The sequence below is a fragment of the Ralstonia sp. RL genome, assembly GCF_001683835.1.
GTDB classification, from domain to species: domain Bacteria; phylum Pseudomonadota; class Gammaproteobacteria; order Burkholderiales; family Burkholderiaceae; genus Ralstonia; species Ralstonia mannitolilytica.
The window spans coordinates 1-46,057 of record NZ_LWRX01000186.1 but is presented as its reverse complement, the minus strand read 5'-3'; the positions used below and the strand labels follow the sequence as shown (position 1 = coordinate 46,057).

39 protein-coding genes and 1 tRNA gene are annotated in these 46,057 nt (G+C 61.3%); 14 read left to right on the top strand and 26 right to left on the bottom strand.

The window, feature by feature from the left end; genetic code table 11:
• The 6 genes from carB to gloB form a co-directional block, all read right to left on the bottom strand.
• Positions 1 to 1,143: carbamoyl-phosphate synthase large subunit (gene carB / locus A6M56_RS17985; protein WP_286758279.1), on the bottom strand; the 1,143-nt coding region annotated here is incomplete at its 3' end.
• A 16-nt stretch (positions 1,144 to 1,159) separates the two neighbouring features.
• Positions 1,160 to 1,834: a leucine efflux protein LeuE gene (gene leuE / locus A6M56_RS17980; protein WP_004634267.1), complete on the bottom strand. Its 675-nt coding sequence runs from the start codon at positions 1,832 to 1,834 to the stop codon at positions 1,160 to 1,162.
• A 21-nt stretch (positions 1,835 to 1,855) separates the two neighbouring features.
• Complete coding sequence (gene carA / locus A6M56_RS17975) at positions 1,856 to 2,992, bottom strand: glutamine-hydrolyzing carbamoyl-phosphate synthase small subunit (RefSeq protein ID WP_102079892.1); 1,137 nt, start codon at positions 2,990 to 2,992, stop codon at positions 1,856 to 1,858.
• Between the two features lie 313 nt (positions 2,993 to 3,305).
• The gene (gene prpE / locus A6M56_RS17970) at positions 3,306 to 5,222 is read right to left on the bottom strand and encodes a propionate--CoA ligase (RefSeq protein WP_102079893.1); all 1,917 of its coding nucleotides are present in this window, start codon (positions 5,220 to 5,222) and stop codon (positions 3,306 to 3,308) included.
• Positions 5,223 to 5,365: 143 nt separating this feature from the next.
• Positions 5,366 to 6,913 carry a transglycosylase SLT domain-containing protein gene (locus A6M56_RS17965; RefSeq protein WP_045787102.1) on the bottom strand — a complete coding sequence of 516 codons (1,548 nt, stop codon included), beginning with the start codon at positions 6,911 to 6,913 and terminating at the stop codon, positions 5,366 to 5,368.
• 114 nt (positions 6,914 to 7,027) lie between these two features.
• Positions 7,028 to 7,867, bottom strand: a complete 840-nt coding sequence (gene gloB / locus A6M56_RS17960) for a hydroxyacylglutathione hydrolase (RefSeq protein ID WP_045787103.1) — start codon at positions 7,865 to 7,867, stop codon at positions 7,028 to 7,030.
• Between gloB and A6M56_RS17955 the strand changes: the two genes are divergently transcribed.
• The 3 genes from A6M56_RS17955 (at position 7,866) to A6M56_RS17945 (ending at position 9,651) form a co-directional block, all read left to right on the top strand.
• Complete coding sequence (locus A6M56_RS17955; protein ID WP_164491044.1) at positions 7,866 to 8,774, top strand: class I SAM-dependent methyltransferase; 909 nt, start codon at positions 7,866 to 7,868, stop codon at positions 8,772 to 8,774. The two genes, gloB and A6M56_RS17955, sit on opposite strands and share 2 nt — an antisense overlap.
• A gap of 43 nt (positions 8,775 to 8,817) precedes the next feature.
• Positions 8,818 to 9,273 (top strand): ribonuclease HI, encoded by a 456-nt coding sequence (gene rnhA / locus A6M56_RS17950; RefSeq protein ID WP_045787105.1) that lies wholly within the window; start codon positions 8,818 to 8,820, stop codon positions 9,271 to 9,273.
• A gap of 99 nt (positions 9,274 to 9,372) precedes the next feature.
• Complete coding sequence (locus A6M56_RS17945) at positions 9,373 to 9,651, top strand: DUF1488 family protein (RefSeq protein WP_045787106.1); 279 nt, start codon at positions 9,373 to 9,375, stop codon at positions 9,649 to 9,651.
• A gap of 30 nt (positions 9,652 to 9,681) precedes the next feature.
• Here A6M56_RS17945 and A6M56_RS17940 read toward each other — a convergent pair whose 3' ends face one another.
• The 5 genes from A6M56_RS17940 to A6M56_RS17920 form a co-directional block, all read right to left on the bottom strand.
• A complete protein-coding gene (locus tag A6M56_RS17940; protein ID WP_045787107.1) occupies positions 9,682 to 11,190 on the bottom strand; it encodes a SpoVR family protein in 1,509 nt (502 codons plus the stop codon).
• A gap of 81 nt (positions 11,191 to 11,271) precedes the next feature.
• Positions 11,272 to 12,534, bottom strand: a complete 1,263-nt coding sequence (locus tag A6M56_RS17935; RefSeq protein ID WP_286758278.1) for a YeaH/YhbH family protein — start codon at positions 12,532 to 12,534, stop codon at positions 11,272 to 11,274.
• Between the two features lie 45 nt (positions 12,535 to 12,579).
• Entirely contained in the window at positions 12,580 to 14,502 is a 1,923-nt protein-coding gene (locus tag A6M56_RS17930; RefSeq protein WP_045787109.1) for a PrkA family serine protein kinase, read from the bottom strand.
• 1,219 nt (positions 14,503 to 15,721) lie between these two features.
• On the bottom strand, positions 15,722 to 16,225 hold the full coding sequence (locus A6M56_RS17925) for a hypothetical protein (protein ID WP_102079895.1): 504 nt from the start codon (positions 16,223 to 16,225) through the stop codon (positions 15,722 to 15,724).
• A gap of 214 nt (positions 16,226 to 16,439) precedes the next feature.
• On the bottom strand, positions 16,440 to 16,724 hold the full coding sequence (locus A6M56_RS17920; RefSeq protein WP_102079896.1) for a hypothetical protein: 285 nt from the start codon (positions 16,722 to 16,724) through the stop codon (positions 16,440 to 16,442).
• A gap of 482 nt (positions 16,725 to 17,206) precedes the next feature.
• Here A6M56_RS17920 and A6M56_RS17915 point away from each other — a divergent pair, with 482 nt between their 5' ends.
• Complete coding sequence (locus tag A6M56_RS17915; RefSeq protein ID WP_102079898.1) at positions 17,207 to 17,464, top strand: translation initiation factor 1; 258 nt, start codon at positions 17,207 to 17,209, stop codon at positions 17,462 to 17,464.
• Between the two features lie 152 nt (positions 17,465 to 17,616).
• A complete protein-coding gene (locus tag A6M56_RS17910) occupies positions 17,617 to 18,873 on the top strand; it encodes a hypothetical protein (protein WP_102079899.1) in 1,257 nt (418 codons plus the stop codon).
• Positions 18,874 to 19,068: 195 nt separating this feature from the next.
• Here the strand turns inward: A6M56_RS17910 and A6M56_RS17905 are convergent, their stop codons facing one another.
• Both A6M56_RS17905 and A6M56_RS17900 read right to left on the bottom strand, forming a co-directional pair.
• A complete protein-coding gene (locus A6M56_RS17905; protein WP_180964236.1) occupies positions 19,069 to 19,278 on the bottom strand; it encodes a HEAT repeat domain-containing protein in 210 nt (69 codons plus the stop codon).
• 169 nt (positions 19,279 to 19,447) lie between these two features.
• A complete protein-coding gene (locus A6M56_RS17900) occupies positions 19,448 to 21,802 on the bottom strand; it encodes a hypothetical protein (protein WP_145997192.1) in 2,355 nt (784 codons plus the stop codon).
• A gap of 1,362 nt (positions 21,803 to 23,164) precedes the next feature.
• On the opposite strand from A6M56_RS17900, the gene A6M56_RS17895 reads away from it, so the two are divergent.
• From A6M56_RS17895 to A6M56_RS17880, 4 genes are all read left to right on the top strand, one after another.
• Positions 23,165 to 23,488, top strand: a complete 324-nt coding sequence (locus tag A6M56_RS17895) for a helix-turn-helix transcriptional regulator (RefSeq protein ID WP_102079902.1) — start codon at positions 23,165 to 23,167, stop codon at positions 23,486 to 23,488.
• A 50-nt stretch (positions 23,489 to 23,538) separates the two neighbouring features.
• Positions 23,539 to 24,501 carry a hypothetical protein gene (locus tag A6M56_RS17890; protein ID WP_145997194.1) on the top strand — a complete coding sequence of 321 codons (963 nt, stop codon included), beginning with the start codon at positions 23,539 to 23,541 and terminating at the stop codon, positions 24,499 to 24,501.
• Between the two features lie 1,273 nt (positions 24,502 to 25,774).
• A complete protein-coding gene (locus tag A6M56_RS17885; protein WP_286758277.1) occupies positions 25,775 to 26,416 on the top strand; it encodes a site-specific integrase in 642 nt (213 codons plus the stop codon).
• 295 nt (positions 26,417 to 26,711) lie between these two features.
• Positions 26,712 to 28,232 (top strand): hypothetical protein, encoded by a 1,521-nt coding sequence (locus tag A6M56_RS17880; protein WP_102079904.1) that lies wholly within the window; start codon positions 26,712 to 26,714, stop codon positions 28,230 to 28,232.
• Between the two features lie 311 nt (positions 28,233 to 28,543).
• On the opposite strand, the gene A6M56_RS17875 is transcribed toward A6M56_RS17880, so the two are convergent.
• The 4 genes from A6M56_RS17875 to A6M56_RS17860 all read right to left on the bottom strand — a co-directional run bounded on the left by A6M56_RS17875 (position 28,544) and on the right by A6M56_RS17860 (position 36,169).
• Entirely contained in the window at positions 28,544 to 32,305 is a 3,762-nt protein-coding gene (locus tag A6M56_RS17875) for an NACHT domain-containing protein (RefSeq protein ID WP_257984043.1), read from the bottom strand.
• Between the two features lie 350 nt (positions 32,306 to 32,655).
• Positions 32,656 to 33,228, bottom strand: a complete 573-nt coding sequence (locus A6M56_RS17870) for a hypothetical protein (protein ID WP_286758276.1) — start codon at positions 33,226 to 33,228, stop codon at positions 32,656 to 32,658.
• A complete protein-coding gene (locus A6M56_RS17865) occupies positions 33,204 to 33,935 on the bottom strand; it encodes an Ea47 family protein (protein WP_102079907.1) in 732 nt (243 codons plus the stop codon). The genes A6M56_RS17870 and A6M56_RS17865 overlap by 25 nt, the downstream gene beginning before the upstream one ends.
• 197 nt (positions 33,936 to 34,132) lie before the next feature.
• Positions 34,133 to 36,169, bottom strand: a complete 2,037-nt coding sequence (locus tag A6M56_RS17860; protein ID WP_102079908.1) for a hypothetical protein — start codon at positions 36,167 to 36,169, stop codon at positions 34,133 to 34,135.
• A 463-nt stretch (positions 36,170 to 36,632) separates the two neighbouring features.
• Here A6M56_RS17860 and A6M56_RS17855 point away from each other — a divergent pair, with 463 nt between their 5' ends.
• Complete coding sequence (locus A6M56_RS17855; RefSeq protein WP_102079909.1) at positions 36,633 to 36,989, top strand: hypothetical protein; 357 nt, start codon at positions 36,633 to 36,635, stop codon at positions 36,987 to 36,989.
• A gap of 532 nt (positions 36,990 to 37,521) precedes the next feature.
• Positions 37,522 to 37,725, top strand: coding sequence for a hypothetical protein (locus A6M56_RS17850; protein ID WP_180964237.1), 204 nt, complete (start codon positions 37,522 to 37,524; stop codon positions 37,723 to 37,725).
• 30 nt (positions 37,726 to 37,755) lie between these two features.
• Here A6M56_RS17850 and A6M56_RS17845 read toward each other — a convergent pair whose 3' ends face one another.
• The 8 genes from A6M56_RS17845 to A6M56_RS17810 all read right to left on the bottom strand — a co-directional run bounded on the left by A6M56_RS17845 (position 37,756) and on the right by A6M56_RS17810 (position 42,880).
• The gene (locus A6M56_RS17845) at positions 37,756 to 38,367 is read right to left on the bottom strand and encodes a hypothetical protein (RefSeq protein WP_180964238.1); all 612 of its coding nucleotides are present in this window, start codon (positions 38,365 to 38,367) and stop codon (positions 37,756 to 37,758) included.
• Positions 38,368 to 38,459: 92 nt separating this feature from the next.
• Complete coding sequence (locus A6M56_RS17840) at positions 38,460 to 38,765, bottom strand: hypothetical protein (RefSeq protein ID WP_102079912.1); 306 nt, start codon at positions 38,763 to 38,765, stop codon at positions 38,460 to 38,462.
• Positions 38,762 to 38,983, bottom strand: a complete 222-nt coding sequence (locus tag A6M56_RS17835; RefSeq protein WP_102079913.1) for a hypothetical protein — start codon at positions 38,981 to 38,983, stop codon at positions 38,762 to 38,764. The genes A6M56_RS17840 and A6M56_RS17835 overlap by 4 nt, the downstream gene beginning before the upstream one ends.
• Positions 38,984 to 39,069: 86 nt before the next feature.
• Complete coding sequence (locus A6M56_RS17830) at positions 39,070 to 40,116, bottom strand: site-specific integrase (protein ID WP_102080265.1); 1,047 nt, start codon at positions 40,114 to 40,116, stop codon at positions 39,070 to 39,072.
• Between the two features lie 152 nt (positions 40,117 to 40,268).
• A tRNA-Val gene (locus A6M56_RS17825) sits at positions 40,269 to 40,343 on the bottom strand.
• Between the two features lie 73 nt (positions 40,344 to 40,416).
• Positions 40,417 to 41,142 carry a DNA polymerase III subunit epsilon gene (gene dnaQ, locus A6M56_RS17820; RefSeq protein WP_045787122.1) on the bottom strand — a complete coding sequence of 242 codons (726 nt, stop codon included), beginning with the start codon at positions 41,140 to 41,142 and terminating at the stop codon, positions 40,417 to 40,419.
• A 23-nt stretch (positions 41,143 to 41,165) separates the two neighbouring features.
• On the bottom strand, positions 41,166 to 42,032 hold the full coding sequence (gene purU / locus A6M56_RS17815; protein ID WP_045787123.1) for a formyltetrahydrofolate deformylase: 867 nt from the start codon (positions 42,030 to 42,032) through the stop codon (positions 41,166 to 41,168).
• A gap of 8 nt (positions 42,033 to 42,040) precedes the next feature.
• On the bottom strand, positions 42,041 to 42,880 hold the full coding sequence (locus A6M56_RS17810; RefSeq protein ID WP_045787124.1) for an NUDIX hydrolase: 840 nt from the start codon (positions 42,878 to 42,880) through the stop codon (positions 42,041 to 42,043).
• A gap of 87 nt (positions 42,881 to 42,967) precedes the next feature.
• Here A6M56_RS17810 and A6M56_RS17805 point away from each other — a divergent pair, with 87 nt between their 5' ends.
• Positions 42,968 to 43,360: a hypothetical protein gene (locus A6M56_RS17805; protein ID WP_045787125.1), complete on the top strand. Its 393-nt coding sequence runs from the start codon at positions 42,968 to 42,970 to the stop codon at positions 43,358 to 43,360.
• Between the two features lie 3 nt (positions 43,361 to 43,363).
• Here the strand turns inward: A6M56_RS17805 and A6M56_RS17800 are convergent, their stop codons facing one another.
• Entirely contained in the window at positions 43,364 to 43,912 is a 549-nt protein-coding gene (locus A6M56_RS17800; RefSeq protein WP_062738423.1) for a hypothetical protein, read from the bottom strand.
• Between the two features lie 263 nt (positions 43,913 to 44,175).
• On the opposite strand from A6M56_RS17800, the gene lpxO reads away from it, so the two are divergent.
• Both lpxO and A6M56_RS17790 read left to right on the top strand, forming a co-directional pair.
• Positions 44,176 to 45,078 carry a lipid A hydroxylase LpxO gene (gene lpxO / locus A6M56_RS17795; RefSeq protein WP_045787127.1) on the top strand — a complete coding sequence of 301 codons (903 nt, stop codon included), beginning with the start codon at positions 44,176 to 44,178 and terminating at the stop codon, positions 45,076 to 45,078.
• Positions 45,079 to 45,368: 290 nt separating this feature from the next.
• Positions 45,369 to 45,974, top strand: coding sequence for a BPSL1445 family SYLF domain-containing lipoprotein (locus tag A6M56_RS17790; RefSeq protein ID WP_045787128.1), 606 nt, complete (start codon positions 45,369 to 45,371; stop codon positions 45,972 to 45,974).
• Positions 45,975 to 46,057 lie beyond the last annotated feature (83 nt).

Below are 46,057 nucleotides of genomic sequence, written 5' to 3'. Positions count from 1 at the left end.
CAGGTGGCTGTCGGCCTGCGGGAATTTCTCGAACGCGAAGCGCGGCACCTTGGTGACCACGTAGTCGATCGACGGCTCGAACGACGCGGGCGTCACGCCGCCGGTGATCTCGTTCTTCAGCTCGTCCAGCGTGTAGCCCACCGCCAGCTTGGCAGCGACCTTGGCGATCGGGAAACCGGTGGCCTTCGACGCCAGCGCCGACGAACGCGACACACGCGGGTTCATTTCGATCACGATCATCCGGCCATCCTTCGGATTGATCGAGAACTGCACGTTCGAGCCGCCGGTATCGACGCCGATCTCGCGCAGCACGGCCAGCGAGGCATTACGCAGGATCTGGTATTCCTTGTCGGTCAGGGTCTGCGCCGGGGCCACGGTGATGGAATCACCGGTGTGGATGCCCATCGGGTCGAGGTTTTCGATCGAGCAGACGATGATGCAGTTGTCGGCCTTGTCGCGCACGACTTCCATCTCGTATTCCTTCCAGCCGAGCAGCGATTCTTCGATCAGCAGCTCGTTGGTCGGCGAGAGGTCGAGACCGCGTTTGCAGATCTCTTCGAATTCTTCGCGGTTGTAGGCGATGCCGCCGCCCGTGCCGCCCAGCGTGAACGACGGCCGGATCACGATCGGGTAGCCGCTCGTGCCGGTTTCCTTGGCGATCTGCGACTGCACGGCTACGGCCTCGTCCATCGAATGTGCGATGCCCGACTTGGCCGAACCGAGACCGATCTTGGTCATCGCGTCCTTGAACTTCTGGCGGTCTTCGGCCTTGTCGATAGCCTCGGGCGATGCGCCGATCAGCTCGACGTTGTACTTCTTCAGCACGCCGTGGCGATGCAGGTCCAGCGCGCAGTTCAGCGCGGTCTGGCCGCCCATCGTCGGCAGGATCGCGTCGGGGCGTTCCTTGGCGATGATGCGCTCGACGACTTCCCAGGTGATCGGCTCGATGTAGGTCACGTCGGCCGTGTTGGGGTCGGTCATGATCGTGGCCGGGTTGCTGTTGACCAGGACCACCTTGAAACCTTCTTCACGGAGCGCCTTGCAAGCCTGCGCGCCGGAGTAATCGAATTCACACGCCTGGCCGATGATGATCGGACCCGCGCCGATGATCAGGATGGTTTTGATATCTGTACGTTTTGGCATAACCCGCTCGATTCGATTAATTCAGTGTGGCCGTCGCCAGCTTGGCGGAAAAGCCGATAAACATGGCGCCGACGCCGCTGCTCATACCGGCAGACAAACGTCGTCGCGCGCGGAACGCCGCGGCCAGCCGCGCGCCCACGAAGATGATGGTGGTCAGGTACAGGAAGCTGCAGATCTGGCAGACCAGCCCCAGCACGACGAACGACACCACCGGCAGCGCGTAGTGCGGATCGACGAACTGGATGAAGAACGAGATGAAGAACAGGATCGCCTTCGGGTTCAGCAGGCTGATGATCAGCGCCTTCTTGAACGGGTGCGACTCGTCAGCCGGCGCCGCGTCTTGTGCGACGGACTCGCCGGCCTTGCGCACGCGCCAATTGCGCACCGCGCCACGCAGCATCTGCAGGCCGATCCACGCCAGGTAGGCCGCACCGATGTACTTCACGACGTAGAACAGCGCCGGACTCGCTTTCAACAGCGAAGCCACGCCCGCTGCCGACAACACCATCAGGATGGCATCGCCCAGGAACACGCCGCACGCGCCCTGGTAGCCCGCGCGCACACCGCGGCGGGCCGCCACCGACAGCACGTACATCGAGTTCGGGCCCGGCAGCAGCACGATGAAGATCGTGCCGAGCAGGAAGGTCCAGAACTCGGTGATGCCGAAGTGCGCGAGCATGAAGGCGTTCATTGTGGATGCGCTCTCGTTGCCTTACTGCTTGGCTGCGTCCATCGCCGCGGTGAAGCGGTCGAACAGATAGCCGATGTCGTGCGGACCGGGCGACGCTTCCGGGTGGCCCTGGAAGCAGAATGCCGGACGATCCGTCAGTTCGAAGCCCTGCAGCGTGCCGTCAAACAGCGAAACGTGCGTCACGCGTGCGTTGGCCGGCAGCGATTCGGGGTCCACTGCAAAACCGTGGTTCTGCGAGGTGATGACCACGCGGCCGTCCTGCAGATCCTTGACCGGGTGGTTCGCGCCGTGGTGGCCGGTCTTCATCTTGAGCGTCTTGGCACCGACAGCCAGGCCCATGATCTGGTGACCCAGGCAGATGCCGAACGTCGGCAGGCGGCGCTCCAGGAATTCCTTGGCAGCGGCGATGGCGTAGTCGCACGGTTCCGGATCGCCGGGGCCGTTGGAGAGGAAGACACCATCCGGGTTATGCGCCAGCACGTCGGCTGCGCTGGTTTGCGCCGGCACGACCGTCACGCGGCAGCCACGCTCGGCCAGCATGCGCAGGATGTTGAACTTGACGCCGAAGTCGTACGCGACCACGTGGTACTTCGGGGCTTCCTGCTTGCCGTAGCCGCGGCCCAGCGCCCATTCGGTCTGGGTCCACTCGTACGGTTCGGTCACGGACACGACCTTCGCCAGATCCATACCCGACAGGCCCGGGAACGAGCGCGCCAGGTCGATGGCCTTCTGCACGTTGTCTTCGCCCGCGAGAATGCAGCCGTTCTGGGCGCCCTTCTCCCGCAGGATTCGGGTCAGCTTGCGGGTATCGATGCCGGCAATGGCGACGACCTTCTCACCCTTGAGGTAGTGCGAGAGCGAGTGCTCCTTGCGGAAGTTCGACGCCAGGATCGGCAGATCCTTGATGATGAGACCGGCGGCATGGACTTTCGTGGCTTCGACATCCTCACGGTTCACACCGACGTTCCCGATATGCGGGTACGTGAGCGTGACGATCTGGCGCGAGTAGCTCGGATCGGTGAGGATTTCCTGGTAGCCGGTGATCGCGGTGTTGAACACCACTTCGCCGATCGTATGACCGGCCGCACCGATGGAATAGCCACGAAAGACCGTGCCGTCTGCAAGCGCGAGAATGGCGGGCGGGAAAGACGGCAACACGGGTAGCTCCTGCTGGATTCACCCTGTGCCGACCTGAACGTCTTGGCGCCAAAGCGGAATTCCGGCTGCGCGGAATCCGGGCCGTTTGCGCGCTGCACCCGGGGCGAATTCACCGGAAAGCAAGGCAGACGGGGCGGTTAGACGGGAGGTAGGAAGCGGTAGGCGCTAGGGTGAGGGGTTTCTGAACTCAAACCTGAAAAGTATACCCTGACGCCACAAAAAACTCAATAAAAGGAAGGACTTAACAGTGGACGGGCGCGGAACCGTGACCCCCGGGTGGCCCGTCCCGGCCGCACCAAAACCGCCGGAAGCGTCACTTGTTCGCGCCCTCTGCGCTTTGCATGGCAGCCTGCACCTGGGCCAGCGCCGTCGGGTCTTCGATGGTCGTCAGATCGCCCGGATCCCGGCCTTCGGCCACGGCCTGCATGGCTCTGCGCAGAAGCTTGCCGGAACGCGTCTTCGGCAACGCCCCCACGAAGAACACGCGCGCCGGCCGGGCCACGGCGCCAAGCTGCGCCTCGACGGTACGCATCAGTTCGCCCTCCAGCGCAAGGCGGTCCGCCGCTTCGGCCACACGCGAGGCATCCCGCACGATGGCAAACGCCATCGCGACCTGGCCCTTGAGCTGGTCGGCCACACCCACCACCGCCACTTCTGCAATCGCAGGATGCGACGACAGGCTCTCCTCGATCTCGCGCGTGCCGAGGCGATGGCCGGCCACGTTGATCACGTCGTCGGTCCGGCCGAGGATCGTGACGTAACCGTCCTCATCGCGCACACCCCAATCGAAGCTCGAATAGATGTGCTGGCCGGGGAAGGCCGACCAATACGTCTTCAGGAACCGCGCATCGTCGCCCCAGACCGTACTCATGCAGCCCGGCGGCAACGGCGCCGCCACGGCCAGCAGCCCTTTCTCGCCGGGGGCGCATGGCTGCCCGGTCGCCTCGTCCACGATATCGAGCTTGTAGCCATACACCGGAAAGCCAGGCGAGCCCAGCTTCTGCGTGGATGGCTCCACCCCTTGCGCAATGGCCAGCATTGGCCAGCCGGTTTCCGTCTGCCAGTAGTTGTCGACGATGGGCTTGTCCAGCGCCTGGCCGATCCAGCTGGCGGTCGGCTCATCCAGCGGCTCGCCGGCCAGAAACAGGCGGCGCAGGCTCGACACGTCGTGACGCTGCAGCAGCGCCGGGTCCTGCTTCTTGAGCACGCGAATGGCCGTCGGGGCCGTGAACATCACATTCACACGATATTGCTCGACGATACGCCACCAGATCGCGCCATCGGGGCGAATCGGCGTGCCTTCGTACATGACCGTCGTCAGGCCGGCGAGCAGCGGCGCATACACAATGTAGCTGTGCCCCACGACCCATCCGACGTCCGACGCCGTGAACATCGTGTCGCCTGCCTGCGCCCCGAAGATCAGAGGAATCGATGCGGCCAGCGCCACCGCGTAACCGCCGGTGTCGCGCTGCACCCCCTTCGGTTTGCCCGTCGTGCCCGAGGTGTAGAGGATGTACGACGGCTCGCTTGATTCCATCCATTCGCAGGGCACCTCGGCATCGGCGTAGCGACCACTGAAGGACGCGTAATCCACATCGCGCGCATGGCGCTGCAGCGGCGCGAGCTTGCGATCGACGAGCAGCACGCGCTCGGGCTTGTGCGCGGCCATGTCGATGGCGGCATCGAGCAGCGGCTTGTATTCGACGATCTTGCCCGCGCGCGAGCCCGCGTCGGCGCTGACGATGACGCGCGGTGTGGCGTCGTCGATGCGCGTGGCGAGGCTGTTGGACGCAAAGCCGCCAAACACCACGGAGTGGATCGCGCCGATGCGTGCGCAGGCCAGCATGGCGAACGCGGCCTCCGGAATCATCGGCAGATAGATCAGCACGCGGTCACCGCGCTTGACGCCCAGCGCCTGCAGCGAGGCCGCCATGCGGTTCACTTCGCGGTGCAGCTGCCGGTACGTGTAGGTCGTCTCGATGCCCGTTTCGGTGGAAACGTACACCAGCCCCGGCTGCTCACCCCGCGTGGCCAGATGCCGGTCGATCGCGTTGTGGCAGAGATTGGTGCGCCCGCCCACGAACCACCGCGCAAACGGCAGGCGCGAATCATCGAGCACAGCGGAATACGGCGTCTGCCAGTCGATGCGCCGGGCCTGCTCGTCCCAGAAGCCGGCAGGATCGTCGATGGAGCGCTGATACAGCGCGCGGTATGCGGCGGACATGGGCATGACGTTGTCTCCTGGCCATCGTGTTCGACGGCTCGATATGGATGTGTGGGATCTGCCTACTGTGCAGCCCTCAACTTACGCGGGTCTTACCCGCGCCAAAAGCAAAACGGCGCCCCGCAGGACGCCGTCTCATCTTGCTGGCCTCAGCGCTTCTTGCGCTTGGCCGATGTGCTTGCCACCGGTTTGGCTTTGACGACCGGCTTGCCGGCCACCTTCGCCGTCGGTGCGCGTGTCGCAGCCGCGGTGGCATGCGCTGCCTTCGTCGACACGCGGATCGCGCGCACCTGCGAGGTGGCGCGTCCGCCGGCGCGCGCCTGCGGCAGCATGAGGACCACGTTGTGGCCACGCGGAATGGCGTCGCCCGGCAACTGGTTCCACGCGCGGATCTGCGCCACCGACACCCCGTAGCGCCGCGACAGCGCCGTCACCGTATCGCGCCGACCGGCACGCACGACCACGCGGCGCAGGTCCGGCATGTCGGGCTCCACGGCCATCGTCGCGTTCTCGGCCAGTTCCGGGCTGATGTCCGGCGCATCCGTCTTGGCACCATCCGCGCGCGGCACGACCACCGTGGATCCGGCCTTCAGGCGCATGCCCTTCGGGATCCGGTTGATCTCTCGGATGGTATCCGGGTCCACCTTCAGCCGCGCCGCCAGCGCTTCCACGCGCTCGCGGTTGCCAACCGTCACCGCGGTCCAGCTCGACAGGCCGCCACGATACGTGTTCAGGTTGTACTGGAACGTTTCAGCGTTGTCGTACGGCAGCAGGATCTGCGGGTTCGACGCACCCAGGATCACCGGGCGGTTGAACGAAGGGTTCAACGCCTTGAATTCGTCCATCGGCAGGTTGGCCAGCTTGGCCGCCAGAGCCACGTCGATGTCGCGCGACGTGGTGACGGTCACGAAATACGGATGGTTCGGAATCTCGGGCAGCGTGATGCCGTAACGCTCGGGGTTGGCGATGATGTTCTTCACCGCCTGGAGCTTCGGCACATACATGCGCGTCTCGGCCGGCATGTTGAGGTTGACGTAATCCGTCGACAGGCCGGCCGCCTGGTTGCGGGCGATCGCGCGCGCGACGGAACCCTCCCCCCAGTTGTACGCTGCCAGGGCGAGCTGCCAGTCGCCAAACTGGTCGTGCAGCTTAGAGAGATAGTCGAGGGCGGCGTCCGTCGAGGCGAGCACGTCGCGGCGCTCATCCTGGAAGACGTTCTGCTTGAGGTTGTAGGTTTTGCCGGTGCTCGGGATGAACTGCCACATCCCGGCCGCCTTGGCGGTGGAAACAGCCTGCGGATTGAACGCACTTTCCACGAACGGCAGCAGCGCCAGTTCGGTGGGCATGTTGCGCCGCTCCAGCTCTTCAACGATGTGATACAGGTAGCGGCTCGAGCGCTCCACCATGCGGCGGAACGCGTCGGGGCGCTGTGCATACCAGTCGGTACGGTCGTCCACGGCCGAGCTTTGCAGGTCGGGCATGGAGAAGCCCTGGCGAATGCGCGCCCAGAGATCCTTGGCGGGCCCCTTCAGGGACGCCACGGGCTGCTGATCGACATTGACGACCGGCGCAGCGGCCTGGCCGGTGGAGGTGAAAGCGCTTGTGCCGGCTGTGTCGGCATTCGGCCCGGGGGCCGTGGCACAGGCCGCGAGAAGCAGACTGAGCACAGATGCCGCAAGAAGTCGCACGGATCGCATCAAGTTCTGAGGGGTTGGACCTGAAAATTGCCCCCGATAGTATGAAAGGCATCCCGCCGCGTCAACCCGCGTTCACCCGCCATTCGGCCTCGGCACGCCCGCCGACACATCTTTTCAACGGAAACCGTTCTTCCATTCGCGCAGTGCGGCGAAGACCGACACCGGATCGTCGGCATCGACGCCGGCATGGCGCGCCACCGCCTGCGTCACATCGGGCTCATCCGACCGCATGAACGGGTTGGTCGCGCGCTCGTGGCCGACGGTGGTCGGCACGGTCGATCGGCCCTCGGCCCGCAGCGCGGCCACTTTGTCCTCCCAGGCAGCGAGCGCAGCGTTGCCCGGTTCGACGGCGCGCGCAAAGCGCACATTCGAGACAGTGTATTCGTGCGCGCAATAGACGCGTGTGTCGGGCTCCAGCGCCGCCAGCTTGGCGAGCGACGACCGCATCTGCGCGGGTGTCCCTTCGAACAGCCTGCCGCAACCCGTGGCGAACAGCGTGTCGCCGCAAAACAGGCTGGCGGGAGCCCCCTCGCCCTGCAGGCGACCGACATAGGCGACGTGGCCGCTGGTATGGCCGGGCACGTCAATCACACGGAATATCGCGGCTGGCTGCGCGAGCGTGACGACGTCGCCCTCTTGCACGGGCTGAGTGCAGCATGGAATCGATTCGCGCGCTGGGCCGATCACGGGCAGCGGCGTGCCCTCGGGCGTCTGCGGGTATGCCGCCACCAGTTCACGGACCCCGCCGACATGATCGCCGTGATGATGTGTGATTACAATGGCACCGAGCGCGAGCCCGCGTTCGCGCAGGAAGCGCAATACCGGCTGCGCATCGCCCGGATCGACGACAGCGGCCACGCGGCCATCGTGAAGTGCCCAAATATAATTGTCGGTAAACGCAGCGATCGCCTCGACCTCAAGCGCGACTACAGGCGGCACACCACCCTGGACCATGTCCGACTCCTCTAACGATCGTCGCATTATAGATTGGCACCACTGGCTCGCTTCGCCGCCTGGGCAATACGTCCTGCGCTGGGAGCAGGCCCAGTTCGATCGCACCGTGGCCGACATGTTCGGCTTTCATGCATTGCAGCTTGGCCACCCCGGCTTTGGCGCCTTGCGGGAAAACCGCATCCCGATGATCGCCCGCGTGGTGGACGACATCGACCCGAACGCGCCCATCGAGACACTGGACCCGATGGACGGCGACCCCGCCGAGCCCCCGAACAACCCTGCAGAAGGCGAAGCCGACCCCGCCGTACTCCCGCGCCAAGCCACACCGCGCGTCGTGTGCCGCTATGACGAGTTGCCGTTTGCCTCGCAGAGCATCGATCTGGTGGCCCTGCCGCACGTGCTGGAATTCACGGACGACCCGCACGAGGTCTTGCGTGAAGTCGCCCGCGTGCTGATGCCCGAAGGCCGGCTCGTCATCACCGGATTCAACCCGCTGAGCCTGTGGGGCATGCGCCAAGGCATGCGGCGGCTGGGCACCGAATCGTTCCTGCCGGCGCAGAGCCAGATGATTGCCTTCACACGCCTGAAGGACTGGCTCAAGCTGCTCGGATTTGATATCGTGCGCGGCCGTTTTGGCTGCTACTGTCCACCCAACCGCACCGACAAATGGCTGCAGCGCACCGCCTTCATGGAAAAGGCCGGCGACCGCTGGTGGCCGATCTTCGGCGCGGTGTACATGCTGCAGGCGGTCAAGCGCGTGCGCGGCATGCGCTTGGTCGGGCCCGCATGGAAGGCCCGCAAGTCGCCAGCGCTGGTGCCCGCCGGGACGCCCGTCGCCACGCCGTCCGGTTCGCATTCGACGAAGACGCCGCCGGCTGCGGCATGCGACGGAAACTCCGGCGCCTGAGGCCGCCGGGCAGCCGCCCTCTCATCCCTTACCCATTGTTTTCATGCAGGAAGTCACCGTCTATTCCGATGGCGCATGCAAGGGCAATCCCGGCCTAGGCGGCTGGGGTACCGTGCTGGTCTCGGGCAATCACGAAAAAGAACTCTTCGGCGGCGAGGCGCTCACCACCAACAACCGCATGGAGCTGATGGCGGTGATCGAGGCCTTCCGCGCGCTCAAGCGCCCGTGCCGCGTGACGGTGTACACCGATTCGCAGTACGTGCAGAAAGGCATCAGCGAATGGCTGCCCGGCTGGAAGGCGCGCGGCTGGAAAACCGCCGACAAGAAGCCCGTGAAGAATGACGACCTGTGGCGCCTGCTCGATCAACTCATCGTCGGACACGACGTGAGCTGGCACTGGGTCAAGGGCCACGCCGGCCACCCCGGCAACGAGCGCGCCGATGCGCTGGCCAACAAGGGTGTGGAAATGGCGCGGCAGGCGGCGCAGGCCGGGGCCTAGCAAGCGGCAACGCATAACGGCATTGCATTCGCCCCGTTGCGCCATACACTGGAGGCAGGCGACGCGCGGGGCATCGCCGTTTTTTCATGGAGGCCGGCCATGAAATCCATCGAATTCCACGCCAGCCCGCCGCGCTATTGCGCAGCGGACCTCACACTCACCTGCACCGCCAGTGTCGACGGCACGCCCGCCTGCTATGCGGTGACGGCCGAAGCACTCGAGGAGCACTTCGGCGCCCGTTCATGGCGCCAGGAAGACCTGCTGCAGGCCATGGAAACACACCGCGGCACCATCGAAGACATGGCGCGGTCGCTTTTCAAATTGACCGACTCGCACAACATCGTGCTGCGCAGCGGACATTTCCGTTTCGGCATGTAGCTATCCGGGCGGCGGCCCGCGCCGGAACAGTCAATCCGGCTTGCATTCGTATTTCATCTCGCGCCGCCCATCTTCGTAGACCACCTCGAGCCGGCACGTGAAGCCCCACAGGCGAACGACGTGCCGGAGCATCTCTTCGTAATTCGAGGCCAGCGGGCGGCGGCCGCTCTGCAGGTGGCGCAGCGTCAGCGAGCGGTCTCCGCCGATGTCGACATGGGTCACCTGGATGTTGGGCTCCATGTTGGACAGGTCGTACTGGCTGGCGAGCAATTCGCGCAGCATGCGGTAGCCGTCCTCGTCGTGGATGGCGGTCACGCGCAACTTGGCGTCGCGGTCGTCGTCGAGCACGGAGAAGAGCTTCAGCTCGCGGATCACCCGTGGCGAGAGGAACTGCAACAGGAAGCTCTCGTCCTTGAAGTTGCGCATGGCGAAGTCGAGCGTCTCGCGCCAGTCGCTGCCGGCGATCTCGGGCGCCCAGCGGTAATCCTCGTCGTCGGGCGTCTCGCAGATGCGACGGATGTCCTGGAACATGAGAAAGCCGAGCGTATACGGGTTCAGGCCGTTGTAGTACGGGCTGTTGAACGGCGGCTGGTAGATCACATTCGTATGCGCCTGCAGCAGTTCCAGCATGAAGGCATCGTTGACGAGCTTCTCGTCGTAGAGCTTGTGCAGGATGGTGTAGTGCCAGAACGTCGCCCAACCCTCGTTCATCACCTTGGTCTGGCGCTGCGGGTAGAAGTATTGCGCGATCTTCCGCACGATCCGCACGATCTCGCGCTGCCACGGCTGCAACTTGGGCGCGTTCTTCTCGATGAAGTACAGCAGGTTCTCTTCCGGCTCGGGCGGGAACTGCGGCTCGGGTTCGCGCGTTTCGTCTTCCGCCGTGAGCGCGTGCGAGCGATGCGTCGGCAAGGTGCGCCACAGATCGTTGACCTGCGCCTCCAGGTACTTCTCGCGCTCGGCCTGGCGCGCCTGCTCTTCATTGATCGACAGCTTCTTGGGCCGCCGGTAGCGGTCCACGCCGTAGTTCTGCAATGCGTGGCAGGAGTCGAGCAGCAGTTCGACTTCTTGCTCGCCGTAGCGCTGCTCGCATTCGGCCACGTAATTCTTGGCGAAGAGCAGGTAGTCCACGATGGCGTCCGCGTTCGTCCATGTGCGGAACAGGTAGTTGCCCTTGAAGAACGAGTTGTGGCCATAGCAGGCATGCGCGATCGTCAGCGCCTGCATCGGCATCGTGTTCTCCTCCATGAGGTAGGCGATGCAGGGGTTCGAGTTGATGACGATCTCGTAGGCCAGGCCCATCAGCCCACGCTGGTAGCCGCGCTCGGAGGCGAGGAAGTGCTTGCCGTATGACCAGTGGTTGTAGCCCAGCGGCAGCCCGGAGGACGCGTACGCGTCCAGCATCTGCTCGGCGGTGATGATCTCGATCTGGTTCGGGTAGGTGTCCAGCCCGAACTCGGCTGCGATGTGGGCGATGCTTTGGTCGTAGCGCCTGATCAGATCGAAGGTCCACTCCGAGCCCGTAGAAAGATAGGCCATGCTCGTTCCCGTTGGTCCATCACACACGCGACATGATTGCCGGGGTGGGGCGCGTTGCCGTGGCGGCGCGATTGGCCGCGCTCAGGCGGCGCGCTTCTGAAACAGATCGTGCAGCACCGGATAGATTTCGTCGGCCTTGAGAATGCGCTGCATTGCAAAGTTGTCGTGCCCGGCTTTCACCGTAAGATACTCCTCCCACAGGTTCTGCGGTTCTGTGGACACCACCTCCACGTAGGCGTAGTACTGCGTCACCGGAAGGATCGTCTCGCGCAGCAGCTTGGCGCACAGCTCCGAATCGCCCGCCCAGTTGTCGCCGTCCGAGGCCTGTGCGCAATAGATGTTCCATTGGCTTGGCGAATAGCGCTCCTGAATCACTTCCGCCATGAGCTTGAGCGCACTCGACACCACCGTGCCGCCCGATTCGCGCGAATGGAAAAAGTCCTCTTCGTTTACCTCTTTGGCCACCGTGTGGTGGCGGATGAACACCACGTCGATGCGCTCGTAGTTCCGCTTCAGGAAGAGGTACAGCAGCATGAAGAAGCGCTTGGCGAGATCCTTGCGCGTTTCGTCCATCGAGCCCGACACGTCCATCACGCAGAACATCACGGCCTGGGCCTGCGGGCGCTTGCGCATCACGCGATTGTTGTAGCGCAGGTCCAGTTTTTCGATGAACGGCACGCGGTCCAGGCACGCGCGCAGATGCCGCATTTCCTTCATCAGCGCCTGGGCATGCGGGCTGTAGGGGCCGTCCCTTTCGAGTTCTTCGTTGTATTCCTGCTCGAGCTCGTGCAGACGGCGCTGGTAGGGGCTGGACAGCGCGATGCGCCGCCCGATCGAGCTGCGCATCGTGCGCAGGATCGACAGGTTCGATGGCGTGCCGTCGAGCGAGAAACCGGCGCGCACCTTTCGCACCTCCGCGATCTTGGCCAGGCTGCGCTTGGCCAGATCCGGCAGCGCCATGTCTTCGAAGAAGAAGTTGAGGAAATCCTCGCGCGAGAGCGTGAAGATGAAGTCGTCTTCGCCTTCGCCCGAGTCGCTGGCCTGCGAGCCCGTTCCGCCGCTGCCCTGCTGGGGGCGGTCGAAGCTGTCGCCGCGGATGAACTCCTTGTTGCCCGGGTGAACGCCCTCGCGGCGCCCGCCCGGGCCATGGTGGAACATGGGCTCGGAGATGTCCTTCACCGGAATGGACACCTGGCCGCTCTGCTCGAGGTCCATGATCTTCCGGCCCGACACCGCCTTGGCCACCGCGCGACGGATCTGGTCTCGGTAACGCTTGATGAAGCGTTGCTTGTTGACGGCACTCTTGCCGCCGCCGTTTTCCCGCCGATCGATGATCGTGCCCATGTGACTGCCCTCTGTTGAAAGTGGTCTGCCCGGTGCGCTTTCCTCCTAAGACGACTTTCTCACGCGCAGATACCACTCCACCAGCAGGCGCACCTGCTTCTGGGTGTAGCCCTTCTCGACCATCCGGTTGACGAAGTTCTCGTGCTTTTCCTTGTCGTCATGCGACGACTTGGCGTTGAACGAGATCACGGGCAGCAGATCTTCCGTCGTCGAGAACATCCGTTTTTCGATCACCATGCGCAGCTTCTCGTAGCTCGTCCAGTTCGGGTTCTTGCCCCCGTTCTTGGCACGTGCGCGCAGCACGAAATTGACGATCTCGTTGCGGAAGTCCTTCGGATTGGAAATGCCCGCAGGCTTCTCGACCTTTTCCAGCTCGTCGTTCAGTGCACTGCGGTCGAGAATCTCACCGGTGTTCGGATCGCGGTACTCCTGATCCTGGATCCACAGGTCGGCGAACACGACGTACCGGTCGAAGATGTTCTGCCCGTACTCCGAATACGACTCCAGATACGCAGTCTGGATCTCCTTGCCGATGAACTCCACATAAGGCGTCGTCAGGTACTCCTTGATGTACGACATCAGCTTGGCTTCCGTCTCGGGTGGGAACTGCTCGCGCTCGATCTGCTGTTCGAGCACGTACAGCAGGTGCACCGGATTGGCCGCCACCTCGGACCCGTCGAAGTTGAACACCTTGGACAGCACCTTGAAGGCGAAGCGCGTCGACAAACCCGTCATGCCCTCGTCGATGCCGGCAAAGTCGCGGTACTCCTGATACGACTTCGCTTTCGGGTCGACATCCTTCAGGCTCTCGCCGTCGTACACGCGCATCTTCGAGAAGATGTTCGAGTTCTCGGGCTCCTTGATGCGGGTGAGCACCGCGAACTGCGCCATCATCTTGAGCGTGTTCGGCGCGCACGGCGCGGCCGCCAGCGAGCTGTTGCGCAAGAGCTTGTCGTAGATCTTGACCTCGTCCGACACGCGCAGGCAGTACGGCACCTTGACGATGTAGATGCGATCCAGGAACGCCTCGTTGTTGCGGTCGGACTTGAAGCTCTGCCACTCCGCCTCGTTCGAGTGGGCGAGGATGACGCCATCGAACGGGATTGCGCCAAAGCCCTCGGTGCCCTTGTAGTTGCCCTCCTGCGTGGCCGTCAGCAACGGGTGCAAGACCTTGATCGGCGCCTTGAACATCTCGACGAATTCAAGCAGGCCGCGGTTGGCCAGGCACAGGCCGCCCGAATACGAATATGCGTCGGGATCGTCCTGCGGATAGTCCTCCAGCTTGCGGATGTCGACCTTGCCCACCAGCGACGAAATGTCCTGATTGTTCTCGTCGCCGGGCTCCGTTTTGGAAATGGCAATCTGCGACAGCACCGACGGATGCAGCTTCACCACCCGGAAACGCGTGATATCGCCATTGAACTCGTGCAGCCGCTTGACCGCCCACGGCGAAGCGATCGAGTTCAGATAGCGTTTCGGGATGCCATAGTCCTCCTCCAGAATCTTGCCGTCTTCCTCGGGCGAGAACAGCCCGAGTGGGGACTCGTGTATCGGCGAGCCCTTGAGCGCGTAGATGGGAATCTGCTCCATCAACGACTTCAGCTTCTCGGCAAGCGAGGATTTGCCGCCGCCCGGGGGCCCGAGCAGGTAAAGAATCTGCTTGCGCTCTTCCAGGCCCTGCGCGGCATGCTTGAAGAAGGAGACGATCTGCTCGATCGTATCCTCCATGCCGTAGAACTCCCGGAAGGCCGGATAGATCTTGATGACCTTGTTGAAGAACAGCCGCGACAACCGGGGATCATGATGCGTGTCCACCAGTTCGGGCTGGCCGATCGCGGCCAGCATGCGTTCGGCTGCGGTCGCATAAGCGGTCGGGTCTTTCTTACAGATGTCCAGGTACTCCTGGATGCTGTATTCGTCCTCTTTGCGAGCTTCGAAACGCGTTGCGTAGTGGCGGAAAATATCCATATCTCCCCCGTAGATTTCTTCCCGGGTTCGCCGTCGAGCGAGCGCCAGGCTAGTTCTTGCGTGCGTTGAATCCGGTGTTGCTGAATTCCACTGTAGACGAATCGCCCGTGAGCACAAGAACGGTTGAGAACCCAAAGCGGTGCACAGCCAATCGTTGCCGCGTTAGCGCTCTGCACCCTGCAGTGCCAAATCCTTCTGCATGGCCTATCGGCGCCAACGCCACAGCGGACAGGCACCCCGAGTCCAGCAGAAACCATACCCACGATGTCTTCGGTGCGCCCCGTGCAATTGGTACGTAACCGGTCTGCGCGAGTTCCCAGTCTGGGGGGCCGGCCCGCATGGGGATATCCCTGCGTTCGTTGTTCGACGCCGTCGTGATATGGCCAGGGTGGGCGGCGGGCTTTCCCCGTTGCGGCGAAAGCCTTCTCGCCGTCGCGCAACAGCGCATTGTTCAAAACAGAGCGCGCAGGATTGAACCGGCTGGAGCGAGCCGGCAACCGTCGAGACGGCCGACACCGGCATGGCGGGGTTGTCGTTTTTTTGCGCAGGAAAGGAAGTTTTGCCACGCAAGGCGTTGGGCAATTCCGGTGCGGACACAAAGAAAAAGGCCCTCGGCGATTGCCTGAGGGCCTTTTAGGGCGATTTCTCGCCAATTTGGTGGTGGTACAGGGATTGAACCTGTGACCCCTGCCGTGTGAAACGAAAATTGGCCCAGTTACCTGTGTACAGATTTGCTGCACAGCCTTGAGTCTACTTGGTTTCCGCTACCGTAGGCTGCCGTCAGTTTCCCAGAAGAGCCTGCCTAGGTGCACCGCAATTGCACCACCAGAAGCGTGCGGCTAAGGACCTAGCCACCGGATAGTTACCCGGCAGAGATCGGAATCGACAAACCGAAGCCGGCGTCAGCCATAGCGTGTGGCTGCCCCTGAATGCCTCCCAGCACCATGCCATAGATGGAGAAGTTCCACATCGTGCGCCATAGGTCACTAAAGTAGTATGCCGTTAACGCTCCACCCGTCGGGAGGACGAGGCGCTTCTGCCCAAGCGCCACCATGCGCCCGGCCGGACTGTTGGCCTAGCACGACACCGCTCACAACCACCTGAAAATCGCCCACAGCACCAACGTTCGTGGCATCAGTTCTCCTCGGTTTGCGCGGTGTTCACGGTTCCCTGAGCGGACGTTACTGATCATGGGCACGCACGGGCGAACTGAGGGACATCAAGCATCGCGGGCGCGCTCAATCTCGAAGGCGCGCCGGCGCCCTGCCGCTGTCAGCCGGATGAAATCCAGTTCGCTGGCAACGGGTTGCTCCACCAGTCCTTTCGCGACGAGCTCATAGGCGATCGCCTGTACCGCGAGGCGGGAAAGTTGCATGCGTTCGTAGTTGAGATAGCGGATGTTCAAAGATTGTTTCTCGTCCTGGCCGATGGCCAACAGCAATTCGGCCGCACCCGGTGTGAGACTGTCACCAGCACGCCAGGTCGCCGCGGCGCGCCCCACCGCACGCGAGCCCGTTGCTACGGCCTGCGCCACCCAAATCATCAGCAGCGCGCCAGTGAACAGCAGCACCGCGACAAGCATGAAGCTCCAGGGCGCCGGTGCGGCCGGCACATAGGCAGGCACGAGCCGGTTGCCAACATATAGCCCCGCACTTGCCACAAAGGCGGCACCGACAACCGAACGCGACAAATGCAGGTGCTTTAGCAGCGCTGTCCAGTCCATCGCTCTCCCCTCCCAATTCTGACTTTGGTTGCGTCAAGCTGACACTGGTCAGCCTGGATGATCCGGGACATAAGGGCGGCACGCGCAGGTGACAAGGATGTCGCCAAATTTGATCGGCTGGGGATTCCGTGTCCAAACGCCATGCCGATGATAGGAGTCATCGGCAAGGGCAGCGGGTCAAGAAAAAGCCGCCTCGAAGGCGGCCGGACCCCGGCTACTCGCCGCGCTTGAACCGCTCAAGGAGTACGTAGTATTCGGCACAGCGATCATCCATAGCTTTCCAGTGGCCCAACAGGCGCTGCTGGTGACTGCTCTGAAGGCGCTGGAACTCCGCATCGGCTTGCGGCCAGCTGTGTCCATGCGACATCAGCGACTCAATCAGCGATTTGTGGCTGCCGTTCAAATCGGCCCATGCAAGTTGCTCTTGCGCGGCGCTTTCTCGTGCCTCTTTCCATGCCTGCAGCGCGATGTCGAGATCTGCCTTCGTGACTTTCTGCATCGTTTGATTGTTCCGTCCGTCGCCCAAAGGTCGTTTTCGATTGGGATAAGAAAAGCCGCTAAAGCGGCTTGGCGAGGCGACATCCAGGTTTCTTAGGGCAGCGCTACAGCCACCAGTGCACTCATACCCAGCCCGTGACACGTGTCCAACACAGCCGGCATTACGCATTCAAGAGTGTTCGAGTTTTTTCCCATACCTTTACCTTTTGCCTTTTCGGCACCCTTCGATGCCGAGTTGATGTTTGTCATGAAACGCAGCTTGGCAACGCCAAGGACCATCAGAAAGAGCGAATAAAAGGCCAGGTACGAGGCACCCAGCAGAGTCGAACTGCCCGCAGCCGCCCCTGCCCTAAGCAACCTGTCGTCACATTATGGTTTCGCCCGACCGCGAAGACAACCTGGCCACCGCCAGCGCACGAAATTGCGCACGCCATGGGGTCCCTATACTGTGTTTTCCATGTCACTTTTTGGGGGGAGGTTCAGATGGCAGCAAGCAATGAGTGGGAAGAGGTCCATTTGACGCCGGCCGGCTGGATCGACGGCAGCTACCGGTTCGATAACGGCAAGACGACAGAGATCGCGGTGCCAGACGATGCGGTGCTAACCATCCGGCGACGTGTCTATGTCGCATCGGTCTATTCGACGCCAGACATTAGCCATGACGAAACGGCGCGCATCAATGACACCGCACGCATCGCGGAGCTGCGCAAGCAGTTCGGCGAACCGATCTTCGGTGTCTGAGCGGATACACGGCTGCAGTTGGACGTGCTCTGGGTATCCCAGCGCCTCCCCTCTATGGGAGGGAAGCCACTTCTTGCGTGGATGACTACGCTCGCAGTGGAGCGCATACAAAAGTATAAGCGTCCGACGACTCAAACGGGCGGAGGGGATTAATGCACCATGTCACGCGTACCGGCGCCCCACGCCGGTTGCTCGCTGGCGCCCTGCTGGTGGCCGCCAGCCTGGCGTTACCGTCCTGCGCCAGCTTGGACGCCGTAAACAACTATCCCACCGTCCCGGAGTTTTGCTCCAGTGGAGACACCAAAGCGGCGTGCAAAGACCTCCCGCTCGTCGCAGAGCAGGTGCGGCAGTCGGCCGCCGATGCCAACACCCTGAAAAAGTCGATCCACGCCGAGTTGCTCGCCTCCTCTGCCGCGGACGTGGCCACGTTTGGTCTAGCTGCCGCCCTCGGCGTCAAACTCGTGCATGGCAATACCCTCACTAATGGCGCGAAGAACCTCGCTTATGCGGCGGGTACGAGCTATGTGGCCGGCGCCCTCTTCTTCCCCCGTTCGACCGAACAGGCGCAGCTGGGCGCCCGCACGGCGCTGACCTGCGTCGCAGCCCGTGGCAACGATCTGCTGGGCGCCTACAGCACCCAGCAAGCCCAGCTCGTCGCTGCCTGGGACCAGGTCAAGGCCTTGCCCAAGGATTGCCAATCCCAGCCACAGTTTGCCGCAATGATCGGCGCACACGACGCGGCCCAAGCCGCGCTGCACTCTGTCCAGGGCGCCCACGTATCGCTCGCTCAACTGTTGTTCCGGGCACGCCTGGCCGCCCACGACAGCCTGCAGGCGCAACTGGAAGCGCAGCGCCCCAATCCGCAAGCCTATCTGGCGGCTGGCAATAGTGCGCTAACGACGGCTGGCTCCCTGGCGTCCGCCGGGACGCCGGCCACGGCAGGCGGCGGGCAGCCACTCCAATCGGTCACGATGCTCTCGGACGTGCCCGTTGGGGCGTGCGAGTCTGGCCATCTCAAGACGATCGGAATGCTGCAGTCGACCTTTGAGGGGGCCAAACACACGTTAGACGAAACTGTGAATGGCGTCGCTGATGCCGGCAAGGACTGTGTGGCGGCGACGCCCACGCTAGTCGCCCCCTTGAGCGTGCTGCCGACCACCGTCGCGCTCCATGCCGGGGAGAACGGCACCGTTGTGGCGATCAGCGGTGGCCGTCCGCCGCTACGGGCGGATTGGGTCGGCGAGTTGCCCAAAGAGACCGAGGCTAAGATCTCCTGGCTGGTCGCCGACCAGCGGCTGCTGGTCTATGCGCCGGGCAGCGCGGCCGGCGGCAAGTCCTATACGCTGCGCATTCAGGACAGCGCGGCCCGTCCTGCCAGTCTCGATATTCCCGTCACCACGGCCAAATAGCTCTGATCAGGGAACGGGTTCGAACCATGACGAGCAGAAGCAAAGTGAACATGCCGCCCAAGGAGGTGATGACGTGCATTGACCGTCTGCTCGCCAAGTCCCATGCGTTGCCATCATTAGTTATGGCATGGCAGCTGGACAAAGAAAAAGCCGCACGCGGCGGCTTGCAGACCTTCCCTACTCGTACACGCGGGCTCAACGATGCGTCGCGTGGCCCAGGGCGCGTGCGGCCGCAGCACGCAACGACACGCTCTCTTTGCCGTTAAGCACCTGAAGCAGATGTGCCCGCGCGTCGGGACCACCTAGGATGCCCAACCCTTCCGCCGCCGCAATACGCAATTCAACGCTTTCCCTGCCGTTCAGGGTGTCGACGAGAGCTTGAAATACTTCGGTTTGGCTAGCCATGGTGCACCTCAAGTGATGGAGTCGACTCACTATGGTGCAAACCGAATCCGGCGTCCAGCGCAGACAACGGGGGCATTTTCTAAAAGCGCTAGCTTTGACCCGCAACTCGTCTCTTTTCCAACTGAACTTGATGGCCATGAATCCAGCTCCAGCCCGATTCGCCGCATACTCATGGCACGACTTCGCCTAGACCGAGGGCATCTTGCACGATGACGACGTCTTCCGGATTTCCAAGGTGAACGTACTTCATCGCATCGGTTAGACCCGCATGCTTCGAGATCAAGTCGCGAACAGAGTCCATCGAGCGACCAGACCGGTTCGCCACTTCGCGTTCGAAGATTGCATACCAATCGGCTTGCTGGAAATTGATGGCCGTGTTTGCTGCCAATTGAATCGCCGCCACCTCATCAGCCGTTAATCCAATGAGAGTGGGCGACATCAGCCGCCTCAGAATCTCTTGCGTGTGGTGCATACGGAGCATGCCCGATACCACCGTCCGCCACGTAATAGATGACAAATGTGCTGCCTCTAGAGCGAGCGGGATGTACTCCTGGATTCGAAGAGCTAGTCTGGCGTTGAATACCGCCGCCTCCACTGCCCCTATGGGAAACATGGTGCCCAACACGGCGGTCGCTCCCAAAGCGAGTGCCGCCATCGCTACCGAGCTGTGACTTCCGTCGATTGGATAACTATCGCACGCGCTGAACATCACGATCGGCGGAATGCGGCACCTCCCGCGAATTGACCACGCGTCAAGAACTTCACCGCCGAGCACAAGACTGCCGATCCCATGCTCGCCATCGTACTTTCCGTGCCCATCGAAGATGAGTACCGCGCCGTCATACCCATTGAGGGCTGCCACAAACTCGTCAGTACTTTGGACATCGACGAATCGATACCTGATCCGTAACTTCCCCTGCGCTGTTCGCACGCTGTCCACTGCATCCCAGAACACGTCCTTCAGAGGATCTGTGTCCTTGAAGGATCGAATAACGAGGATTTCATCGAAATCACCGGCGGTGAGTCGGCAATGTCTCCCCATACACTGTTGGATGAGAATATTGCCGGGCACCGCTGCTACCCGAGAAGCATCAAAGCGTAGGCCCAACGGCATACCTGCGCTAGGCAAAAGCTCTAGAGGAAGATCGCTGACGAACTTCATTCCTTCAATTTTCCCATCCTGTTCAGGTGCTTCCATCCGGGATAGAAAGTCCTGATGGATGAGAGACCGCATCTGAGTTCCAAGCGCTCGCACTAGGCGAGAAACCTTCCAATCGTACTGATGTCGGGCCTCAGATCTAACGCAGTGGGCAAGCAGTTTGATCGCACCGCGAGCCTCATTCAGTTTTGGCTCCAGTCGTAAAACAGGTGCCAAGCTCTTCGTACTGAGCATCGTCAGCGCGGCCGTAAACGTCGACATGTCCTTCGCTCGGATCTTCGCAATTTGAACATACGCTGCCTCAAGGACAGGCTTACCTTGGTCATCAACCGGCATCGTGTCGAAATAGCTTTTCCCTTGGACGACAGCAGCAAGCGCGTGCGCCACGCCTTCTTTCAACTCTGGTGCCGCGTCACGGATCATCTCTCGCCATCGTTTGAAGATGCCCCAGTACGCGCCGGCTGTCGCGACAATCAATCGGTAGTCAGTCACGCCGAAAGACATCAACGCCATCAGGCGCCGTCTTTCTTCTGCCACTGCGTCGGCACTCAGACAGATCCGTTCTACATACCTGTTGGGATTAACGACCGCCGTTACCACCAAGGGCTCACTGATTCGGTCGGCTGTGTCGAGCCTTCTGCCAAATGCAACGAGTGCCAGCTCGTTGGGCAGCACCACGTTGTGGAGTCCCCTGGGAAGCGGATGCTTCACCGGTCGACGCAGCGATGTGCCACGGATGGCATGTCTGGCAACGTGAACGAAATCGCTCCACGACGGCTTGGTTGCCAGGTACTTGAGTACTGTGCGCACATAGAGGCAGATTCGCGCAACACTAGCGGCGCTAAGGGGCAGTCGCGCTTTGCCAGGGATCTTTGAGAAATGCAGCAGCGGGTGCTCGGAACTCTTCTGCATCTCATCCACCGCATTTGCGACCGCCTCGTCTGTGGTGATGTACACCCGAAACGGCGTTCCCAAGAAGTCAGCGACCTCGGCCATGGCATCCAACTGAATTGGCATGACCATGGGCATAGTTAGACGTGCTTGCCGAAGTGCGAGCACAGTTTCGACCGGCGAATACGGCTCCCGGATATCGACTGGTAGCAAGCTAGCCAGACGCAAAGGGCCTGCCGCCTCAATTAGACCCGGGGTGAACCAGCCAAACGGACTGGTTTTGCGAAGGTCCTGATTCTCGTGGGGGAGAAAATAGGCAATCTTGAAACGCCGGTCACTCGCGATAGCTGACGCGTAAGCAGTGCGTAGACTCCTATCCACCCCTGTTAGGGCCGGCGGGCCACCCTTGATCGGTGGTCGTCGCCCATCAGAGGCCTTTACGTTCCTGCTCTTTCCGGTCTTCTTTTTCTTCACCAGAGCATCCTTCGACGAATTTGGTTGATGCAGTGGCGGACTAGAGTGATACCTTCACACAGCGAGAAGGAACCGAACGCCTATCCGCACTGTGTTCTTTCTGAGCCAGAGTTCCTTGTAATATGCGGTGCATTAGACGACAAACAGCTTGCCGATTTCCTTCTGGCAACGACCTCACTCGCCCTGTTGTAGATCGCGCCAGATAGCCTTGCGAAAAGCTCTGTAGCTCCCCGCCCTCGGTGGGGACGGTACTAAACGCGTGCCGGTGCAGATGGCGCGCTGCGCGTGCAGCAACGGCACATGGGTCTCTAGGTGCTCTAGGTACCCGATCCATGAGGTGGCGAAACCCCGGCGTTATACGCTGCCTAGCCTTGCGCGGCTTTGTCAATCGCGCAAAAACTTGTCCTTGGCACTCCTGAGCAAACCAAAAGCAGATCGATCTCGGCTTCTGTCATAGCGACAACCGAGATTCCTGCCCACGGTCCCGGGTAAGTTTGACTCCATGCCATTTCTGGGCGCCGATATTTCGGGTACCAAGGCGAGTCAATGTTTCCTCCCGCAAATCGAATACGGAGCCGATTGAGTGCAGCTCCATTTGGGTGCCTCGGATCAAAGGGGCGATCACTCTCCTCTAGCAACCGGTAATCCTCGTCCGTAACGACGCGCTCTTCCTCTTGATAGATGAACTCCTGCAGCAAGAGGTCTTGTTCCGTGACTGAATCCCGATCTTCAAAAACCTCCCCACCAAGGCTCGCCAGATGAGAGCGCCACGACCTGTCCCACTCGAGCTTCTCCGCGTCGGTAGCTTTGTTCAGCTTAGGGGGGCAGCCACCACTTCGTCCTGCTGGCGCAAGGGGCGCCTTCCCCTTCGAGTACCGCCTCAGGCCTGCAGCGAAATCTTTGAGGGCTCTTCTCTCTCGTTGAAAACGGCCACAGGGATCTCCCTCATCCAGTAGCTGCAGCAATCCCAACGCTCGCAGCTCTTCCTGAGTGACATGCCCCATGACTATGGCGTCTGACGCTACCTGCCGTAGTCGTTCGATACGAAGCGCCTGCTTGTTATGACGGTCGTCTCCTGCGTCGTATCGGGGGCATGCATACCGCCGCCACTCCTGACCTGTCTCCCGGTCATAGGGGCCGGAAAGACCGAGGCCATACAGATACTCCAGTTCCGCTCGCGGAAGCCTTGAGTTCCTTTCGATAAGACGCAGCAGTGCGGAGGTGAGGTCCTTCAATCGCCGTTGGCCATGGTCGCCATCTGCATGTCGCCCGGACTTCCAGCGTTGTCGGTCACGGTCCATCGAAACCTCCCCAAATGCCCTTTTGTTCTGCTCAAGACCTGAAAGCATCCTAGCAAAACTGATGGACACCAGGAAGGTGCGAGGAGAGATCATGGCTAAAGAGGCGAGCGATTTCCGAGTGGCGTTCGCGCAGATGGATGGGGCGGCGTTGCTGACGCCGGATGAGTTCGGCGAACTCATCGGAAAAACACGCAATGCGATTTACCACATCTTGTGCCGTGACCCTGCGGCGTTGCCCACACCCGTGTTTCGGCAGAACCGCTATGTCCGCTGGCGAGCCAGTGACGTTCGGGACTGGATCACGAGTTTGCCCTGTGCCAAGCCGCGTGAAATTGGGGACAAGCCTCGCCGCGGCCGCCGGCGCAAGGCGGCTGAAGCCATCTAAGAACCCAGCAGACACGGGCCCTTCCGTAGGTTCGCAATTACACGTTTCTGATGAGCCAGGACAACTTTCCGCACCATTCAGGGGGCGTCCTACAGGTACGTCACTCTGCCAAATGGGGGGCCGTGCCAGAAGCCCTGCTTGAGGACCCAGTGTTGGATCTGGACAGCCGAGCCGTAGCCGCTTGGCTCGCCATCAAACCTGCCGGCTGGCAAATATCCGTCAGCGCACTGCGGCGCCGACTCGGACGCATCGTTCAACGGAAAGCCGGCGACACCAACACGGAATTCCGGATCTTGGGAAAAGATCGTTGGCAGAGAATCGCTCGCGAACTCGAAGCCGGAGGCTACCTAATGCGACAGCAGCAAAACGGTGGCGCTGGCCAGTGGATCTGGAACATCGTCTTCAATCCAACTCCCTCTCGAACGCAGGACACCAGAGCCGGGTTTCCCGGCGATGGCTTCCCCGGCACCGGCTCAGCCAGCGCCGGTGAAGCCAGCCCTAAAGACATACCATCCAGAAGAAATACCAATAGAAGGAAAACCACCACTGACGACAGGCCAGCCGCACCCCCAGAGCCGGGGGAGCAACGATCTATCTCTCTTGCGAAGGCCTCTGACGTGGTGGTGAGTCGCTCGATAGAGCAACACCGCGAAGTTCTCGCGCACGCCCTGGCTAGGTCTCGATTGGACCGCGACGCTGCACAAGAGATTGCCGACGAGCTAGCTGGAGTTTTAAGAGCCCAATCACTGGGCAGGCACAAAGGGATCTTGAGCGTGCGCAGCTGGCTCGAACGGCTCATCAAGCTACATGGTCAGGGGCTGTTTGTGCCCGAATTTGGGCCAGCGATAGCTACTGAGAGACTTCGAGCAGAAGGACAGCATTTGGCCGAGGCCGCTGCCATTGTTGCGCAGCCGGAAACCGTCAAGGCCCACGTTGAGGAAGCCATTCGACTCCACAAGCAATGGCAACGCAAACGTGGCTCCAATGCGAACAGCAACAGCTCTGCTGACTAGCGCTGAACCGAATCACCCTTCGGGCAACCACCCTCCTCCACTGCGCCCGGTCGCCGTACGGCTCGCCGCAGCTCCTGACGAATGTGCCGCATTCAAACGGTAAGAGAAGGAAGAAGATGATGCGAAATATGAAAATTCGACTGTTGGCCCTGATGCTTTTGGCGGGGCGCCATGCTCTGGCGGCACCGGCACTGTGCTCTCCGGGATACCAGGACTCGACCTGCGTATCCCCAATCCAACACGGGGCGAGTCCTCCGCCCATCTGCCCAGCTGGCTACACGCAGACGAACCCGCCCGCCTGGATGGGCGCAGGTTGGAGCGCACCGGGATGCCAGCCGCCATCGCCACCGCCTGTCCCAGTGGTGCCTGCAGCGCCCTTTGTGGTTTCGGTTGGCTATGGCTGCCCTGGATGGACCATCTACGCGTACTCAGATGGCTCAGTGCAGCGGGTATGGGACCCGGACAACCCCGACAACGTGCTGGTTCAAGGCGGGGCCTGCAGTGATCGCGGCTGACCGCATGCACAGCCGAATCGCCCCTCCGCTCCGCTTCGGGTCGCCGCGCTCCCCGGCTACACCGGGTCCCCGTGCGGCTCGATTCGGGCGCGACGGCGCGCGCGGATGCCGAGTCGTTGAACTACCGCTGGCTGCTTGCAGGAAGAATGGTCGGGGGTGGCTTTCTCTCTCAGTTGGGGCAAGCCGCCTCGCGGCGCGTCAGGCCATAGGCGACGGTCGCGGGGAGCCGGTGGGCGGATGCGGGACGCCGGCCGAAGAGCCGGCGCTGTCCACGCCCCTGCGGGGGTGGGCAGCGCAGCCGTCCACGGGCGGGCGCGGGAACAACGACGTGGCGAGCCAACCGCTGGGTTGTAGACCGCTCACCGGCGCTATCGCGAACCCCGTACGCGCTGACATCAACCATACGTACACACCATCGATCAGCAGCCGAGCAGCCCGATTCCCATCACATCGAAATCGTGTCGGTCCCTTGTCCGTACGGTATGTCGGACAAGGGGGGGCTGACTGCCTTTGGGTGCCAATTCCGACATGCGCAGACATGGCGAATTGGCACCCAAAGGCAGTCAGCCCCACACCCCTCAGGGGTCGGGATGCATCGCATCCCGGGGGTGGTTTTGAGCCGCGTTCGAGCCACCGAGAAATCGATCCAGTAGACGGCGGACGAACCGTCAGACACCAACCCAACTACCGAGACCACTCAGATGGGGAAGGCAAAAAAAACCGCACTCAAGTTGCTGCCACCAGACTGGCGGGAAACCATGTTCGATCGCGCATCCCAACTGGACTGGCGCGAATCGCGGCCGCAGCTACTACCCGCGCTAGCCCTACTGCGCGTGATTGGCTGCCGGCCGACCGAGATCGAGCGAGGGGTGCGCATCCTGTATCGCAACGGTACGCTCCTGATCGCTGTATCGGGAGCCAAATGCAGCGAAGTGAGGGGGATCCATACGAGGGCATACAAGTTCGAAATTGGGCCGTCCCCAGATACCCACCCTGCCCTGCAGACACTGCGTGAGTTTGCCGAGCAAAATGGGACGGATGGCGAGGCTTGGGTGACCCATAAGGCCGATTACCTCTACAACTCCGTGATTGCCCTAGGCAAAGCCGTCTTTCCAAAGCTGCGAACACGTGTGAGCCCATACTGCTTTCGCCACCAAGTTGCGTCGGATTTGAAGGCAGATCCTGACGTGCCCCTCGGGGAGGCTGCGATGTTCATGGGGCACCTGTCGGACTACTCGATTGGCCGGTACGGCCGCGCGGTTCACGGAAAGAGTGGGCGCGAGAGAGTCAAGCCCCTCGCGGTCAAGGCATCCCGGGAAGTGAAACACTCGCCCAAAGTCGACAAGCTGGCTCGCTTCAAGATCGCCAGCGCAAACCGGCGGACGCCGAAGCAAAGCTAAGAGAGTGTGTCGTGAGACGCCAAGTAATGCGTCAAAGTTGCGTCGATCGCGCGTCGTTTTTGGTAGTTAGCGCGCCGAAGCAAGGAATGCGTTACTACTGATACGTCAAAGTTGCGTCGTTTTTGACGCATTGCATTCCTGATATATAGTGCAGGCAGGCTGTCGTCGCCTGCCGCACGCGCCCTTTGGGCATGACGAAGACGATGTTTCAAGGCACCTACCCCATTCCATAGTCGTTGTTTTCGATGGGCGGCCCGCAATGCGTGCACCGGATGTTTTCGCCCAGGAGAAAGCAATGGATACGCAGCAGTTGAAGCTGCTGGCCGGGCTCGTCCGCGGCCTTTTGCAGCCCACGCACCCCTCCCTTGGTCATGGCCAGGCGCTCGATCTGATCGCAGCGCTACCGGGGCTTCGTAACTGGCCCGAAGTCATGGCGTTCCCAGAACGTGTCGCCGCCACCGAACTGGACACCAGCTCGACCGGTCGCTTGGCGTTCCGGCTCAAGAAGCGCTATGCGGTCAACATGTCGCCGCAGGAGTTACTCATCGCGCTCTCGCCGTCCGGGACAGTTGTCGCCCGGAGTGCCCCGCAGATTTGGCCCACGGGGCCCGTTCCGGGCATCTATGTCACGACCTCCTCTGAGGCCATCGATGCCCTGCTGGAAGCGTATGAGGACGCTACCGACGGCGCACTGGTCTACGCCGAGAGCGCAGGCAACGGATGGTCCGGGAGCATCGACCTGGGCGACTACGGGTTGTGGTCCTCGGGCCTCGATCGGGTGCCCAGCGGCACGCTGCTGGTCATCGGGCCGCTCAAGCTCGACCAGCAGTCGTGGAACGACGCGGGCGAACGCCTCGAAATGGCCTGCAACCACGCCTTAACCTCCGGGCATCGCATCGCGGTTCTTCTCGACACCCCGACGCCGGAAACCCTCAACGAGGACGTACAGCTGATCGTAAAGTCACGGCCTAATCATACGGACCACGACACGGCGTTAATCGGCGTTGTCACCGACACGGGAGAGCTGGAAGCGGTCACGCCATTTGCCCGCCCGTGGCCGCGCATTGAGCTGGTACCCACCGTAGCCACAACGGAGGCGCTCCCGGCCTCGATCGTTGGTCTGTTACGCGACGCCTTGGCGCACAAAACGAGCGGCCTTGTGCTGTTCGGCTCGGGTGCAATCGACGACCACGCAGCGATCCACCTGGTGGCGGCGTCGCTTGCCCTAACCGAGCATGCGGGTCCTGCCGTTCGTGTCATGCCTCGACACCGCGCCACCCCATCGAAGGATTGGGACGTGCCGGAATCCATCCGAGCGTTGCCGTACCTCCCATCGATCGAAAGCGCCTACGCTCAGGGGTATCGCCGGATCGTCTACACGCCGAGCTACACCGGTTCTGACCGGCTACTCGAGGCCAGTAGGGACACGTTGCTAATCAGCGGCGCATACGGCAGCGACCTCTCGCAGGTATTCATGGCATCTGCCCGCTACGGTAGCCCCAAGGAGGAGGAAAGCCTCTTGAGCCGCATCGTCGCCATCGCCGCCACCGTGGACATCCCGACGAGCAGCGGCACAGCGTCGGTTGCCGATCTCTTCATCGCCAACGGGCACGACGTCAGGGCGCTCAAGCGGTCCAAAGATATCGATAAGTTTCTGGCCACCCACCGGTTGGTGCGCTGGGAGGATGAGCTAGCGCTCCTTCTCGATGCTGGGAAGGTCACGTATGAGGCCGTTAAGAAAGCGTTCCCACGCAGCCATGGAATCGAGAGCTTCCTGGCGAAGTACAAGGCCCGGCGCTCCCGCCAGACAGCGTAAGTGCATGTGCGCCCGGTGTCTCGCGTGGCGCTGGGCGCAATATTTCGCTCACACCAAGTCAGAGGATCGCCATGGACGTGGGCTGGTTCCCGAACCGCTGACTGGATTTTATCCGGGGGCTTTATGCTAGTGCGTCAGCGCCGTCCCAGTTCGACCCGTTGCAGTTGTTTGCCCAAATCTCGCCAACACCTACGACCGCAATGCCGTCGTTACGGTCTCACGTCGGTCGCCGGCGGGCGGCCAGAATGCGCCGTCATCGACCGGCCAGCGCTAGCAGCGCCGCGAGCGCAGCACTTAAAGGTAGTTGCCGCCTACAGAACGACGCAGTCTTTGGCGGACCATTGCGAAAAGGTCCGATGGATGTGCGCGTGAGTCTGGAAGACTCGCTGCCTGCCCTCGTTCGGAATTAAGCGGTGCTCCTCTGTCTTCTTTAGCCAGTCACGCTCGCCCCAGTTGCACCAGACGAGGACCTGGCGAGTCTCTTTAAGGTAGCGGCGAAGCAAGTCAGCCCGGACGTAGAGCAGCCTGTGCTTGTCGCCAGAATAGCCTTCGCCTGCTTGCCTGTAGAGCGTTGCGGGACCGCCGCTTGGATCGAAGAAATCAACTTCGCGGTCGCTGCAGGAGAGGCCAAGGCGCTGAATCAAGCTTGGTGCAGGGATATCGAAGCCTGAGAATGTGTTGTGTACGGAATGGTAGGACTCCCAGGCAAACTGGATGGACGGCAGCTCAAGCCGGACACCCGGAATACGGCGAGTGGCGGGGAAATCGAACTCAAGGACAGAAGCGTCTTCGTCGCCCGCCGGCTCGCCTGACATCGAAGCGATCTTGATGGTCAGTGACCGTTTTTCACCTGCGCTGTAGTCGCGCACGTACTCATCGAACGCCTCCGCCGTTTGGCGGCGGTAGTTGTCATTACGCTGGAGAAGATGCCTCGCAAAGCTATGGCGGTGACCAGGCTCGCCTGCGAACAGATAGTGCTCCTCCGCTCCCTCTGGGATCGTGTGGTTTCCTGGGTAGTCAATCGACAGGAACTTCGACCTCAGCGTGTCAACGTCCTTCTTGGCCACGAACATCCCGCGGAGGAAGGCGAAGAGCTCACGATCATGCTCAGCGTCAGCCCCTTTGACAAATCCTTCGACGAGCACCCATTCGCCTTGATGCCCGTTGATCTCGGGGACCACCAGAATGGGGTGCCAGTTCGGCGTGTACCCGCCGGCCACCCAGTCCTCGGTCGTGGCAGCAGCGGGCCCAAAGAGATTCGGCAGGGGCGGCGTCCAATGAGGTGGAGGCTTAGGGAATGATGGATCTACGCCGCAGTCGGGGGTTCTGCTGCCTTGGCGCCAATCCGGAAGCTTGCGGTTCGCGTCGCGTTCTCCCCACATCTCGAAGTACGCGATCCAAGAGTACTTTTTTCCATAGCGATCCACCTTGTGTTCGTCACGAGCATTCCATGAGAGCCGGCCAATTTCGGCATCAACGTCCTTGAATGCTTCGTCCCGATACCCCAAGTCGAACATACGGCGCTCGATCTTTGCACGAACTCGGACATAGTCTGGTTTGTCGTGGTCATAGTTCGCCCTGTTGGGAATCAGGCTACCGATGGTGTAGTTACCAAAGTCCATTTGGATGGGGTGCCCAATCGCGTGCTTGACCGAGTCGTCGGGCGTTCCATCGCTGGAGAACGAGGACGGGGTATTCGGGAACGGCCGGCTAAGGTAGCGCACAGAAGTCTTGGGCAGCTTTATGCACCCTGCTCGCTGGGCTACCTCAATGATGCCAAGCGCGTAGTCCCGCATGAGCGTGTGGTGCGTCGCGTGGCGTGCACGAGGAGCAAACATCTGTCGGTAAATCTTCTGAGCAAGATCTCCAAGTAGCGGCTGGAACGAAGCCGCCTTTTTTGAATCGACCAGCGACAGAACCGTGCCGTAGGCGGCTGCGAGAACCCGTTCCGGCAGGTATGGGTCATTGAAGCCCAAGCATTTCAGAACGTGCGAGAACAGCACGTCCGGATGTTGCTCTCCGATCAGTACGAGCGCCTTTGTTGCAAGATCGCGATCACTGCGAACGACGGTAGTTAGGACAAGGGAGAACAACACCACAAGCTCGGCTGCTGCGTCGCGAGTCATGGTCACGGTGTCGAGTTTCTCTGCCCATGTCAAAAGTCGATGGATGGTCGGTGACGCGTATCTTCGTCGCAGGTACTCTGACCAGTGCAGGTCGCGGTCAGCCATCGGGAAGCGCGACAGATACTTATACAGCCGCTTGGCATGATAGGGATGGTTGGGCTTCGTCGCGACGGCCGCCAACGCATCCATGACGCGCTCCCAGAACCGGGAACCTGCGCCCAAGTACTGGTTGATGACCATCCGCGTGCCCTCGGTGAACGCGGTCGGACTTCTCCAGAAAAGGCCCTCGATGAACGGCTCGAAATACGCGTTCAGGTTCTGTGTGTCCCGCGGCAAGGCGAAGAAGAGCTCACAGTGCCTTGGAGGCACCTTCTTCCCCACGCGCTCCGGGAACTCCGTGATCAGCGCTTGCGCCCATCCAGGCTCCGCATAGTTGCCGAAGTTTTGATCAGTCAGCTGGAAGACTCTCGCGAGCGGGGAGTTGGCAGCAAAGCTGGCCTTGATGGAAGCCAGCGATGACACGTCTAGGTATGCCTTGAGTAGGTGTCGCGCTATCAAGTGGTCGCTGAACCGCTGATAAGGCAGTCGGTATACCACTCGTGATTTGTGCTGCCCGGATCTCGTTGAGTACCAGATAGCATCCTCTTCAATGAGCCCATTCGTGCGCATCGTCTCCAGCAACGCCCGCCTTTGAGCAGGTCGTAGTGCGGGATAGCTCGCGGCAACGATTCGGTCTGCCTCTGACGGAAGAACATAGCCGCGGAGGTTCGCTGCCATGCAGGGAGCAAAGCCGGCAATCCGCTTGTCGGTGAACTGGTCGGCGCCTTTCAACAATATCCAGCACCCCCTGTCCTGCAATCCGAACTCGTGTTCGATTGGCTGCCCAACGCGATTGACGAATGACTCCAACACGTAGGTCATGCCGCGCTGTCCGGAGGCAATGCCTGCGAAACCCTTGGCCAGCTTCTTGCCCGACAGACTCTGCAGCGATTGGCAGATGAGCTTCAGCGTGAGAGGGCGCGAGAACTCCCGGTCCAATAGCGGAACTTCCGGCAGTGGCAGGTGGTAGTACTCAAAGAAGGCCGCCTGCGCATCGAACTCTTGGTCGTCGAAACCGTAGTGCTGGAGATGACGAAATTTCTCCAGGTCTGATTTTTCAATGGCCATGGCCTCGAACGGAGTCCGACATGTCACGATCAACCCAATGTTGGGATGCTCGGCGACGAGCGAAAGTAAGGTACTGATCGCCTGTCGCCACTCGCGCCTACGTCCCTCATTGACGCCATCGACAATAAAAAGAGTTCGCCCCCCTGCCCCTCGTCCAGCATCTTCCAGTTCGGCAAATTTGTCCTCGACCGAAGTCGCGCCTCCAAGGCGTGCGCAAATGTCTGCAAGCACGTTGCCCTCGAAGTTTTTTGCCAACACTAGGACTGTGGGAGCGTCGCGGGTAAGTCGCTCACTCGTGACATCGCACAGCAGATGTGTTTTACCCGTGCCCCACTCACCGCTGATCAGGAGGATTGGATCGAAGAGCAGCTTGAACGAGGAGCTGGCGGCGTATTCCGCCTCATCGCGCACGACACGTAGGCAGCTGTAAATCGCTTCCATGTTGGCGCGCACGGTATCCCGCGCGGAAGAGTAGCTCCCGTCGTCCGTGGGCAGCTTGGCTTCCTCTCCCCGCCAATAGGCTACATCCTTCATCAGGCTGGCGTCGATTTGAGACAGCCGGTCAGCCCATTCATCGCTTGCAGTCGTATCGCGAAAACGCAGACGGTTCATCATCGCCGACAGCGATGAGCCAGCAGCGTCAACCAATTGCTCGATCTCCGCGGGTCTTCGGCTGTGATGTTTGGCATGACTCCAAGCCTCGGCGAACTTGTCGAGGACTGACTGGAAGCGCGCTCGTGCAGCATCGCCACATGCGACGTTGTCGATAGCGATGGACAAGGCGGCAATCCGAAGATTGGGCGCGTTCGGGTCGATGCCGGGCGTATACCTTTGCCCCGCCTGACGTATCTGGCCCCGACAAAGACTGGCCATTACCGCTGAAAGCGATGTCGGATCAGTGGGCATAGTTCACTGTGTAGCAACTAAAAGGTATCGCAATCTAGTTGGAGATGAGCAACGCGTGGACTCTGGGTTCGCGAATCACTTTTCTAGAGGCAGGTTTCGGGGGGCATAGCGGGCAGTCTGGGCGCTGACTAGTAGGGCTGCTTGCAGCTTGGAGCGGTCATTTGTGTCGGCGGTCTTGAGGTCTACTCCTAGCCGTTTGGCGGCCCCCATGCCTTGTGGCCGCCCTAGGGTAACGAGATCCCACCGTGTCCCGCCTGTTCAGCCCATGTGGACCGCACTACGTGAGCCTCACCGTTCCGCAGGCTCACAGCAAAACAGGCGATCCGCTCCCGCCACGCCGCCGGTACGACATCCGCGTGCGTAACTTCGGATGCGATGTTCAGAAAGACCGCTAGCGGATACTCAAGAATTTCCATCATCCGCACCAAGCTCTCCATGTCAGCAGCCGCACTTTCAGCCGTCGCAGCGAGCTTCAACTCCATGACTGCGACATTCCGCTCCCGTCGGGAGCGGTGCCGGCTCGAATCAAAGGGTTCATGAACGATGATATCGGGCCGGACTGCGAGCCCGTGTACAAGGAGCCGCTTCTGGTACTCCTGTTCGATTATGGTCCGATCAGGCAGAAAGCCCGCAGGGATCGCCCGCTGCAGCCCAGCCAACAACTCGCCCTGAAATCCTCGTTCAGTCTCGTAGAAACGGGGCGTAGTGATGGCGCGGAAAGCGGTCGTCAGATGTTCGAGGAATATGTCGCGGTCCATGGCATCACCCCTGATCATTGCGCATTCGATTCCCGCCATTTCCGTTCTTCCGCCGCGAGATCAATGCCGTCAACACTCATGAAAAATTCTTGCTGGCTGAAACGTTTAATGCGGACAAGGTTGGGATCGTGCCTGCACGGCAGGCTGAGGTCGAGCTTTTGCCCGCCGAAAGCCTCAACGGCGCCGGATAGGAGTTCACCGAGCAACGCCCATGCTTGGAACGCAACATCGAGCAAATCTCTATCGGGGAATTGCGGAATCATCCACGTGCGCCAAAGAGCTGGTGCGGAATCGCAATCCGGTCCGAGGCCGCGCAAAAACTTGTCTGTCCGGCACATTTCCTTGTACCTCTCATAGGCTTCGTCCGATGTCTCCCACGGGCGGACCGCAAAGGGGAAACTCAGTTTGATTTTTGCCCCCTCGGTCGTCCCGATTTGACCGCGGCTTTTCAGGTTCAGCGCTCCATGGTGGACGATGAAATCGCGCTGTTTCCCCAGCATTTGGAACAGGTCACTTTGGAGAACGGTGTCCTGCAGTGGTTTGATCTTGGCTCGGACCTCAGGATGTCGCTGCAGATCGTTTTGCAGCTTCAGCGGCACCTCCTTGGCGGCACGGATGAAGGAGTTTAGCGAGTAGCGAAATGGCTCGGGCTCGTGGTAATTGGCCTCCATCTGATGCAGATGCCAGTGGCATTCCTGCCACCGATCAAGAGAGAGCTCCAGATTGCTGTGCGCGCAAGACTCCATGGAAGCTCCATTCCATTTTTAGTCACTGCTACCCATTCGCCGGCCCCGGCCGGCAAACGATCATATCCCTGTATATGCAAGGCTCGAACGCCGCAGAAAGATACAGCTTGTTTTGGAGGGGAACGCGAGCTAGACGCCTCCGGCGAGTCCACAGAGAATGGCTTTCTGAGCCATGGCCCGACGCCTCTCCAAATGGCCTAGACCTCTGAATTGGCGGCAGCCAATTGATGCCCTCCCTCCTGTGAAGGCACACATTCAAAGGTAATCACGTAACCTTCCCAATCCTGCCCATCAATGGCGTGGAGAGGAACGACGCGTTCAGTAATGCCGTTTAGCAGTCGTTGAACCTGAGGCGGAGATGCAAAGTACCGTGGCGCCTTCTCTTCTGCATCCCCCAAATCAGTGTAGAAGACGGTCCTCACACTCTCTTGGATCTCCAAGCTACTACCCGTCACTGCGACATCCTCGAGTTCACCCTCCAAAAATTTTTCGAGAATGTACTCATCGATAACCGGCACACCGTCTGCGGGCACGCCGACATGCGTGGAGGTACTTACGACTATCAGTGGGAACACATCGAAGTTTTCTGGCAGGTCTATACCAAAGCGCGCAACATCTGCGACAAACTCCGCACGGTTTCCCTCCAATGCTCGAGACTTACGCAAAGCCTGCCCAGCAGCACCCAAAACGGTCTTCCGGTGCATTGCCATACCTTTGGAATCAGTAGGCTCCAAGATGCACTTGGCCTCGGCCATGAACACGGTTGAGCCAATCACAAAAAGCAAGTCAATTTGCTCTTCGCGCCCGCTCTTCGGCCTAAACGTGTAGTCATCGTTGATGCAAATTGCGCTACCCGCCAAGACATTTGATGATGCGATGGAGTGCTGAACACTGGCTCTCACATGTGCCTCGAACGCAGGGCCTCGCTTTGCTAGATCGACTCCTGCTTGGCGCATCCAGACATCTACTAGGCGCCTAAGGTTCGGCGAAACGATCGCTGCAAAAATGGGCGCCACTGTCGTGAGCCCAACCGGCACTAGAGGGGAAGCCCAAATTTCCTGTCCGGCCTGGCCTCGGTAGGTGAAAAATTCTATAAGCTTCCTTCCGTCAGCAGGCTTAATTCCGGCCGCTACGGACAGTGCACGAACCAGAGCGTCTACCTGCAGCACGGGGACATACTCAGGAAGCCAACTGAGTAAGGAATCGTCTTGCTTGACCGGGCGTTCTTCCTTCGTTGCCACAGATTCCAAGAGCACCAACGCAGCACGGGATATTACGACCCAAGCATCCAGGATTGCCGATAAGGTCAGTCCATTAAGCGATGGAAGGGCTTCTTCCAGCAACTCGGCGTAGTAGGGTTCATTTGCAAAGCCGCGCAGGATAAACAACTCCTCCTGCGCTCGCGTTATTTCCCCAGGTTTGCTGACCTTGATAACTTGGCGCCTACCCTCCTTCTCGATGGCCCGCACTTCGCGAATACGTGGCAGGAAGCCTTGTTCCACCAAAGATCGATGAACCTTGGTAGCCATAAACGAGTATCCCATCCCGAGGGTAAAACGCCTGACAAGCCCCAATGCATAGCCGCGCTTGGCGTCGACATCCTGGGGCACGAACGTCTTTACCCGCCCCGTATCGACTACCTTGTAGCCGTTCCACAGGCAATCCTCCCAAAGGTCTTCGGCGTGCCGGAACATTATTCCCAGATTGAGTTCAAGGATGATGTCACTCCATTCGACCTGCCCCAGGCGGGGATTGCCGGCAAGATTCGGCTCGCCCTGCAACGCAAATCGCACTGGCACCTCGATTCCGTCGACCAAGCCTTCAACCACCTCGTTTGGCGACCATTGGAAACCGCCCGTTAGCTCTAGCTTGATCTTGCTGAAGAACTCCTCAGGCCGAAATCCGGCGACTGCCTGTTGCGCTCGCTCCGCCGCTGCCTGTTTAAATGCTTCCCTCGTCTTCTCACGCGCGACAAGAAAATTGTAGTTAGCGGCTGCAACAAATGCTCGCAACTTCGTAACGGCGGAAAGTTCAGCCGCCGAAGACAGTTTCAACCTTGATCGGATATTCGCCAGCTTTGTGTGAATCACGACGGCAGCATCGTAGACACGTTGGTCGGTTTCGTCCGGAGCGCCTGCGGCGGCGAACGCAGTACTCCAACTATCGAGCGAGAACGTACGCCGCAGCGGACCTGACACTTTTCCCGCCTGGACCAATTTCGCAAACTCACCCATCCCTCAACCCCAATTTGTTGTTGCGCCAATCATATCGCGCTGGTGTGGCGTCGAGGCGCGGCAGGGCTCGCTTCCAAAATCCACGCCGTTACGGCTAACGTCCGCCAATTGAGGCACCACATCGGCGAGGTTATTTGGTCGCGCTTACCGCTATGAGCCTAAGAACCGTTGCCCTGCAGACTCGCTACCATCGCCTGCTGAGGTTATTTGGTCGCGCTCGAGCCATTTCCATCTTTCGCACCCGGTTCATGCAGCGTATTCTTGGCAGAGAGTTCTGAGGAAATCATTATGTCAGCCGATAAATTCGAGCAATACATATACAGCGACTTGGTTCTCAAGCTTGCAAACGAAGCGGCTGCCAATACGATGTGGGAATTGGTGGCGAAGGGCGTCAAGCCCGTCTACAACACACGCAAGCGATAGGGCCACTCCCAGACCATCAAACCTGCCGGGGGAAAGCAAGATGACGTTCGATAGCGGGGTCGTGTTTGGCCGTGCTCTAGCAGCCGAGCGAAATGCGCGCGAGTGGCAGAACTATGCTCGCAACTTGGAAACCCAAATCAGGCAGCTCAAAGCCAAGCTTTCATCGACAGCGCAAGATCACCAACTGTCACGCGAAGTCTCGCGCCGGACAGCGGAGTTGTATCGAGAAGAGCAAGCGCGCGCGGCCGCGCTTGACGCTCTGCAGAATAAGCTTTCTATCGAACTGGCGAAATTCAGCCCAAACAATCCGCTAGTCCCCAGTCACTTCCGCGCCATGATTGTGGAGAAGGCGGCCAAGGCCGGGCTCGCGCCGCAGCAGGTAAAGCTGAAACCTTGAGCCATCGTGACACCGAACAGCGCTTCGGGACCGCCAATCACCTCTGACCGCAGCTTTCACATTCAGGTTCGAGGGTTGGGGTTATCTGGTCGCGCTTGGGTGATTGGTCGCACTTGGACACTACGAAATCCACTCTTCCGGAGCTGGCACCTGGCGCGTATGCTGGTTTCATGCCTCTACAACGAGATCAAACCATGCCTGCCGACAAGCTGGGCCGTTACATCACAAGCGACTTGTTCCTCAAGCGCGCTAACGAAGCCATTGCCAAGGCCGTGCGTGGCCTTGAGGCGCGGGGTATTCAGCCTTGCTATCTAGACCGGAAAACTGGCCTGATTGTTGGTCGCGATCGAACCTATCGCATCCAACTGCGAGACCCTGCCGTGCAGGCAGTCGTGCTGGAACTATTTGCGGACGGCAAGCACGGCGAGCTGATGGACCGACTTGTGCATTCGCCGCGACCGACCTCGGAGCGCACCAGGTCAACGACGCGACGCGTGGTGTTACCGGTCTCCTACTGCTGGCAAAAACAGCCATGCCGCGCGAAACCGCACATTTTGTTCAAACGGTGCGTGAGCAGATGGCGGGAGTGCGGCCATACCCGGAGCTGGTCGAACTGGCGGAGCTGCTGATTGAAGCAGATGCGCGCAGCGATGACGTGCCCCGAGAACAGCGTAGCATCGATGATGCGCTGTTCTCGCAGCGTATCGAGGCCATCAAGCAGGCCCTGCACCAATGACAAAAGCCAGTCGATGACGGGCCTCCCCTGCTACAGCGTCAGTGCTACGACGCCAATTGCGCCCACGACAAAGCCAGCTAAGGCGTACCACCAACGACTTTCCTTGAGGGACTTGATACGCTCTTCCGCCGCCTGAACCGCTTCGCGCTTGGCCCGCGCCCGCTCATCGGCACCGGCCAACCACGTTCGCCACACACGATATCGGTCATTGATGACGTCTGCGCAGCGATCTGCCGTCAGATCGCTCACCGCTAGCTCGTGGGCTACGTTCCATGCCCACGCGAAGGCCTGTGGCGCGTTTGCGCCCTCTTCCTGAAGGTCGTACAGCTTGGCACGCTGCCAGAACGGCATCGAACCTGTGCCGGCGCGCAAATACAGAACCAGCACCATCGCAAAGAACGCAGCGGTATGACCGTGGCCCGACAGAAGACGATGAGCTGCCTCATGCAGATAGATCGAGGTAATCAGCTCTGGTTGGGGCTCCCACTCGGAGCGCTCGACACAGCGCACGTCGATGACCACCTCGCCGGATTCAGTGCAATCCGAGGGAACGCAAAACCCCACCCAGGGAGACTCCCCTGCCCCCGACTGCTGACGCATTAGCAATATGGGAATCTCGCGCATGTTGATGCGCGCCAGCAACTCGCTTGACACCGCCTTTGCAAGCGCCGGAGGCGGGGCAACGTCTACTAGACGAAGTGCTCGAACCGAGGCCATGAGTCCCTTTTTTCCACTTACCGCCGGTTGATCAGGAAGAAGAGTTTTCTCGTCATCGGAGTAGCGATGCAGTACCCGTTGACCACCGTGTAATAGGCGGTCATCTCGTTGTAGAAAGCTTCGATCCTCGCGTTGTATTCCGCGACAAAAGACGCTGCCTCTGGATCGACCGCGATCAATTTCGCGGGCAATGGATCGTCCGGCGTAGCTGGTCCAGGTTGCACCCCGCCCGCGGAGTTGGAAGGGATCGACAAATCGGGCTGGGCCGCTGCCAGGTTAGAGGCCAACAGGACGGCGGCTGCGATGGCGGCTTTCGCACTCATATGGCTACCTCTAGCCCAGTGCAAGCCTTGAGCATGCGGCGCGCGTCAAGCACGCCCCACAGATAACCTTGCGCCAGGGCCGTTGGTGCTTCTTGAATCAACAGCTCGAGGTCTGCAACCGGGATTAGGAACGGATCTCGCAACTCCAAAATCTGCGACAGCTCGCTGTCGCGCGGAAGAGCGGAGATGGGGTGCGACGATAGAATGGACACAGCCATGATTCACCTCTCAGTAGGTGAGTTGTGGTCAGGCTTGTTGGGCGGTGCCCGCCGCCCGACAAGCCGCTTAGTACAACGGATTGCGATCAACCAAGCTTGCGCGCCAGATCGCTAGCGCGCGGGTGGTAGTACCTCTTCAGCATCTGGACCGTCTTGTGCCCGGTCACAGCGCTGAGTTCGAGGATGTTGTCCAGCTTCTCAGAGATGCGACTGGTCGCCTCGTGGCGGAGATCGTGGAAATGTAGGTCTTCGATTCCTGCTCGGTCGCACGCGCGAGTGAATGCCTTCTTCAAGGCCTCAGGCGAAACGGGAAAAACACGGCCGCTGACGTGGCGCGGGCGGGTCGAAAGCTCTGTGAGCGTAGACACGGCTCGAGTTGAAAGAGGAGCATCCCGCGCCTCTCCGTTCTTGGTGTCATGAAGCCGGACATAGCGGTCGGCGAGGTGAACGTCCGACCACTGGAGGGAAAGAAGTTCGCCGCGGCGCATTGCGGTTTCGAGGGCCAGAATAACGAGCGGCCGCACGTACTCGTTGCGGCACCCCCCAGCCACGTAGAAGCCCTCAGCCGTCCGCTGGCTGAGTTCCAGCTGCAGGAGCAAACGCTCTTCCTCGCCGCGGTACAGCCGTCGGCTACGCGCCCGATTCTCTTTCGGCCTGCGAATCAATGAGACCGGATTGGTGTCCACGTGTACGCCCCACTCCTTGCGGGCGACGCTGATAACGTGACCAATCAGCGTGAGCTCTCGATTCACCGTTGAGCCGGACACCGCCTTTGTCTTCGGATCACCAGCAAGGCGTCGATCGCGGTATTGAGCGATGCTCTGGCCACTCAATGCTGAGACTTTCAGTGCAGCGATCGGATCGGAGCGCAGCTTTCGAATGCGGAGGATCTCCAGCGGCCCGCCCTTCTTGTGGGGAGACACCTCTTGGCTGTAGCGCAGGAGCAAATCGCCGAGGGTGTTGCGCTCGGCCTCTGTTCGATCCACGAACACGCCACGATCCAATTCAGCCTCGATCCGGCGGGCCCACGCCTCGGCTGTAGCCTTTGTGTCAAAAGTGCGAGTTTGCAACGGGTAGCCGCGCCGGCGAACAAACGCACGCCAGTAGTTCCCGCGCTTTGAAATGGATGCCACTTGATGCTCCAGACAATGGTTGAACAACGTCTGGGCCAATTTTCGGGGTGCACCACTTTTGCACCAAAAGGGCATTCCACGAGGTTTCGCAGCAAAGAAAAAAGGCCCTCAGCGATTGCCTGAGGGCCTTTTAGGGCGATTTCTCGCCAATTTGGTGGGTGGTACAGGGATTGAACCTGTGACCCCTGCCGTGTGAAGGCAGTGCTCTACCGCTGAGCTAACCACCCGAATGCGGTGAAAACGAGATTATGGCGAAAAGCCGCGATCGTGTAAAGACCCCGACCGCACTTTTTTCGAGCATCACGCGGCAGGCGCCGCGTCTTGCATCTCCCGCGCCCACACCGTCTTGCCGCCGCTGGCCTTGTCGATGTCCTTGAGCACCCCGGCGTGGGCTTCCATCTCGGCTTCCGTGGCGAGCAGCACGGGCAGCTGCAGCGCGCTCAGGTCGACGGCCACCGCCTCGGCCAGGGCGCCCTCGCCCGTCTCGAGCATGTCGATGACGAGCGTGTTCTGGCCGCGCGTCATCGCCAGATAGACCTCGGCCAGCAGCTCGGCATCGAGCAAGGCGCCGTGCAAGGTGCGGTGCGCGTTGCTCACGCCAAGCCGGTCGCACAGGGCGTCGAGCGAGTTGCGCTTGCCGGGAAACATCCGGCGCGCTTCGAGCAGGGTGTCGATATGGCCCGACAGGTGCTCGCGGAACGTCGGCAGGCCCAGGCGCTGGAATTCCATGTCGAGGAAGCCCAGGTCGAACGCGGCGTTGTGGATGATGGCCTCGGCGCCCTGCACGTAATCGCGGATCTCGTCGACGACTTCTGCAAACTTCGGCTTGTCGGCCACGAACTCGTTGGTGATGCCGTGCACCGCCATCGCCCCGGCGTCGATTTCGCGCTCCGGGTTGATGTAGAAGTGCAGATTGCGGCCGGTGAGGCGCCGGTTGACCATTTCCACGCAGCCGATTTCGATCACGCGGTCGCCGGTGGCGGCGTTCAGGCCGGTGGTTTCGGTATCGAGAACGATCTGTCGCATCGCGCTTCCCTACTGAGGCTGGATTACTTGAAGACGACGGTCTTGTGGCCGTTGAGCAGGATGCGATGTTCCGCATGCCACTTGACGGCGCGCGCCAGCGCCACGCATTCCACGTCGCGGCCGACGGCGGTGAGCTGCTCCGGGTCCATGCTGTGGTCCACGCGCTCGATCTCCTGCTCGATGATCGGGCCTTCGTCCAGGTCGGCCGTGACGTAGTGCGCCGTCGCACCGATCAGCTTCACGCCACGTTCGTGCGCCTGGTAATACGGCTTGGCACCCTTGAAGCTGGGCAGGAACGAGTGGTGGATGTTGATGGCGCGGCCTTCGAGCTTGCGGCACAGATCGTCCGAGAGGATCTGCATGTAGCGCGCAAGCACAACCAGGTCGATCTGCTGCTCCTGGGCGATTTCCCAGATGCGGGCTTCCTGCTGCGCCTTCTGGGCGTCAGTGGCCTTGAGCAGCGGCAGGTGCATGAACGGCACGTCGTACGACGCGGCGAGCTGGTAGAAATCGCGGTGGTTCGAGACGATGGCGGCGATCTCGATCGGCAGCTGGCCGGCCCGCGCCCGGAACAGCAGGTCGTTCAGGCAGTGGCCGATCTTCGAGACGAGGATCATCACGCGCGGCTTGATGGCGGCGTCGAACATGCCCCACTGCATCGAGAAGCGGTCGCCGATGGGCGCAAAGCGCTCGCGCAGCGTCGCGAGGTCGAGCGGCTGGCCCTGCGGAGCGAAATGGACGCGCATGAAAAAGCGGCCCGTGAACTCGTCGCCGAACTGGTCCGAATCGAGAATGTTGCAGCCCTGCTCGAACAGCAGGCCCGATACGGCGTGGACGATGCCAGGCTGGTCCGGGCAAGACAGGGTGAGAATGAAACCGGAGTGACTCATCAATCGTTTTACGTATTGTTGTCGGGCGCGAACCGTTGCGGTTCCAGGCGCGCCAGGGCGTCGAGGGTGACGAGCGTGGCGTCCACCGTCATCGCGCAGTCCGCCATGATATCAAGCGCCGCGTCGGGGCTGGCGCGCAGGTGGCCCGCGACCTCGCCGTCCTGGTTGGCGGGGATGAAGTCGGGGGGCAACGTCAGGTCAAAAGCGAACAGCGTTTCGTTCTGGATGCCTTCCGGCACTTCGCGCAACACGTCGAGCGTGCCGCGCGCAACGAGCCGCGCCGACAGTTCGGCGCCGATGCCGGCCTCTTCCCAGCACTCCTTCTCCAGCGCGCCGCGTGCGTCGAAACCGTAGCCGATGCCACCGGCGACGAGGTTGTCCCACATGCCGGGGTCGATCGGCTTGGTGTCGGCGCGGCGCGCCAGCCAGAGCATCACCTGCGCGCCGTCGATCAGGCCATTCATGTGCGCCGCGTACGTGCGTATCCCAAAGAATCGCGCTGCGGCCCGCTCCATCAGCGCGAGCGCGGGCGTTCCCCAGCCCGTGTCCACGGGGAAGCGCTCGTCGCGCCAGCCGCGCACGTGGCCGTCTTCGGCCAAGCGTCTGATGACCTCGTCCAGGGCGGCAGTACGGGCGGGTTCGCTCGCCAGGGAGTCCGCCAGGTCGACGCGCGATGCGCCCACCTCGAACCATCGCGGCCAGCGCGCAAGCAGCGCGGCACGTTCGCGGCTGAGCCAGCCGACCGGTTGGCCAGCCACCATCCACGGGACCAGCGCATCGGCGTCAAAAGCGCTGCGGACGGCCAGCCCTTCGGCCACGCGCCTCACGCGCGGGTCGCGCGCGTGCATTGCACGCTCTGCGCCGCGCCATAATGTGTTGTTCCTGCGCGATAATGCGCCGTTCATACAAGCCGTCATCAGACTGGAGAAACAAGGATGGATGAAATCGACGAGCTGTCGGATCTGCCGACCCCGCGCTTTATCTGGGGGTTCGCCATTGCCGTCACACCGTCCGGCGAAGTGTCGCACGATGAGTTCGAATACCTGACCCACACCCGCGCGCCGCGCTTTACCTGCCGCGTGGTCGAACTCGAAGACGCCCCCGCCGAACCGGAAGACGACGCCGGTATCGACGGCCGGATCGTCCACTTCGACAACCCGAAGCGCATGTTCTACATCACCGATCTGGGCCTGGCGCTGATGAACTTCACGCTGTTCGACAAGGTGGACAGCAAGGCCAAGCTGAAGAAGGCCTGCGACGAGGCGATCGCCGACTGGCTGGCCCGCCGCGAATTCCTCGACTCCGAGCCGGACGACGACGAGGAATGACGCCTAGGCCTGGCCGTCTGCGCTGTCGTCTTCGGCAAAGCGCAGATCGGTCAGGCGCACATCGGCGTAGGAGCGCCCGGCGTCGAGCAACGCCGCAACCCGCGCCTTCACCCGCTCCTTCTGCGCCCGCAACGCGCGAGGCGGCACCGCCGGATCCTGTCCGGTGTAATGCAGATACAGCATCTTGTAGGTGAGCTGGCTCACCATCCACTGCCGCAGCACGCGGCGCCGGCCGGCCTGGTCGGCTTCCAGCGCATCGATCTGCCCAAGCAACGTGGAAAATGCCCGCGCCAGTTGCGCGGCGTCCTGCGGCTCGCCCGCCATGCACCGCTCGGCCACGGCGCGCGCCTCGGCGGGCTGCATGGCGTCGGCCTCGATGAAGCGCTCGGCGGCGGGACCAGCGGCGGGCCCTCGGCTCGCCAGCCGTGCGGACACGGCAGACAGCACTTCCTGCGCACGGCGGATGGACGCCTCCAGCGAATCCGCGCCGCCCGCTGCAATGCCAGCGCGCGGCATTTCAGTGGGTGCTTCCGAGCATTTCTTCGCGTCCATGGCTGCCTCCGGTATCCGCCCCAGCCTTTGGATGGATGGGGTGCGTGCCGGATTGTAGAACGCGGCGCACATTTGTCGACAAATCTACACACTAACTTCCTATTGCGAAGACCGCGCAAACGGTAAGGCTGCGTCACAAAACCGGGCACCAGTGTTGGCCGCCATCCACGCGAAGGCGGCGCGCCGCGGGTAAAATGGCGGATTGCGCAGCCAGCGCCTGCATTTCAATTGCTGACCGCCTTTTGCGCGGCAAGGAAACCGTCTTGATCAAGTGGATGATCGTGGCCCTCTATCTGGGCTCCATTCTGTATGTGCATTTTCGCGGCAAGGTGCGCCTGAAGTTCTGGCGCCAGATGTTCGACCACTCGGCCGTGGTCGCGCCGGTCAACTGCTTCATGTATGCGTTCTCGGGCGTGCCCCAGACGCCGTACGTGCCGGTGGAACGTTTTCCGGATCTGGAAAGGCTGCAAGCCGCATGGCCGCAGATCCGCGATGAGGGTCTCGCGCTCATCAACCTGCGCAAGATCAAGGCGGCCGAAAAGAACGACGACGCAGGCTTCAACTCGTTTTTCAAGAATGGCTGGAAGCGCTTCTACCTGAAGTGGTACGAGGCGAGCCACCCATCGGCCGAGCAACTGTGCCCCAAGACGGTCGCCCTGCTGCGCGAGCTGCCGAGCGTGAAGGCCGCGATGTTTGCCGAGTTGCCCCCCGGCGGCAAGCTGAACCCGCACCGCGACCCGTTTGCCGGCTCACTGCGCTATCACCTCGGCCTCGCCACGCCCAACGACGACCGCTGCTTCATCGAGGTGGATGGCCAGCGCCACAGCTGGCGCGACGGCCAGGGCGTGGTCTTCGACGAGACCTTCCTCCACTGGGCGGAGAACGGCTCCGACAAGGACCGCCTGATCCTCTTCTGCGACATCGAACGGCCGATGAAGTACGGCTGGGCGCAGCGCATCAACAAGTGGCTGGGCCGCAAGGTCATGACAGCGGCCAGCTCGCCCAACGACGAGGGCGACCAGACCGGCGGCATCAACAAGCTGTTCCGTTACGTCTGGGTGATGGGCCAATACCGCCGCCGCTTCAAGGCGTGGAACCGCAAGGTCTACTACGTGGTGAAGTTCGGCCTCATCATTGGCGTGGCAGCGTTGATCATCTGGCTCTGACCGATCCCGCAGCGGCAAAACCCAGGAACCGGCCTCGCGCCGGTTTTTTTGTTGGCGCTCGCCTCTGCGCGGCTTTCTTGTTGGCGCAAGCCTGTACGAAAAAAGCGCTACCGGCGGCACAAATCTCGCCTAATGTCAGGAACTGAGCGCCCCGGTATTGATCCGATATGGCGGGCACGCCGCTTGCTCCCTCGTGGTTGACACCGTTGCCCATGGCTTGGGCCCCGGTTATCGCCGGGATGCGCGTGGCTGTATCCCCTCCTTCAACTGAGACAGAGAGAACGATCGCCATGAAAAAGAACTTCATCAGCCGCCGTACCGCTGCCACTCTCGCTGCCGCCGCCCTGCTGGGCACCCAGATCGCGGCCTGTACCACCACGAGCCCGAATGCGCAGGGCTCTGACGTCATGACGTCGACGAACAAACACGCCACCACCAACTCGCAGGCAGATTCGGTGCTCTCGCGCCTGTACACCACAGCCAATGGCTCGCGCGACCTGGTTTCGCGCGCCAAGGGCGTGCTCGTGTTCCCGTCGGTGCTCAACGCCGGCTTCGTGGTCGGCGGCCAGTACGGCGAAGGCGTACTGCGCACGAGCGGCGGCCGTCCGCTGGGCTACTACAACATCGCCTCGGCGTCCGTCGGCTTCCAGGCCGGTGCCCAGTCGCGCGCGCTCATCATCCTCTTCATGACGGACGAGGCGCTGCGCAAATTCCAGGAAAGCAATGGCTGGACGGCCGGCGTGGACGCGACCGTGGCGCTGGCCAAGATCGGCGCTAATGGCGCGGTGGACACCAACACGGTTCAGCAGCCGGTCATCGGCTTCAACCTGACCAATGCCGGCCTGATGGCAGGTGCGTCCATCGAGGGTACGAAGATCACCAAGCAGAACAACTGATCTGCGACTGTCTTGCTGCACAAGCCGCCGTCTTGCACGGCGGTTTTTTTTGCCCTCCCGGGGGGGGGGGGGGGGGGCTCTCC

Bases quoted from the DNA above. Each gene is read 5' to 3' on its own strand.
- A6M56_RS17895 (WP_102079902.1), top strand. From the start codon at position 23,165: ATGGACACCAGGAAGGTGCGAGGAGAGATCATGGCTAAAGAGGCGAGC.
- A6M56_RS17890 (WP_145997194.1), top strand. From the start codon at position 23,539: ATGAGCCAGGACAACTTTCCGCACCATTCAGGGGGCGTCCTACAGGTA.
- A6M56_RS17880 (WP_102079904.1), top strand. From the start codon at position 26,712: ATGGATACGCAGCAGTTGAAGCTGCTGGCCGGGCTCGTCCGCGGCCTT.
- prpE (WP_102079893.1), bottom strand. From the start codon at position 5,222: ATGCCCATGTCCGCCGCATACCGCGCGCTGTATCAGCGCTCCATCGAC.
- A6M56_RS17945 (WP_045787106.1), top strand. From the start codon at position 9,373: ATGAAATCCATCGAATTCCACGCCAGCCCGCCGCGCTATTGCGCAGCG.
- A6M56_RS17940 (WP_045787107.1), bottom strand. From the start codon at position 11,190: ATGGCCTATCTTTCTACGGGCTCGGAGTGGACCTTCGATCTGATCAGG.
- A6M56_RS17885 (WP_286758277.1), top strand. From the start codon at position 25,775: ATGTTCGATCGCGCATCCCAACTGGACTGGCGCGAATCGCGGCCGCAG.
- A6M56_RS17810 (WP_045787124.1), bottom strand. From the start codon at position 42,880: ATGCACGCGCGCGACCCGCGCGTGAGGCGCGTGGCCGAAGGGCTGGCC.
- A6M56_RS17855 (WP_102079909.1), top strand. From the start codon at position 36,633: ATGACGTTCGATAGCGGGGTCGTGTTTGGCCGTGCTCTAGCAGCCGAG.
- A6M56_RS17835 (WP_102079913.1), bottom strand. From the start codon at position 38,983: ATGGCTGTGTCCATTCTATCGTCGCACCCCATCTCCGCTCTTCCGCGC.
- rnhA (WP_045787105.1), top strand. From the start codon at position 8,818: ATGCAGGAAGTCACCGTCTATTCCGATGGCGCATGCAAGGGCAATCCC.
- A6M56_RS17790 (WP_045787128.1), top strand. From the start codon at position 45,369: ATGAAAAAGAACTTCATCAGCCGCCGTACCGCTGCCACTCTCGCTGCC.
- A6M56_RS17955 (WP_164491044.1), top strand. From the start codon at position 7,866: ATGTCCGACTCCTCTAACGATCGTCGCATTATAGATTGGCACCACTGG.
- A6M56_RS17920 (WP_102079896.1), bottom strand. From the start codon at position 16,724: ATGCAGAAAGTCACGAAGGCAGATCTCGACATCGCGCTGCAGGCATGG.
- A6M56_RS17935 (WP_286758278.1), bottom strand. From the start codon at position 12,534: ATGGGCACGATCATCGATCGGCGGGAAAACGGCGGCGGCAAGAGTGCC.
- A6M56_RS17865 (WP_102079907.1), bottom strand. From the start codon at position 33,935: ATGGAGTCTTGCGCGCACAGCAATCTGGAGCTCTCTCTTGATCGGTGG.
- A6M56_RS17905 (WP_180964236.1), bottom strand. From the start codon at position 19,278: ATGGCTAGCCAAACCGAAGTATTTCAAGCTCTCGTCGACACCCTGAAC.
- A6M56_RS17965 (WP_045787102.1), bottom strand. From the start codon at position 6,913: ATGCGATCCGTGCGACTTCTTGCGGCATCTGTGCTCAGTCTGCTTCTC.
- A6M56_RS17840 (WP_102079912.1), bottom strand. From the start codon at position 38,765: ATGAGTGCGAAAGCCGCCATCGCAGCCGCCGTCCTGTTGGCCTCTAAC.
- A6M56_RS17925 (WP_102079895.1), bottom strand. From the start codon at position 16,225: ATGGACTGGACAGCGCTGCTAAAGCACCTGCATTTGTCGCGTTCGGTT.
- A6M56_RS17850 (WP_180964237.1), top strand. From the start codon at position 37,522: ATGCCGCGCGAAACCGCACATTTTGTTCAAACGGTGCGTGAGCAGATG.
- A6M56_RS17860 (WP_102079908.1), bottom strand. From the start codon at position 36,169: ATGGGTGAGTTTGCGAAATTGGTCCAGGCGGGAAAAGTGTCAGGTCCG.
- A6M56_RS17805 (WP_045787125.1), top strand. From the start codon at position 42,968: ATGGATGAAATCGACGAGCTGTCGGATCTGCCGACCCCGCGCTTTATC.
- leuE (WP_004634267.1), bottom strand. From the start codon at position 1,834: ATGAACGCCTTCATGCTCGCGCACTTCGGCATCACCGAGTTCTGGACC.
- A6M56_RS17870 (WP_286758276.1), bottom strand. From the start codon at position 33,228: ATGGCGGGAATCGAATGCGCAATGATCAGGGGTGATGCCATGGACCGC.
- A6M56_RS17930 (WP_045787109.1), bottom strand. From the start codon at position 14,502: ATGGATATTTTCCGCCACTACGCAACGCGTTTCGAAGCTCGCAAAGAG.
- A6M56_RS17800 (WP_062738423.1), bottom strand. From the start codon at position 43,912: ATGGACGCGAAGAAATGCTCGGAAGCACCCACTGAAATGCCGCGCGCT.
- dnaQ (WP_045787122.1), bottom strand. From the start codon at position 41,142: ATGCGACAGATCGTTCTCGATACCGAAACCACCGGCCTGAACGCCGCC.
- A6M56_RS17915 (WP_102079898.1), top strand. From the start codon at position 17,207: ATGGCAGCAAGCAATGAGTGGGAAGAGGTCCATTTGACGCCGGCCGGC.
- A6M56_RS17910 (WP_102079899.1), top strand. From the start codon at position 17,617: ATGCACCATGTCACGCGTACCGGCGCCCCACGCCGGTTGCTCGCTGGC.
- gloB (WP_045787103.1), bottom strand. From the start codon at position 7,867: ATGGTCCAGGGTGGTGTGCCGCCTGTAGTCGCGCTTGAGGTCGAGGCG.
- purU (WP_045787123.1), bottom strand. From the start codon at position 42,032: ATGAGTCACTCCGGTTTCATTCTCACCCTGTCTTGCCCGGACCAGCCT.